27 protein-coding genes and 1 pseudogene (1 of these 28 only partly in view) are annotated in these 42,462 nt (G+C 58.1%); 6 read left to right on the top strand and 22 right to left on the bottom strand.

Annotated elements, in window-relative coordinates; translation table 11 throughout:
• The first annotated feature begins 129 nt into the window (after positions 1–129).
• Both GNZ21_RS05140 and mobF read left to right on the top strand, forming a co-directional pair.
• The gene (locus GNZ21_RS05140) at positions 130–894 is read left to right on the top strand and encodes a hypothetical protein (RefSeq protein ID WP_157321972.1); all 765 of its coding nucleotides are present in this window, start codon (positions 130–132) and stop codon (positions 892–894) included.
• The gene (gene mobF / locus GNZ21_RS05135; protein ID WP_157321970.1) at positions 891–4,673 is read left to right on the top strand and encodes a MobF family relaxase; all 3,783 of its coding nucleotides are present in this window, start codon (positions 891–893) and stop codon (positions 4,671–4,673) included. The genes GNZ21_RS05140 and mobF overlap by 4 nt, the downstream gene beginning before the upstream one ends.
• Before the next feature lie 529 nt (positions 4,674–5,202).
• On the opposite strand, the pseudogene GNZ21_RS05130 reads toward mobF, so the two are convergent.
• Positions 5,203–6,079, bottom strand: a pseudogene (locus tag GNZ21_RS05130) (IS5 family transposase); the annotation flags it as partial.
• 446 nt (positions 6,080–6,525) lie between these two features.
• Between GNZ21_RS05130 and GNZ21_RS05125 the strand changes: the two are divergent.
• Complete coding sequence (locus GNZ21_RS05125; protein WP_188503563.1) at positions 6,526–7,968, top strand: class I adenylate-forming enzyme family protein; 1,443 nt, start codon at positions 6,526–6,528, stop codon at positions 7,966–7,968.
• 301 nt (positions 7,969–8,269) lie between these two features.
• Positions 8,270–9,115: a bifunctional 5,10-methylenetetrahydrofolate dehydrogenase/5,10-methenyltetrahydrofolate cyclohydrolase gene (locus GNZ21_RS05120; RefSeq protein ID WP_157321966.1), complete on the top strand. Its 846-nt coding sequence runs from the start codon at positions 8,270–8,272 to the stop codon at positions 9,113–9,115.
• Positions 9,116–9,400: 285 nt separating this feature from the next.
• Here the strand turns inward: GNZ21_RS05120 and GNZ21_RS16290 are convergent, their stop codons facing one another.
• The 20 genes from GNZ21_RS16290 to GNZ21_RS05025 form a co-directional block, all read right to left on the bottom strand.
• Entirely contained in the window at positions 9,401–9,742 is a 342-nt protein-coding gene (locus GNZ21_RS16290) for a 4'-phosphopantetheinyl transferase family protein (RefSeq protein ID WP_373868401.1), read from the bottom strand.
• 555 nt (positions 9,743–10,297) lie between these two features.
• The gene (locus GNZ21_RS16285) at positions 10,298–11,242 is read right to left on the bottom strand and encodes an NAD-dependent epimerase/dehydratase family protein (protein ID WP_373868400.1); all 945 of its coding nucleotides are present in this window, start codon (positions 11,240–11,242) and stop codon (positions 10,298–10,300) included.
• Positions 11,243–11,373: 131 nt separating this feature from the next.
• Entirely contained in the window at positions 11,374–12,582 is a 1,209-nt protein-coding gene (locus GNZ21_RS05110; protein WP_229659449.1) for a condensation domain-containing protein, read from the bottom strand.
• A gap of 38 nt (positions 12,583–12,620) precedes the next feature.
• A complete protein-coding gene (locus tag GNZ21_RS05105; protein WP_157321960.1) occupies positions 12,621–13,778 on the bottom strand; it encodes a cytochrome P450 in 1,158 nt (385 codons plus the stop codon).
• Between the two features lie 41 nt (positions 13,779–13,819).
• Complete coding sequence (locus GNZ21_RS05100) at positions 13,820–14,512, bottom strand: thioesterase II family protein (protein ID WP_268234823.1); 693 nt, start codon at positions 14,510–14,512, stop codon at positions 13,820–13,822.
• Between the two features lie 11 nt (positions 14,513–14,523).
• The gene (locus GNZ21_RS05095) at positions 14,524–20,778 is read right to left on the bottom strand and encodes a type I polyketide synthase (protein ID WP_157321956.1); all 6,255 of its coding nucleotides are present in this window, start codon (positions 20,776–20,778) and stop codon (positions 14,524–14,526) included.
• Positions 20,684–25,729 (bottom strand): non-ribosomal peptide synthetase, encoded by a 5,046-nt coding sequence (locus tag GNZ21_RS05090; RefSeq protein WP_188503561.1) that lies wholly within the window; start codon positions 25,727–25,729, stop codon positions 20,684–20,686. Before GNZ21_RS05090 ends, GNZ21_RS05095 begins: the two co-directional genes overlap by 95 nt.
• A gap of 404 nt (positions 25,730–26,133) precedes the next feature.
• Complete coding sequence (locus tag GNZ21_RS05085; RefSeq protein WP_157321952.1) at positions 26,134–27,948, bottom strand: carbamoyltransferase family protein; 1,815 nt, start codon at positions 27,946–27,948, stop codon at positions 26,134–26,136.
• An 18-nt stretch (positions 27,949–27,966) separates the two neighbouring features.
• Positions 27,967–28,920 (bottom strand): ATP-grasp domain-containing protein, encoded by a 954-nt coding sequence (locus tag GNZ21_RS05080; protein WP_157321950.1) that lies wholly within the window; start codon positions 28,918–28,920, stop codon positions 27,967–27,969.
• Positions 28,917–30,020, bottom strand: coding sequence for a tetratricopeptide repeat protein (locus GNZ21_RS05075; RefSeq protein ID WP_157321948.1), 1,104 nt, complete (start codon positions 30,018–30,020; stop codon positions 28,917–28,919). The genes GNZ21_RS05080 and GNZ21_RS05075 overlap by 4 nt, the downstream gene beginning before the upstream one ends.
• Positions 30,021–31,056: 1,036 nt before the next feature.
• The gene (locus tag GNZ21_RS05070) at positions 31,057–31,935 is read right to left on the bottom strand and encodes a hypothetical protein (RefSeq protein WP_157321946.1); all 879 of its coding nucleotides are present in this window, start codon (positions 31,933–31,935) and stop codon (positions 31,057–31,059) included.
• Between the two features lie 13 nt (positions 31,936–31,948).
• Positions 31,949–33,022: a hypothetical protein gene (locus tag GNZ21_RS05065; protein ID WP_157321944.1), complete on the bottom strand. Its 1,074-nt coding sequence runs from the start codon at positions 33,020–33,022 to the stop codon at positions 31,949–31,951.
• Position 33,023: 1 nt separating this feature from the next.
• Positions 33,024–34,187, bottom strand: a complete 1,164-nt coding sequence (locus GNZ21_RS05060; protein WP_157321942.1) for a hypothetical protein — start codon at positions 34,185–34,187, stop codon at positions 33,024–33,026.
• Positions 34,187–34,354 (bottom strand): hypothetical protein, encoded by a 168-nt coding sequence (locus GNZ21_RS05055; RefSeq protein WP_157321940.1) that lies wholly within the window; start codon positions 34,352–34,354, stop codon positions 34,187–34,189. The genes GNZ21_RS05060 and GNZ21_RS05055 overlap by 1 nt, the downstream gene beginning before the upstream one ends.
• A gap of 33 nt (positions 34,355–34,387) precedes the next feature.
• The gene (locus tag GNZ21_RS05050) at positions 34,388–35,317 is read right to left on the bottom strand and encodes an ATP-binding protein (protein WP_157321939.1); all 930 of its coding nucleotides are present in this window, start codon (positions 35,315–35,317) and stop codon (positions 34,388–34,390) included.
• A 14-nt stretch (positions 35,318–35,331) separates the two neighbouring features.
• Entirely contained in the window at positions 35,332–36,366 is a 1,035-nt protein-coding gene (locus GNZ21_RS05045; RefSeq protein WP_157321937.1) for a hypothetical protein, read from the bottom strand.
• 10 nt (positions 36,367–36,376) lie between these two features.
• Complete coding sequence (locus tag GNZ21_RS05040) at positions 36,377–37,558, bottom strand: hypothetical protein (protein WP_157321935.1); 1,182 nt, start codon at positions 37,556–37,558, stop codon at positions 36,377–36,379.
• Positions 37,559–37,828: 270 nt separating this feature from the next.
• The gene (locus tag GNZ21_RS05035) at positions 37,829–38,413 is read right to left on the bottom strand and encodes a hypothetical protein (RefSeq protein WP_157321933.1); all 585 of its coding nucleotides are present in this window, start codon (positions 38,411–38,413) and stop codon (positions 37,829–37,831) included.
• Between the two features lie 3 nt (positions 38,414–38,416).
• Positions 38,417–38,965 carry a single-stranded DNA-binding protein gene (locus tag GNZ21_RS05030; protein ID WP_157321931.1) on the bottom strand — a complete coding sequence of 183 codons (549 nt, stop codon included), beginning with the start codon at positions 38,963–38,965 and terminating at the stop codon, positions 38,417–38,419.
• A gap of 120 nt (positions 38,966–39,085) precedes the next feature.
• Positions 39,086–39,328, bottom strand: a complete 243-nt coding sequence (locus GNZ21_RS05025; protein WP_157321929.1) for a hypothetical protein — start codon at positions 39,326–39,328, stop codon at positions 39,086–39,088.
• Positions 39,329–40,100: 772 nt separating this feature from the next.
• On the opposite strand from GNZ21_RS05025, the gene GNZ21_RS05020 reads away from it, so the two are divergent.
• Positions 40,101–40,904, top strand: a complete 804-nt coding sequence (locus GNZ21_RS05020) for a hypothetical protein (protein ID WP_157321927.1) — start codon at positions 40,101–40,103, stop codon at positions 40,902–40,904.
• A 116-nt stretch (positions 40,905–41,020) separates the two neighbouring features.
• On the top strand, positions 41,021–41,965 hold the full coding sequence (locus GNZ21_RS05015; protein WP_157321925.1) for a reverse transcriptase family protein: 945 nt from the start codon (positions 41,021–41,023) through the stop codon (positions 41,963–41,965).
• A gap of 248 nt (positions 41,966–42,213) precedes the next feature.
• On the opposite strand, the gene GNZ21_RS05010 is transcribed toward GNZ21_RS05015, so the two are convergent.
• Positions 42,214–42,462 carry the 3' portion of a hypothetical protein gene (locus GNZ21_RS05010; protein WP_157321923.1) on the bottom strand. The gene runs 798 nt beyond the window's last position, so only the last 249 of its 1,047 coding nucleotides appear in the window; the start codon falls outside the window, past its right edge — the gene reads right to left on this strand; the stop codon is at positions 42,214–42,216.

Below are 42,462 nucleotides of genomic sequence, written 5' to 3'. Positions count from 1 at the left end.
GTCCGGCTACATCGCTCAACGCGCCGAATAAAACCTGCCCTCAATAACGCACGTCCACCGACATACTCCCTACCGGGTGTAGGGCTGTTGTGCCAGACGTGCTGAGGGCCGGTTGCATAAAGACCAGCTATGAGTTCCCCACCACGCCATTGTGCTGGCTGCCCCGAGTCCTTGCCTGATGATGCTGATCCGCGCCGGAAGTACTGTTCTGCTTCGTGCAGGAAGCGTGCTGAGGTTCGCCGCCGGCGGGCGCGGCTGCGCGGCTCCGAGACGACGGATCTCAGAGCAGAGCTGGTCGGTGCCTATCAGCGGCTCCAGCATCTGGAGACTCAGCTGGGCCAGGCACACGCCCGCGTGGAGGACCGGGAGGCCACGATCCGGGATCTGCGCACGCAGCTGGCTCGTCAGGAGCGGATGTGGGTGAAGTCCTCCCGGGCGCGTGCCCGGACAGTGCTTGAAGCTCGTGACCGGGTGGCGGCGGTCACCGCGGAGTTGGCCTCGGCCACCGAGGGAACGGTTGACCGGTCACACCTGACCCGGGCGGCAGAGAGGATCGTGGATCTCCAGCACCGGATGAATGAGCTGTCCGGTCAGTATGACCGGCTAGTGACCGAGCATCGGTCGCTGGCTGACCGGTACGAGGCCATGTCCACTGACTATCAGGCGCTGGTGGATATCGCCCGGACCCTGCACGGTGACCGCAAGAGGTACCAGACAGTCGTAGAGCAGTGGAACGTGCTGGCCGGGCGGCTGGCCCAGCAGCTGACCGGTCAGCGTGGGTCGAAGATTGACCGGACGATAGTGGCCACCTGGGCCAACTGGCGCAAGGAGCTGACCGAGGCCGGTGCCCGGCCTGACCGGTCAGGTGACCGGACGAAAGGCGGTGCCCGGTGACCGTTTCGATCTCGAAGATGACGATCAACTACTACCTCAGCCACGCCTCCCTGGCCGATGGTCAAGAGCATTCGCTGACCGATTACTACACCGAGGCCAAGGCCCCGCCCGGTGAGTGGTTCGGCACGGGATTGGCTGGGCTTTCCTCTGTGGGTGTGGGTGAGCAGGTCACCGAGGCTGCCGCCCGGGCGGTCTATGAGCGCCAGGCCGACCCTGGCACAGGAGAGAAACTGGGACGGCCGTTGATGAAGTCCCAGGCTGCACCGCAGGGGGCGAAGACCCCGATGGGAGCTGAGGCGAAGAAAGAGCGGGAGGGTGTGGCCGGGTTCGATCTGACGTTCTCCCCGCCTAAGAGTGTTTCAGCGCTGTGGGCGATGGGAGGACCGGATCTCCAGGACAGGCTCCACCAGGCGCACCGGCAAGCAGTGGCCGAAGTCCTCACCTGGGCTGAGCAGAATGTGATCCAGTCCCGGGCCGGTCACGGCGGTGTTGCCCACGTCGAGGTCGAGGGGATGGTGGCTTCCTTGTTCGATCACTGGGACTCCCGTGCCGGTGATCCCCAGCTGCACACCCATGCAGTGATCGCCAACAGGGTCCAGCGCTCATCAGATGGTCAGTGGGTGACCTTGGACTCCTACACGCTGCACCGGCATGTGGTCGCCCTCTCGGAGATGTATAACAGCGTGCTCTATGACCGGATCTACGAGCAGGCCGGTGCGGTAGCCGAGTCTCGCACTCCAGGGGCAGTGAATGACCTCACCGCGTTGGTCACCGATGCCGAGACCCCGGCAGGTGGCTCCTATGAGCCGGCGCACCGCACGGAGCTGGCCGGTGTCCCGGACAGGCTGATCGAGGAGTTCTCCCAGCGCTCTGCCACCATCGAGGCTCGCACTGATGAGCTGATCGCAGCCTACAAGGAGCAGACTGGGCAGTCCCCGTCGAATGCGCAGAAGCTGAAGCTGCGCCAGCAAGCCACGTTGGAGAGCAGGCCGGATAAGGACAGCATCGCCCACACCACGTTGCCGGAGAAGCTGGCGTCTTGGCGGGACCGTGCCCGGGCTGCTGGGTATCAGCCCGAGCAGGTGGTCAAAGATGCTGTAGGAGGCCAGGCCAGTGTGATCACCCCGGATATGCTCAACGACCAGGTGTTCACCGCCTTAGGATCGTGGGCTCTGGCTGATGCCTCCCAGCGGCGCACCACGTTCTCTGAGGCCAATGTGCGCGCCTCTGCTGAGCGGGTGCTGCGCCTGGTGCGGTGCTCCTCGTTCCAGCAGCGCCAGCAGATCGTGGACCAGGTGGTCCACCAGGCACTTCAGCAGGCAGTAGCACTGACCCCTGGGCGCAGTGTGGCCCCACAGGTGGCTGATCGCACTGTAGGTGTTGGTGGCCGCTCAGTGTTCGACCACCGGCGTACCGCAGGGGTCTACACCACCCAGGATGTACTGGACCAGGAGAGCTACCTCATCGACCGGGTAGAAGCTGAGGACGCCCCCAACTTGGGTGATGTTGAAGATCTTCAAGATCAACTCGCCCGGTGGCGGTCTGACTCTGGATATCCGCTCAGCGAGGACCAGTACCAGGCCGCACACCAGGTGCTTTCCTCCCAGGCGGGGATCTCTGCGATCATCGGGCCAGCCGGTACCGGCAAGACCACCACAATGAGTGCGATCACCGATGCCTGGCAACAGAAATACGGGCAGGGCTCCGTAGTCGGGCTGGCCCCCTCTGCCGTTGCCGCCGGGGTGCTCGGTGATGAGATCGGAGTGACCACGGAGAACACCGCGAAGTGGCTTCATGAATCAGTGGGCGAGGGTGCAGCCGCCCGGGCGCTGCGGGTCGAGAAAACCCAGCAGGAGCTGGCCAGCTTGGAGAAGAAGCTGGCTGCTGCTTCCCGGGCCTCAGCCCCGGGGCTGGCGTCTAAGTTCGAAGCCCTCCAAGCAAGGCTGGCCACCGATTTTGCTGACCAAGCGCGGTACCGGTTCCGGGCAGGCCAGCTGCTGATCCTCGATGAGGCCTCGATGGTCTCCACTGCCCAGCTGGCTGAACTCGCCCAGCAGGCTGAAGCTGCCGGGGCCAAAGTGCTCATGGTGGGTGACCCCGCCCAGCTCGAAGCCGTAGACGCCGGCGGTTTCCTCGGGCATATCGAGCGGAACATGGACCACGCTGCGCTCTCCCAGGTCTGGAGGTTCCGGCAGTTCAACGAACAGGACCAGGACTGGGAGCCGAACAAGTGGGAAGCAGAAGCCTCATTGCGGCTGCGCCGGGGTGATACCAGTGTGCTGGCAGAATACGACGACGCCGGGAGGCTCCACGGCGACCCAGACACCGATGCTGCTGATGCGGCCTACCAGGCGTGGAAGTCTGACCAGGACCAGGGCAAAGGGTCCATCCTGATTGCCTCAGATAACCAGGCGGTCGCTGATCTCAACGCCCGGGCTCATGCTGACCTGGTGGCCTCCGGCCAGGTCGATATCACCCGGACAGTGCAGCTGCGCAACACGGTGGAGGCTGGTATCGGTGATGTGCTGCTGGCACGGAAGAATAACCGCAACCTCCGGGACTCCTCAGGGGAGTTCATCGCCAACGGCACCCGGCTGAAGATCACCCAGATCAGAGACGACGGGGCCGCCGAGGCCACCGTGGAGTCCAACGGCGCAACAGTGGTCCTGGATGCTGACTATCTTCAGGCCAACGTGGAGCACGGCTACGCCTGTACCGCCCACCGCGCACAGGGCGTCACCGTTGATACCGCCCACGCTGTGGTGGCCCCGGGGCTGAACCGGGAACTGTTCTATGTGGCCATGACCCGTGGCAAAGAGGGCAACCACGCCTATGTGGACTTCACCGATGAGCACACCCACTCCCCGGATGCCTGGGAAATGCTCAGTGAGGAACCAGCCGGCCAGAGCCCAGCAGAGATCCTGGAGTCTGTGGTGGCCCGGGCCAGCGCGGAGAAGTCAGCCCACGAGGTCCAGGAGACCGAACTGGGGTGGGCTAACGACGTCGGCCGGCTATGCCATGAAGCTGCCTACCTCCAGTGGGCCTCCCGGCTGGAGAGGACCAAGACCTGGGCGGCGAAGAACCTCACTGCCTCCCAACGTGAGGCCGTCTACTCCGATCAGCGGTGGCAGCGCCTGGTGGCTGCCGACCCTGCCGCACACCACGTAGGGCAGATCCGACCAGAAGACGGGATAGAGGAGATCCTGGACCGGTGCCAGCGGCCCGAGGCCAGTGCCGGTGTCGGCCCCGGTGGGATGCTCCCACCGGTAGAGCCAGCCACCGGTGCCCAACCCCAGGTATGGGACAAGCTCCAAGTCGATGTTGCTGATCAGGTCAACGCACGGATCTCCACACTGCACCGGGATAAGCCAGAGTGGTTCACCCAGCTGCAGAACCAATTCTCTGACCCTGCCCAACGCACTCACGCTATCGAGGCCGTGGTGGTCTGGAGACACGTCTCCGGGCAAACAGACGAAGCCACAGCGCTCGGCCGCGAACCCGCAAAAAATGACTGTCTGCGGCCCTACTGGAACCGGCTGCAACTAGCACTGAACCCGCCCCCTGAGACCGCCGCGGAGATCGACGGCCACCAGCCAGAAGCCAAGAGGCTACAGGTGCAGGTGCCGGAGGAGCCATTCGAGCCCCAACACCATAAATACCGACCCCTGATGGAGGACTCCTGGCCGGTGCCCCACCAGGCAGACACACCGGATACCCCAACCATGCCGGACTATCCCCTACAGCCGGCCCCACCGGTCAAGGAACCCGACTGGGACTGACCGGACTTCAACTGAGATCTGGGCCGTCGTGGTTGAATCAGGTGGAAGTGGGGTCTGCTGCTTGGCACTGACTGGGCATCATCAAGACCGCAACTCCTGCGGTTTGCCATTCAGCGAGGGGCAGACACCTCATTTAGTCGACGTGCGGTTTAGCGAACCTGCGGATCTTTGAACTCTGCGCATTATACGGCATGTAGTCTTTCTCGACATCATGGTCGCGGGGCACCTGACCCATGAATGTGCCACGGATCGTTGCCCCTAGTTATAACCCCAACAACCTTCCGAGGTCCGGGCCCGATACGGAGGAACACGCTCAGCGGCCTGCACGGAGACGGGCACATGCCATGCGGGCCGACCAAACATTTCGGTCATCAGTGCCTGGTCTTGCCAGTCAGCGGTCGGTGAGGGCGTGAGCACCAATAGCTGCCACTGTACCTGGATCCCCGGTGCCAGTTCACCTCCATCAGGTTCGGGGAACGCCTGCTGAGATCGGAATGACACCCTCGATCGGAACTGTGGCCGAAAACTGCTACTCCCTTGCAGAAACCGTCAACGACTTGGGAGTGTCTGATAAATGCTTGGTCCAGGCGATGAGACCGTGGAGTAGGGCCGCGGCGCGGAATGTGGTGGCGAGTTTGTCGTAGCCGGTGGCGATGCCTCGCCATTGCTTGAGATGGCAGAACCCGCGTTCGACGATATTGCGGCCCTCAAAGCTCTGGGCATCGAACTTCGGCGGTCTGCCGCCGCTGGTGCCACGGTTGGCCCGGTGACGTTTCTAATCCTCAGGCTCAGCGATGGTCGCGATGATCGCCCGCCGGCGCAAGTATTTCCGGATAGACCGGGAGGAGCAGACCTTATCCCCTATGAGCTCATTGGGTAGGGTGCGTTCGTCCAGGCCCGATGCGCGGCACCCGGATCTTCTCCACCAGCGGGATGAGCACCGGGGCATCGTTTGCCTGTCCCGGTGAGACGATCCTGGAAAGCGGCAGCCCGTGACCCTCGACGAGCTGGTGAACCTTCGAGGTCCGCCCGCCACGAGAGCGCCCCACGGCGTGGTCAGGGGGCTCGATCCCAGGATTCGTGTAATTCGACGAAGCCCCCTGTGTGGCGGGTGATGTTGGTGGCACGCTGATGAGCACGAGCAGCCGTGGAGTCCACTGAGACTGTCCAGTCGATGGGCCCTTCAGCATCAGCCCGGGCTTGCAGCTTCGCGAGGATCTGCTCCCAGGTGCCTCGGCTACCAGTCGGCGATGCCAAGTCCACACCGTCTGCCAAGGGCCGAAGACCTCAACCAGGTCCCGCCAGGCGATGCCGGACCGGTATCGATGGATGATTCCCTCGACCACGGTACGGGCATCAGTGAACGGGCGGCCCTTCCGGTCGGTGAGCTTGGGGAGCTGATCCGCGGGCTAGCGGGCACGATCGTGGGCCCGAAAAACGGTAGAGGGCACGGAACTGACTACCCTATGCTGAGCACACCGGGTAAACACCCCGAACCTACTTGCCTGCCTCGAGAACCGGCGTAGGCCAAACGGCGATTTGCTGTTCTATAATAATACGACCAGACTTACCCTGATTCAGGAACCCTTTATGAGTCCTCCATCAAACTTATAGTTCATCGTTCTGCCTGGGCGCCCCGAATCGGCTAAAACGGAGAGGAACACCTTGTACTTTATGGACGAATAAACCACTTCTGACGACACCGGGAAGATTTTGTCTGGGAGGGCTGTGTCATGATTAAATATTATGGCTCTAAAGATATGTAAATCAGGCAAGGGCGCGGGATACTAAACCGGGAAGTAGTCATCCAACTCCGATGCACCAAGCCATGCCGATTCAGAGAGGGCACACAATGCAGGGAACATCCGTCAACATTATTGCACAACTGGCTAAGTCGGCCGATTATCGCTCAAACGATATTGCGATAATTGATGACTCAGGGGTCGAGTTAACCTATGGAGAATGGTGGCGCCGAGCGGTTGAACTGGCAGCAGTTTTACCACAAATACCTGCCGGGGAACGCATCCTTCTGGCCTTTCATAACGCCGAGTTTCTCGATTTTGCTACAGCCTACATGGCGGTGATGGCTACTGGGGCCGTTGCAACACCTGTTGCCCTTCCACAGCCACGACATGAGATTAACAGAATCATCGACATCGTTGGTCCGCGCTATCTTTTGTCGACGAAATCAGTCGACTCCAATGTTGAATACCACATTATTACTGAGCTTCTGGCCAACGGCGTCAAGTCAGAGTGGCCGAGAAAGGCACTTGTATCGCATGAGTCTGGTAGTCCGGCGCAGATCCTATTTTCGTCAGGTACAACCGGGACCCCATCTGCCATCATCGTTCCGCATGGCAACTTGGGCTGGTCGGTTAAGCAGAACTTTGACGCGCGCGAAGGCACCTTGCTCCATACCCTACCCCTAGGAACATCTGCGTTTCAGAATCAACTCGTGCGAACCATCACCCACGATTATCCAGTTCGTGTCTTGAGTGGGTTCGACCCAGCTAGGTTGAATGCGGTCATCTCAACTTCGCCGGACGTGACGTCCTTAGTATTCCCGCCAGCCATGGTGGCTCAATTAGGTCGATCGTGGACAAGCGCTGATGTCCATCCACAGATCGTCGCAGTCGGAATGACTGGTTCGTTCCCGACGCCCGACACTCACTCCATATTGCAGCATGCCTTTCCCAACGCCAAGATATTTACGAGCTACGGTTCCACTGAAGCGTCCCCTGCGGGAACCTCGGGTCAATATGACCCCCGGCGCCCCCGAAATGTTGGCCGGCCCAGAGAGGGCACGTCGTTGCGAATCACGGACGAGGCTGGCCGCGTGGTGCAAAATGGCCGGGTCGGGAGAATTTGGCTCTCAGCCCATAACGCTCCCACACGTACATACCTCGACCCCAATCTTAACGTTGCTAGTTTCGATCAATCATGGGTACGGACCAGCGATTTTGGATACCTTGCAGAAGACGGTTCTCTAGAGCTCGTCGGACGCGCCTCTAACATAATTGCGGTTGGGGGACGGAAGGTATCGGTCGAAGAAGTGGAATACCAACTTTTAAAGCACCCACGGGTTTTCGATGTCTTAGTGGAGGGTCGCAACCATACAACATTGGGCCAGGAAGTCTGCGCTAAAGTGGTGGCCAGCGACCTTACTGCGGCCGAATTGCGTGAGTTTGCTCGTCACCGACTGTCGCCCTACAAGGTTCCGTCTCGCATCGACTTTGTTACGCACCTAGAGCGGAACAGCATGGGAAAAATACTACGTCGGACACCCTTACTGTGAACAGGGCTTTAAGCATGCGCTTACTACCCGAGACTCAGGTAGGTGTTAACTTCCGGTTTTTCACAGGTTGCCGACTCGTGTCGACACCCGCTCGATAGTGCTACTGTCCTGGAACACCGGCAAGGCAGGTATCGTGTTGTGGCAGGGGCAAGAGAATGAGCCAGTGTCCGCCGATTTCTCTAGAAGTCGCCAAAGTAGCGGTACTATAGTCCACTAGCCAGTTCCACTGGGGGCCTTGCGTCGCACGCACCTGCAGATCTAAAGTTCCTGCGAGGGTGCTCGCTCAATTGTTAGGGAGTCAATGTCTGCAACCATAATCGACGGTCAGCGAGTTGCCGCAGATTTGCTGCGCAAGACCGGGACACTCGCGGCCGATTACGAGAGGGCTTACGGTCGTAAGCCCTCGCTCGCGACAGTACTGGTAGGTGATGATCCTGCATCGCATACTTACGTACGAATGAAGGCGAATCGTGCGCGGTCGCTAGGTCTCGCTTCTCAGGCGCACTATCTGCGAGCCGACAGCTCAACTGAGGACGTCTCCGAATTGGTCAGATCTTTGTCTGACGATGATGCGGTGGACGGTATTCTGGTACAGCACCCGATGCCACCGCAGGTTGACGAACGTCGGGTTTTTGATTCGATCTCCCCCGCAAAGGACGTCGATGGCGTCACCTCGGCCTCTTTCGCAGCGATGGCGCTAGGTGAGTCAGGATTTTCATCATGTACGCCGGGCGGCATCATTCGGTTGTTGGACTCATATAAAATTGATCCCACAGGAAAACATGCTGTAGTTGTCGGTCGAAGCCCAATTCTAGGTAAACCGGTTGGCATGTTATTGCTCACTAGGAACGCAACCGTGACATTCTGTCACTCGAAGACACGAGACCTCGATCAGATCGTTCGCGAGGCAGATATCGTGGTGGCTGCAGTTGGTCGCCCCGAACTCGTGCAGGGTGATTGGATCAAGCCAGGATCAACCGTTATTGATGCCGGCTACAACGCTGGTAACGTTGGTGACGTAGAGTATCCGACAGCCGCACAGAGGGCAGGATTCATAACACCTGTACCTGGCGGCGTCGGGCCAATGACGATCGCAGTCCTGCTCTCACAAACCGTTGAGGCGGCTCTGCGGCTCCGAGGAGAGTGAGTGGCCACAAGCAGCCTCTAGGTCGATGGACATTGCCTGCCGGGGCTGGACACGTGCATTGGAATTTGCGCCCGGTGTTCCGTTCGTGGAAAGCGCTGCTGAGCAGGGATGAATTCAACCTCTTGTAGCCACCGTGGTTGGCGTATTCTCCTCTAATCGAGGTCCCGGAACAACTGGTGGTCGGCGCGATCCCTCCCCGGGAGGCCAGGTGACCTACGGTCCTGAAGTACTTGCTGATGACTTCGGTGAGGACTACCGATCCGCCTCTAATATCCTCGCCAGACGTCACTGTAACTCAACCACCACCTCCTGTCCGGTCTCTGCTGCTATGGCTACTGCGGCAGAGTATCCTGTAGGAACTTCGATATCGGCGAACACCCATCCCACTGGGTGCGCAGCCAAGCCCTCCGCCCCGACATAGTCCAGGTGTAATTCCCTTGCGAGCCCGGTACCAAGTCCCTTGAGGTATGCCTCCTTGCGCACCCAAAGCTGCGTGAAGGCAGCGCATTCCAGTGGTCTGTCAACACGTCTGAACTCGCGCTGCTCGCAAGGATGAAGCAACGGCGTCAAATTTCGCATGGTTGTCCTCCCTACAGTCCGTTCCACGTCCACTCCCACTGGCCTCATAGCGACTGCGACCAACGCAAGTCCGCCTGCATAAGACAGCGAAAAATTAAACGCCAATGGGCCGTTAAGGACTACCGGGCGCCCGTGTGGACCGCCACAGAGAGGGCAAGCGGCCCGACCAAGTTTCACCTCCGCAGGGGCTTTATCAAGCACTTGTCCAAGGATACGACGCAATACAGCATGTGCTGATATATACCTGCTTGCGTCACTTAAAAAATGGAAGGCACCAGCCCGGACCTGCTCAGCAGGATCCAGAATCTCGAAGTCAGTGGCGACAGACCCCCCAACGTCCAGAGCTGCCTGAAACACCGAGACCAAAGCTGCCCTAGTCACAGCGCTACATCCACCAAACGACAATAGTCAAGTACATATCCCCACGGGCTGTCAGAGGCAGAATATGGATCTCGAAGCATTCAACCCTGACCCTAGCAAATCCAAATCTATTCAAGAGACCCCTGTAGTCGCGACGTGCCTCTGCTTCACTACCAACGACCAGAAGCACACGGGCAAGTGCAGCCACACGTCGCCTGGAATGCACTCGAACGCGACTCCGCATCACTCGGACCATCCCGCGCCAGAACCCGCACACCGACGTAGTACGTCCACTTCGTAACTCTTAGAGAGCCACCCGCGCTCATCTAGCTCCCCAACAGCACCTGAGCTCTGCATCCAGGCCCATGTAGCTTTTGCAGTCTCATAGTTCCCAACAGCCGCACTGGCAAATACTCGGTCTGTCGGCACCGCGTACGCGTCGAAGGGCGATTTTCCTTCTGGAATCCACAATGGAACTTGCGTCCAAGGACGTATCCCACATCTCAGCGCGAGGGGATCAGGAATCCAGGTTACAGGCAGGTGCCGTCCAACTGTCGCCGAAGCTGCAGATATCAGATCCCCCATAGTTACAACTTTCTCCGCCAGCGACGTTAAGGAATATGTACCTGAGCGCCGCTCCACAACAACATTTAGAATCGACTCTGCAACGTCACGAACATCTACGTACCGGATCGGCCTACCTGGCCGACCTGGCACTAGCACATCTTCCTGCGTCGCCAGGCGATCAAGCCAGTAAGGGAGTCGGCCAGGATATTCGTGCGGACCTAGCACTAGACCCAAACGGACAATTAGCGCAGTCCCGCCGAGGCGTAACACTTGCAGTTCGCATGCCCGTTTTCGGGCAGCATAATCTCCTGCGCTTGGAAAACCCGCAACGATGCTCGACACGTAGCAGTAAGTTCCAGCGCGTCTCCCCAGGACTGAGACGCTACGGCTTACGGCTTCTGCTGATCCCGACCAAGTATCAAGGATCAAATCCCAATCTTCCCCGGCCACGGCATCTAAACTACCGGTCCGATTACGATCCCCTTTCCACCACTGAATCACTGGAAATCGAGGAGCAACTGCGTCGCTGTTCAGAACAGTCGCACGCCACCCCCTTGAAGCCACTGCGGCACCAAGCGCACGGCCCACAAATCGCCCACCACCAAGAATCAACACCTTCATATTGGAATCCAATTCCCGTCTATATAACTAGATCATTCCAAACAAACAATACTTTCAGGTCCCAAAACATTGGCGCGAAACGCATTTATTTACATACTCATGCAGAGTTGAGTAGTCACGATTCTAAGATATTAGGAGTCCACCTCTGCACACAGCTGATCAGCAAGTTTCATAACAACACGTCGATTTAGTGCAGTGGCGTTATATTCAAGATGTACAATACCTTCCAATAAATCATCCACGATGAACGCCGGAATGATCTGCCCCCCGAATACGCGCCTATGAAGACCATTAGAGACGAGCATCCGTGAGCTCGGAGTCAGATCCAGCACGCAGGTTCTCAACTTGGGAAGCAAGTCTGGCCACTCGAGTGCACCCGAGAAAACCGGCCCCCTCGCCCAAAAGTCCCAGATCTCTTGTGGATACGTTACACCAAGGCTTGGCTGGATCTCTGTCCACGAAGGAACACGATTGACCCACTGGATCCGAGCTTCACCTGGCGCAGTAGCATCCGAAAGGAATACACCCACCGACAGGTCTGAAAAGTACCCCAGGCAATCCTCTGCAGGCCTAAGGTCTAATCGGCTGGTCGCAAACGCTGTGACCAGACTAGACCGGTGGAATACACTGGCTGCGGCGATCATGTATGCGGATAGTAACGCTACGAAGGGCCCTGTTCCGCTACTTATGGCGCGAGCTCTAATCTTCCCCATCTTTTCCCGCCCAATCGAAACGGTATAACGGCGAACGTCAATCTCAGAGACTTCGATTCCACCATCCCGCCGTTCGTGTCTCGCACGGCTGATTCCCGGGGATTCCGTGAGGGACTGCACCGATCCTGCCTGGCGCAACATCCGCTCCTGCTCAGCTCGATTAACAAATATCTCATACTGCGCCGGTTCTTTATCACACCCATAACTAGCGTACTCACGCGCCAGTAGATCCAAAAACGTGCGCATAGAAATCCCATCCCATATTAGATGGCAGAATGACAGGGATACTATGTACTCTTCAAGATCAATTCGGATCACTTTCACTCGCCAGAGTGGCGCTCGCGTAAGGTCAAAACGACGCCACTCTTCTTCTGCCAAGACCGAAGTTGGGTCATCACAATCATCTTCAAAAGTGAAACCGTTCACCTCCTCTACCCGCCGTATCCGCATCGACAAGCGACCGGTCTGATCGAGTTCGGCTCGCAATACGGAGTGCCGCCGGACAAGAACAGAGACCGCCGCCTCGAAACGCTCTACATTGAGTTGCCCACGTATAGAGAGAGCTAGAAATGGGTTTCTGAATCTCAGTCCTGGATCCGCGGACTTAAATTGAATGTTTGACAGCATATACTCTTGTTGCGGCGCCATTGGCCACCGGACCTCACTCATCGCAAGCGCAGTGGCAGCTCGTGCACGCCATAGATGAGGACGTTTGTCCTATAGTTCAGTTCATCCCCATCCGCAGCAAGAGAGACGTCTGGAAACTCCTGACTGAGATACCGAAATGCTTCTTTCATTTCAAGTCGTGCCAGGGCCGCTCCTAGACAGAGGTGCGGTCCGTAGCCGAATGCCAGATGCGAACCTCTGGGTCGGGAAATGTCCAGCACGTTCGGCCGGTCGAACACGCGTTCATCGCGATTCGCTACCGTTAGCAACACCATCACTCCATCGCCCTCCTTGATCCGCACGCCAGCAATCTCCAAGTCTTGAGTAGCGACTCGGGATAGTGTCTGTGCAACGGTCAAAAAACGCAACAATTCGTCCACAGCACGACCGACTCTCGAAGGCTCCGCAGAAAGAAGTTGCCACTGCTGCCTCTGCCTGAGAAGTGAATAGAGGCCGATTCCGATCGCATTAACGGTGGTGACGTGGCCCGCGACGAGTAACAGCCTACACAAATCCGCGAGTGTTTCGCCGCTGATTCCATACTCCTTGCTTGAGCGTGCCAATCGCCCAACCATCGAGTCTGACGGTTGGGCGAGCTCACGCGCGACGATGCCGCGCATGTAATCACCCAGCTCCTCAACTGCGGCGTCCACCTCAGCGTCAGATGCAGTTGCGCTAAGTGTACGTGCACCCATCTCCTGGAGGGCGATATGATCGCCGTCCGGTACGGCTAGTAGACGACAGATCACTGTCGAAGGGAGCGGAAGCGCGAATGCGGACATAAATTCCACCTCTTCGCTCTGAGCCATCTTACCCCCCAGATCTCTCACGATCTCCGCGATTTCCGGCTCCAGGTCGGCGACGGCCCTACCCCGGAACTCGTTCGCCAAGAACTTCCTGAGGTGCGTATGTTGAGGGGGATCATTGCGGATGAGGGCGCTCGGCGAGCGCCGGACCGGAAAGCCGGGTCGTGTAGCGTCGGAACTGAATCGCGTATCCTCGAGAACCTGCCTTGCCTCGGCATACCGGGTTACGAGCCACACCTGACGCCCGTCCGCCAATTCTGCTCGCGCGATCGGCCCCTCTTGGGCCATTGAATAGTAGTCCCTTGGTGGATGCAGTGGATGCTCCCGCTTGCCAGGGTACTTGTGAATCATTATATCAAACCTTATCTAAGTGAATCAAAAGCATAGAGGACCTACCTATCCAGACTTTGTGCCCATTCGAGAATTTCGCCAGCGACTTGGCTGCCTGACTCTTCCAGAAGAAAGTGTCCGCCGGAAACCCTCCTGGTGACGCATTGCCCCGTGGTGCAAGATCCCCACGCGAGCAGGTCCCAGTATGATACAGATCGATCATCTGTCCCCCCGACTGCAAGACACGGAACATCAACCAATTCGAGAGGACGCTGTCCGTAGCTCTCGAACGCAGTGATGTCGGCGCGGAGGATGGGCAATAAATGTTCGCGCACCACAGGATCTGTGGCCATCGTCGAGAAGTCCCCGGGGTACCGCGCGCACAGCTCGCCCACGAACTCAGACTCAGGCAGATGCGAAAAGTGGCCTTGCATCGAAATTCTTCCCGGGGGGACCGAAGAGATTGCAACAATTCCTTCCGCTGCCTTCCCAAAGGACTTGCCGACCTTCACAAACTCCAACGCTACAAGTGCCCCGAGGCTCATTCCCAGCACTAGATACCCGGCCCGTAGCCTACCCCCGATCCGCCGCCAACTGTCGAAGGCTAGTTCGGGCACTGACTCCAGGAGCGTCTCCTCACTTCGAAGTAGATGACCTGGATAGTCCACATACACAAGTTCCATGGGCTCCTCTAACCAAACAGCCAAGTCGCGAAGTGAACTTGAACTCCCGCCCGCAAAGGGAAAGATAATCAACTGCCGCTTTGTCAACTGTCCTGCTCCGATTTAGAACCCGACCCACTTGGTCGCGGCGACAATTGGACTGCCATGTCCCTTAGGGAATCGCCACCGAGCAGCGCAGATGGCGGCAGACGTACTCCAAACTCACGATTTATTCGGCTCACAACCTGAGTCGCATAAAGTGAATCTCCTCCGAGAGCCATAAATGAATCACTCCGGGACACCGAATCGAGTCGTAACACCGCCGCCCAAATTTCACCGAGCCGTTCCTCGGTTTCTCCCTCAAGATCCGATTCCCGCAGGGAGTTACTGCCTTGCGAATCTGGAATCTGGTCCAGCACGTGGGTTGCGACGACTAATTCATCACTTTCCTGGTCCATTGGACGGAGCGTTGCCATCACACGCGGTTCCTTGAGCCGGATGGATCGCTTAAACAGTGACACACCGAGTTCATCGCTGATGCCTGCAGAATGAACCACGTAGCCGTTGCCCGTCCACACCCGTTCTGCGCTGTCCTCGCGTACAACAATCACTTTGCCGATGTGCTTTGCTTGAGCAAGGTGCGTATACGCGTCGGAGACAGCAGATGTCGGAAACGCATGAGCGGGGAGCGGTTGCACCTCACCCTTCCGTAGTAAGCGCATCACGCTATCGAGCGACTCTTCATATTCAGGACTGTGTTGATCTGGATAATAGGCCACGAACGAGACTCCATGACTAAACAGGGCCATCGACATGGGTCGTTCTGCGAGAATGTCGCGGCGACCCATCTCAACCAGACGACCACCCTGCTTTAGGGTACGCATGCTCGCCTCGATAAATTCTCCACCTAGGGAATTCAGAACTATGTCCACACCTCCTAGCTCTCGCACCTGCTGCTCGAATTCCGTAGAACGGGAGTCGAATACGGCAGTAACCCCAAGTTCCCGGGCATATTCTCGCTTCGCCAGAGTGCTGGCTGTGCCGATAATCGTCAGCCCTAGGTGTCGCGCTATTTGTACGGCCGCTAAGCCCACGCCTCCCGTTACGGCATGAATGAGAACAGATTGGCCTCGCTTGGCGTTCGCACGCAGAACCAGACACTCAAAGGCAGTTGTGAACGCAACGGGAACCGTTGCAGCTTCTGCGAAACTCAGCCCGCGAGGAATACGACGCACAAGACGCTCCGAAAGTGCCACATAGTCGTCGAGGCAGGCCTCTCCTATGCCCAGTACCGCGTCTCCGACGCCAAATGCCTGAACATCAGAACCGACTTCTACTACGATGCCAGAGCACTCGAGACCAAAACTATGGTCCCGGGTGTCATCCATGAGCCCGGAGGCTAAGAGGACCTCCTTGAAGTTCAAGCCAGTCGCTCGGACCTTGACGATGACGTCCGTCGGTCCACACTGCGGTCGAGGAGCCGGTTCCAGCACCATAGAACTTAAGTCGGCCGCCTCCTGCAGATGTAGTGATCGATTCTCGATTGCTGCGTTACCCGCGCCAAACATCTGGCCAGAGTCGATCCTCCTCAAGTGATAGCCCCTAACACTCACAAGAAGATCGCCGGCCGGACTCCAGCAGTCCACATCGAGAGTGACTGAGCGGTCAGAACGTTCTACGACTCGCGTATGGCTGATCAGCTCCGATGAGAGGCTGCCCCACACGTCGATGCGCTCATAGGACTGCGGCACGTACCTCTCGCCCAACTTGCTCAAACTTGCGCCAAGCGCGTTATCTAGCAGAGCCGGATGCATAGGGTGCTGGTGGAGATCGTCTGCGTAGAGTCCAGGTAGAACTGAGCGCGCCACCGTTTCGCCGTTGGGCAGTTCGCGTATGCCAACAAGGCAGTCCCATCGAGGCCCAAGCTGTATTAGGGATTCGTCGAGGTGCTCCAGCTCCAGCTGTTCCGACTCGAACCAAGACATTGGACGTTTGCTAGGAGAGGACTCGGATCCGCCCGGAGCTCTAGTAATAAGTGCTGTGACGGTTGGCAATAGGCGACTTCCAAACTCTCCGCACCGAGCGGTGGCCCTCCAGCCAGAGTCCTCTGGCGCGAGAGCTACTTCAACCGTCAAACCAGAGTCATCCGCGCAATCTGCGGGTCTCAGAATATCAAGCGCCTGGATCTGAATAACCTCAGTACCTGTCAGCTCTCTTACGGCACGATGCAGAATTTCGATGATCGCCGTGCCTGACAGCAAGCTTCGACCGTCAACCCGATGCTCGTGCAATACCCAATCGCCTGCATGAATCTGCTGACTCCAGACATCGAACGAATTGGTCGTCTCTACTCGAGAGCTAGAGGATTCCAACCGCTGTCGAAAGGACCGATTTGTCTCGTTTACGGCCATCCCAGATTCGGTCCAGGCATCAAACGCGATACTAACTACGTCACGGCCGCTCCTGGCCATCTTCTCGGCAAAGGCGTCGAGGTACGCGTTCGCCGAACTATAGTCAGCGTGACCGACCCCTCCCACAACAGACGACATTGATGAGCACAGCGCCACCCAGCGGGTCTGATCGTCGATGACCTCCTCATCAAGTACCCTCGCGCCATCGATCTTTGGGGACATCACGTGTCGAACACCACCCTCGTCAAGCGCTGCGATCAATCGACCCCCCGCAACGCCAGCCGCATGAGCCACTCCGTCGAACGGCCCATACTCCCTGTACAAGTCCTTCATACGATCGGAATCACGAACATCCACGTCTGCAATCTCTACGGTTAGTCCGAGCTCACGGAGCTGCGCGACTTTATCGTCTAAGACCCTGTCGTCTCTCGCCCCCGCACGAGAAACTGGTCGACGAGTCAAGACCATGCGAACATCCTCTATGGATGACGCACTCTTCGCAAGAGCTAGACCGATACCGCCAGTACCGCCTGTTATCAGGTAAGTGCTCCCGCTGCGCCACGGATCGGGACCGAGGGCCGCTGGAACGCTCTTGTACACCCGGCGATACCGGAAACCATCGAAGTAAGCGATCTCCGCGCCTGCGACAAACGAGGCCACCTCGTCCTCAATAAGCGAGGCTGAGATCTCCTTTGCACGAACGAGCGATGTTTCCAACCCCGGATACTCTTGCGGCAGAACACGATAGGGACCCACGACTAACTCACCTGCTGGAGCATCGGCTGCCTCTGGCGTCGGATTCAGCACAAGGAGCCGATTAGTCTTGTCTGGTCTCACAGCCGAGATCATTGGTCCTACCCGCAATAGTGGCCAAAAATCTCGCTCGAGTGCCACGTCGACCGCATCCGGTCCGACCGGCGCCTGGCCGATGAATACGAACGCATCAGCAGTGGCAACCGCATCTCGATTGGCATCAAACCAGTTCTCCACTGCTTCCCCAGACGTCAGGTCAGCTAGGTCCGCTACGGTAATGTCGGCATTCAGTTTGCTGGACCACGACAGTTCAGTACCGGCAGAAAATACAACCAGGCTGTCAACTACGTCGCTATCGATTGTCCTCGGCGTCAATGCCCACCTCGGCGCCCAAACGAGCGACTCTTCCACTAAGTGGGGAAGATGATCTCGTCCACCAACCTCTTTTGTCCACTTGATCTTTCGATCGTGCTGCCGCCCGGGAAGACTTATCGACCTCGACCGGGTGCCCGAAAAGTGACGGCCCCAATCGATTGCTCCCCCGAGCTCCCAAACCGAGCCAACGACTTCAGCGATGCTCTCTGGTTCCCGATCACCATTTCGCCAAGGTGACAGGCCGGGCAGATTGATGCCACCGTCCAACTGTCGGAACAGTTCGACAAGTGCTCTGCCAGGACCCACTTCCAAGATGACAGCCCTACCGTGCTCCAGAACCGCCTCAGCGGCCTCCATAAATCGGACAGGTTGCCGCAGATGGTCGATCCAGTAACTGTGCTCGGCGAAGGCTGTGGAACTCTCGAAATTACCGAGTTTCGTCGACGCCAACGGAATAACGGGGGTGCCAAACTTAACTCTGCGGACAGCGTCACCGAACTCGTCTCGAATAGTATCCATGAGACGCGAGTGCGCAGCCAACGATGCACCGAGCACACGATTCATCACGTTTGATTCGTTAAGCATTTCTTCCATCGATGCGATTGCCTCGACCGAGCCAGAGACGACACACTGCCCAGGAGCATTGACAGCCGCTAAGTCGACGGTGTCCGGCATGATCGACGCCAACTCCTCAGGCGTGAGCCCAACCGCCAACATGGCGCCAGGCGGGGCGACATGCTCCATCAGGCGACCTCGCTCAGACACTAGCAAAAGTGCATCCTCGAGGCTCAGTACTCCCGACAACGCTGCAGCACTGTATTCTCCAGCACTATGCCCTATCATAATCGACGGCGTTAACCCAGCCTCGATAAGCGCACGACCAAGACTATACTCGAAGACAAACAATGCTTCTTGCGCACGCTGTGCCCGATGAATACGTGATGACGCCAACGCCAAATTCGCATCGCTAGGGAACATTACATCCCTAATGTCGAATTCCGTGATCCCCGCCAGCACCTCCGCACACTCATCGATGGCCGCCGCGAAACTCGGTTCGCGGAGATAGAGTCCGTTCGCGGCCCGAGCGTACTGACTTCCCTGACCAGGGAACGCCATAACCAAAGGAAGCTCGGGAGACTCGGGTTCAACTCCCATGATTCCAGGCGCTCGCAACCCTTCCACCAGTTCCTGCGTGTCAACTGCCGCAAGAGTAGATCGGATCTTCTCAGGTGTACGCCCCAGGGCAAGTGTACGTGCAACATCAAGGACAGCTACATCAGAGTTCACGGTGAGGTGGTCCGCGAGAGCCTGCTTTGCCACTCGTAGTTGCGATTGGGTTTGGGCCGAAACTACGATCGGAACTGGAACATCAGGCAGCGGCCGGGTGATCTCAGGGGCGGCAGGCGCCTGCTCAAGCACTACATGGACGTTTGTCCCACCTACGCCGAACGCACTCACCCCTGCTCGGCGAAGTCCCATCCAAGGCTCGTTTTCCTTTGGCACATAGAACGGCCCGTCGTTCCAAGCGATCCGACTACTTGGCACTTCGAAATTCACGCACTTTGGAATCATGGCCTTGTCAACGACCATCGCAGCCCGGATTAGCCCGATTATTCCTGCTGCTGGCCCAAGGTGACCGATCTGAGGCTTAGCAGTCCCAAGCGCACACGTGCGGCCGCCGCCAGGGAGTGAGAATGCTGCATTCAAGGCATCGATCTCAATCGGATCCCCAAGTGGCGTACCAGTGCCGTGCGCCTCCACGTATCCGATGCTCGCCGGCTCACATCCCGAGTCAAGAAGCGCCCGCTCAATGACCGCAGCTTGGCCTGAAACACTCGGAGCAGTGAAGGACATCTTGTCATTGCCATCATTGTTACTAGCGCTAGCCCGGATTACGGCTACAATACGATCACCATCTCGTACCGCTGCCCTGAGGGACTTCAGGAGCACCACCCCCGCCCCGTTTCCGAAAACGGACCCATCGGCTCGCTCGTCGAAAGCTCGCAATCTTCCCGACTCTGAACAGATAGACCCCTCTTCATAGTGATAGCCGCTTACCTGCGGGGTGTGGATGTTCACGGCACCAGCCAGAGCCGCCTCACATTCACCATGAGTAATGCTTTGGCAGGCGACATGAACTGCCATTAGCCCGGTAGAGCAGGCAGTCTGAACGTTCATGCTCGGGGCAGTAAGCCCAAGTCGATATGAGACCCGCGTCGCGAGAAAATCCCCGTAGTTCCCGATATCTGACTGCAGACCATGAACCGAGCCATCGAGCCAGTCGCTGTCTGTAAAGTTCCGTTCGACATACCGCAGATATGCGTGCCTACCACCTCCCGCGAATACGCCGATCCGCCGTTGCAGGCTCTCTGGCGTGACCCCAGCATCTTCCATCGCCGACCAACACAACTCGAGAAACACTCGGTGCTGCGGATCCATCGCCGCAGCCTCGCTTGGTGGTATGCCGAAGAAATCGGAATCTAGTCCAGCAGGCGAATCGACCAAACTAGTGACCGCCCGGAATGAAGGCTGCTGAACCAGATCCTCCGATACACCTGCAAGGTCAAGGTCTACTGGAGCTAGATGGGTCAATAACTCACTGCCAGCCAGCACATCCCGCCAGTAACCTTCGGGATCGTTTGATCCTGGCAATCGACATGCCATCCCTACGATCGCGACAGCACCGTCAACGGAACCGCTCTGCGAACCTCTTGATGAAATTCTATTAGACATATGATCCACCCCTGATTTTTTCCTGCGATCTGACAAACTCAGCAAATAGTGAAATACTTGGATATTGTAGTAGGTGACGAATTTCAAAAGATGTATTTAGCTCAGTTTTTAATCGCATATATAGGTCAAGAAGAAGAATTGATGACCCGCCAACATCGAAGAACGTATCTTTTGTCGAGATAGATTGATGGCCCAGCACATCAGCCCAGGCATCAAGAATCTTCTGTTCCAGTTGGGTAAGCCCTACTGCCGAACGACGGCGAATTCGGCGGCCGGCTAGCGCTGAATCATCGGCCTTACCTCGCCGATCTGTCGGCAGGCCATCAACGATTTCAATCCGGGTCGGCACCGCATACGTCGGAAGCACCTGGTTCAGTACGGCCCGCAGTGAGTGCCGCTCCAGTCTTTGACCACGCCGTAGCTGAATGAGAGCCTCCAAGGCAACACTATGAGCCCCTCGCCGCCCCCGCACAAGACAATCTGCAACCTCCGGAAGGGCACGGATTGCACCTTCGACCTCAAAAATGTCTACTCGGTATCCATGGACTTTTAGCTGGGAGTCGATACGACCTTGATATTCGAGACCTCCATCACTGAACCGAACAAGGTCCCCAGTTTGATAATATCGTCGGCCATTCCTGCGACCGAACTCCGCAACTCGAGCAGGTTTGCCATTCTTGTCCGTGTAACCAAGAGCCACGGCTGACCCCGAAACAGCGAGCTCGACTGCATCCGCCGGACCCTTCATATTAGGATTGCCGTGAAGCACTACGTTCGGTATCGGAAGTCCAATGCCAGGCGAGTCGGGCCACCTAATGGGATCAGCTCCAAGGTCGGCTTCTGTAACGACATGAGTTTCGGTTGGCCCGTACTGGTTAATAAGTCTGAAACCCGCGGCTGTTCCAAACCTTCGGAGTGTGTCGTCTACAATTAATCGCTCCCCAGCTGCAATTACGGTCCGCATTGCTGGAGCCACATCGTCATCCCGCCAGGCTCGTGCGAGCTGGCGTAAAATCAGGGGAGGGACGAACAGCGTGTCAATTTTCTCATCTCGCAGGAATGTGAGCGTCCGCATAGGATCGATTTTGACTTCGCTTTTAATAACCACAAGTGTATTGCCGCCCGACAAGCAGCTCAGCATCTCCTGAATCGACACGTCGAATCCGACGGCGGCGAAGAGACCCACTCGCCGGGGGCCATCTGCAAGTCGGCGAACCTGCCAATCCACGAGATTAGCAACACTCTCAAATGGCATCGCGACAGATCGCGGCGTACCCGTGGTTCCCGACGTGAAGAGCAGGTAAGCTTCATCCTCAGGGTCCACTTGTGTCGGAAGTTGCAGCTGCTTGAATCGTGAACCGTCGCTAGCGCCGGGACCGGATGATATTTCGATGTCGCATTTCGTAATACGAGCGAACGCGACCGGCCCAGCTGCTGCACTCATATCGGATCGCCGCCGTTCCGGCAAGCTCGGGTCAACCGGAACAACACTGGCACCCAACGCCAAGGTCGCTATCGTTGCGATTACCAGCCTGGCACTCCGCTGGCCCTCAATTATGACTCGGCTGCCCTTCGCCACGCCCTTCTCTTCGAGGCTCCGAGCTACGCTACTCACCTCAAGCCAGAGACGTTCGTACGTGTAGTGACTGTCGCCGTCTACAACCGCGACAGTGTCAGGTTGATCGGTCGCATGGCGTACTATTGAACCCAGCAATCTGTTGCAGTCGATAGGGCGTAGTGGTCCGGCGAGTTCTAGTGTCCCCTCCGCAAGCAACGAGTCATCCTTGGTGATTTCAATCACACCATTAGGTGAGTCGAGTTCTCCCGAAGCCAATGAACGCAACATCGAACGCAGGATATTGGCATACTTGTGAGATAGACGCACCTCCGTGCCAAACTGGGCTACGATTACGAGTTCCCCAGAGCCATCCGCTAGCCGATTGAGCGTCGACAGAACTGGAAACTCCGTGCGCTCCTCGTACCATCCCTCTGCCACCATCGCTTTTAGAGCCCCAGTCGGCTCGCTGGAATAGAAGTCGGTGTAATTGAAGGCAACGTCGATCAATCGGCGGCCTGCGGCGGTTTGAATATCTGCCAGAGGATACCGCCGATGTGAGGAAAAAGACACCTCGTCTTGGAACGTCTGCTGAATCGCTTGCCTCCAGGACAAGCCACGCAACCGCATTCGAACAGGAAGCGTGTTTAGGAACAGCCCCAGAACGCCTGTCGCGCCTTCCATCTCAGGCCGACCGCCCGTCACGAGCCCAGTCACGGGCGGTGTACTTTCGCCCCACGACGCTTCGAGTGCCGCGCCGTGAAGTGTCACGAACACCGATCGGACAGAGACCGCCAGCCGCTCGGCGATGCTATCCAACGCTACACAGATGTCACGGTCAAGCTGCACACGCACTGTGTCAACAGGACGCCCCGTGCGCACCGAGTGATCTAGTGCATCTGGACCAATTGCACTGACTCGCTCACGCCAGAAGTGCCGATCGCCCTCGTCATTCTGCGATTGCTGAATGAGCTGCACATACTTCTCATGTACTACTCTGTCTCTTCCACTGGGCAATGGGAGGGAACCTCCGGCCCATAAAGTCAACAGTTCGGCCACGAATGTAGCCGCGCTCCATCCGTCGAGAACCGCGTGATGAACTGACAAGGACAGCACGCAGTCCTCCCTGAACTTGTGGAGTGCGACCCGCAGCAAACCAGGTACATCAAGCGAGAAACCGCGCTGCCGCTCCCCTGTCGCCCAAGTTCGAACGAGATTCCTCGCATCTTCGGTAAAGTCGGAGTCTGAATGATCAAATACTCTCAGCTCGATTTGCGCCGTCTCCGCTTCACAAAACTCCAAGACTCCTTCGTTGGTTGCGAGAAAATAGCCACGAAGTGAAAGATGCCGCTGAACCACCGCATCGAGGGCCGGTTGCAGTGGGCCATCAGGAGCATCCTTAATCCTGTAGTGGAGCACATCATGGTATGTTGACCCACTCCCCAGTAAGTTGTGATAGATCATCCCGCGCTGCAACGGAGTTGCTGGAAGTTGCACAGTCAGGTGACCAGCTATACCATCACGCAACGTCCTATCCCTTGGAGGCTGCTGATTGTCAGAAACGACACCCGTACCATCCGCGATCGCCCATACCGTCTGAAGTTGATATATCTCTGCGAGTGTTACCTGAATGCCTAAATCGCGAAGGGAAGTTACGAGTCGGATCGCCGATATGGAGTCGCCGCCCAACCTGAAAAAGTTCGCGCTACGGTCCGGGCAATCGACTGCTAGAACCTCCCCCATCGCAGAAGCAATCGTGCGCTCCGTCTCGTTCTCCCACTCGGCGGCGTGTTCCGATTCTCCTCCGGAGTTCTCAACCTCAACTCCGCCTGATAAAAGTCCATTAGTATCGAGTTTGCCATTGGTCGTGGTCGGAAATTGGTCGACCACGACCACTACCCCCGGAACCATGTACTTGGGTAGGGCTTCTCTCACCACAGCGGCTACGGATTCTTTCGACACGTCTGCGCCGCCTACTTCGACCCCTAAACATAGGCGCGACGAGACTCCCTGGGGATCTGCCCAAGCACGCGCGGCCTTTACGCCGTCAATTCGCAACGCTGCCGCTTCAATATCGCCCGCCTCAACGCGGTGCCCACGGATTTTCAGCTGGCGGTCACGTCGACCTAGGAATTCCAGGCTACCGTCCGAGAGCCTCCGAGCGAAGTCTCCCGACTTGTACAACCGACCCCGGGCATGGGGGCTAATTGTGTCCTCAATGTAGCGCTTGTCCAACATCTGGCGATCCGGACCGACATAGCCGAGTGCGACCCTGCAGCCACCTATCAGCATTTCACCAGCGACACCGTCCGGCACCAGCCGACCGTGATCGTCTACGACGTAGATCGGTGTGTCGCTGAGCCCGTAGCCGATTCGGTTACGTCGTTCGCCCCGCGAATGCTTCATCCGATATATCGTGCTGTGGACTGTTGCCTCGGTTATGCCATACATGTTCAGCAACACCGGCATTCTATCCGTTCCGGACCAGTGGTCGAACCAGCTATCGATAGACGGAACGCTAACCGGCTCAGCACACAGGATGATACGGCGCAAGCCAAAGACCACGGATGGCATCCGTTGCGCAGATTCTCTGAATCCTTCGAACGCAGTAGGTGAAATAGTCAAAGAGGACACTGAATGCCGGTCCATCAACGCTACAAGTTGGTCCGGATCACGACGCTCTGACTCGGACGCCACCACCAGAGTGTCGCCAAAACATAGACTGCCAAATATCTCCCAAACAGAGGCGTCAAAGGCAAAACTGTGAATTGATACCCAGGTCTCGAGTCCATTCCTCTGCAACGCTTCCTCGGTTGAGAGTAGCAACGAGGAGATACTGGGCCGGGAAATTGCGACGCCCTTCGGTGCACCGGTAGACCCCGATGTAAAGAGGACATAAGCCGCTCTTGATTCTGGACCTGCCGGGGCTGCATACGAGTCACCGTCAAGGTTCTGGTTGAGCAAGATATCTATTCCACCAGCGCATGATGACAGAAATGCCCTCGGTCGTACCTGATCATATATCTGAGCTTGCCGCGTAGCGGGCGATTCAGAGTCAACGGGTACGTAGCAGGCCCCAAGCTTAAGGGCTGCGAGCATTGCAATTATAGAGTGCAAGTTGCGCGTCACTGAGACCGTAACGACATCGCCTGCTTGCACACCTAGAGCAGCCAGGCGACCGCAAGTCTCGTCGACTCGCTTCATAAGTTCGCGATACGAAACGCACGAAGATTCGTCCACTAACGCCACCCGATCTGGGCGGGCATTACAGGATTCGATGATCATCGCCCAGGGATCTTCAAGCTCCGATGATACCTTTCTCGAATCACGGGCAACGATCCTGCTCCGCTCCGACTCTGACAAAATGTCTAAATCTTTGACTCGCGTCAGTTCCTGATTGCCGGCGGCCATCGCTGCAAGTACCACTTGCTCGAGCAGAGATTCTGCCGTCAATACGTTGAAAGAACTCGCGTCATAATCCATCTTCAGAGTCTCTTCGCATAAGATGAATCTCGCCTGCGCGAAGGTGGAGAAGTGTTGTCCAGAAACTCTCTCACCCCACACCGCAACCGAGACGGCCCCTTGTGCAAATCCAACTCGACCCAGCGCTGACAATGCTCTCGTCCTGAAGTCCGTGAGTAGCTCGTTGGGCTCAGGTTGCACTACAACATCAGCTTCGACTCCTGGACAGGTCCCGATCCCAATACAAACCGGTCCTCCATCGTTATGGCGACTCAAGACCAATGCAACTGCACAAAAAATCTCAATCGCCTGAACTCCGCCAGCCTTCCGACTCAGTTCTCCGCGCTTTCCTGTCTGCGCGCCCTGTCTACTTCCAAGCGGGAATGTGCTTGCGCCAGAATCGGGCCTCTCCCCCACCCAATTAATCATGCTGGCAGACCTCCCTTGCAGTTAGTAACCAGGAACGGACCGAGAACCAACGCATCTAATCCCGCAGCGACGTATGTCTGCACCGCATCCTCCGGCGTACGCACTATGGGTTGCCCAGCCACATTGAAGGATGTATTGAGCAAAATCGGATACCCGGATCCCCGATCCATTGCTTTCAAGAGCTGCCAAAAACGGGGATTGTCGTCCTTGAATACAGTCTGCACCCGGGCAGATCCATCGACATGTGTCACAGCCGGGAGCTGATCAATGTACGGATCCCGCACTCTTGTCACAAACAGCATCTCACGAAATGTTAGTTCATTTCCAGGATCAATAAGGAAATAGCGGGAGGCATCCTCCGCTACTACCGCCGGGGCGAAGGGTCTGAAACCTTCGCGCTTCTTAACCAACTTATTAATGCGCGAGCGTATCTCCGGCCGCCGAGGGTCCGCGATAATGGACCGGTTTCCGAGAGCTCTCGGCCCAAATTCCATGCGTCCAGAAAACCAGCCCACTACCGCGCCCTTAAGGACCAGATCGATAACAGCGCCAATGAGTTCCTCGTCTTCAGCAGGCTCCGTCACTACAGAGCCACCATCATTGATAGCGACGAGAGCATCTCGACACTCCTGATCCGTCGACGAGGGCCCGAGAAGGGTGCTAGGCCTCAACGGAGACGCACCCTCATATCGTTGTGACACCGCAAGAGCAGCCCCTATCGCGGCGCCGTCATCTCCTGACGCCGGCTGAACGTAGATCCGATCAAAGAGGCCACTGCGCAACAGGGCTCCGTTGAACGCGCAGTTAAGCGCGACTCCGCCAGCCAAGGCGAGCGATGTTAGGCCGCTCTCGCGGCGGAAGTGCCTAAGCACATGAAACTGGACCATCTCTAGAACGGCCTGCACGCCCGCGGCGATGTCCTTGTGTCGTGCGTTGATCACCTCGCCAGGTGCCCTTCGAGGACCAAAGACTTCTTCAATCGCAGCGATCGCCCCCCGGTGCGTCTCCTTTTCGACCGCCGTAATGTCATGCAGTAATAGAGGGACCCGATACTTTCCATCCGGCAGCAACTCTACGAAATGTTTCAATATCTCTGTGGCGGTCTTTGCGGAGTTGCCGAGGGGCGCTAATCCCATCACCTTGTACTCTCCATCCGCAAATCGGAAACCAAGGTACATAGTGAATATGCCGTAAAGTAATCCGAGAGAGTTTATCGCACCTACATCGCGCAGTCGTTCAATGCCATCGGTGGACCCATGCCAAACTGTCGTCGAACTGCGTTCCCCGAGCCCATCAGAGACTAGTACCAGAGAATCTCGGTACCCACTCGGATAGTACGCGCTTGCCGCGTGCGCAAAATGATGTTCAACCGACTCATAACGATTAGTCAGACTAACACCGAGCATGCGTTCGGCATGCTCCTGGTTCACTGATGGTGATAGCGCTCTTGTATAAAACTCCCCCGAAAACTCATCCAAGGCGAAAAGATCAGCATATTCTGCATAGGAGAAGGCATGCGCCACAACGTCGACACTTTCCATCTTGGCACCGATGCTCTCGAGACAGAAATTCGTTGCCTCCGTCGGAAATGACGCCGAATGCTTAATGCCGTCATATCGCTCTTGTGCCGCTGCACTGACAATCGCACCATTCACCGCGATAGCTGCAGCCGCGTCGCTGCCTTGCGTCGCGGCATACTCAGAATCCGATAGTCCTGGCACCAATTCGCGCTTTACTGATTGGGCGAGCGGCAGCCCACTATAACCAAGGGCTACATTTGCAGACACATTCTGTCTTCTATCAGCATGCATCACTCGCTCCTTTAACGTTCATGCAAGCTTCCCCATCGCGGAAAAGTGTCTCCTATAGGCGGCAAATCGCTCCGTCTCCAGGACCATAGCTCGGTCATCGACGTTCATAAGTAAGTACGGGACACCGCCGTCAACCTCCATCTCTGATAGGTAGACTGCGTCATCACTCACGATAAGATCTAGACACACAAATGGAAGTCCAAGTCGGCTCGCAATAGGTTCTGCAATAGCCTTTAATTCGGCAGGAACATCCACGATAACTGACGCGTTGGGTGACTGTTTTGTAGTTGAGTAAATGCTTTGCCTGAGAGTGGCAAGCATTGGAACCCCATCGATGCAGTAAATACGATAGTCCTGCGAATAGTCGACAAACCTCTGTATCAAAGCATCAAGCTCTGCGGCACTAAAAAGTGTCAAAACCTGTCTTAACTCACTGAGATCAGACACTTTATTCACCCCGAAACCTGAGCTCCAGTTCGCTGGCTTAACGACGACCGGAAAGTCAATTTTATCTAAGGGGTAGGCATCGAACCAAAAGCCGAATTGCCTCGTAAAAACTTGAATGGTGTCAAGCACGTCGACTCCATGCATTGCTGGCTGGAGAAATGTCAAGAATTTGTGATTGTTGTAGAGATTCGTCATAACAGATGTCGTGCACCCAAACCCAGACTCTGCGAGTACCTGGACTGCATACAAAAGTCGCCCCTGGTCAGCCGCATGTTGTGGCCACGTCAGCAACTTCGTGTGAAAGTACTCACTCTTAGGATCCAACGGTCTACCCTTTAGCCAAACCTCAGGCGAATCGCCCGAGATCACGAAAGCGAGGTCATCGATGGTGACGAGTTCGAGGCGAAACCCGGCGCGAAGCGCCGCCGCCGCCCTATCTGCGAAGACATACTGTTCAAAGTTAGATCTGACAATAACTCTGTCACGCTCGTTCCTCAACCAATAAAGTGTCGAATTCACGCTCATTCCCTGGATCCTTTAATCGTCTCACCGAGCATAGTTTGCCGGAGCGCTGAATGTAATTGTTTCGCAGCCTCAGCAGTGGGATCAACGAGGAGAGACATCTTGACTGATTCGAATGCTCCCTCACGATCCTCCATCTGGAGAAGCGCCAGTGCGGTGAAATAGCGCGCGGGCGCTGTGGGTGACCCGCCGAGTGTTTCGACTGTACGGTATGACTCCACAGCTTGCTCGAAGTCCGCTTTCGCGGCTAGAGCATTTCCTCGTGCTATCCATGCCCGCGCGTCCCCTGGATTCACTTCAGTAAGGACTTTTGTGCTTTCGAGCCAAACGCTATGGTTTTTGTATATCGACGCTGTCTTGGCCAAGGTCTCGTAGAGGGGAAAAGCGAAGTCCCGCCACTGGACTTCGTCGAATCCCTGCGCCTGTCGTGCGGATTCTTGGGTCGCGACCGCTTGTTCGAGTGTCCGCATCGTTTCCACCTCGTTTCCAAGCAGAAATGGTTGGAATGCCGCCGCACGCAGAAAAGCTTGCTTCAGAAGGAGGCCTTGGAATTCGGTCTCAGTATTGAGAGTTTCCTCTGTTACTTCTTCGGCACGTGCGAGCGCTTGCTCAAACCCAGGGTCCAAGCGTCCCAGCCGCCCTTTCCGCGCCATGAGGAACACGGCGCAACGCATGCGCGACGTGGGACTTGCTTCCGTGTCCTTACTCATCTCAATCGCAAGTCGCTCGAGGACCTCTACGGGAGCACCCAGTTTGTACATAAGCATCAAGCCAACTACCCCTATTGGCCGAGTCTGGTCATTGGCAATACTAAACTGGTGTTCGGACAACACTCGGCGTGCAGTTGCTAAATAGCCAAGGCGCATGGCGAGTTCAATGGCAGCCCTCGCATCATCGATGTCTCGCAGCTGTTTGGGTTCTTCGAGCCGCTCTCGAACAGCCGAGTACAGATTCGTCGAGAGGTCCGGCGGCATGGTTTGCATGTCGTTTGACAGTGCGTCTCGTCGATCATGGCTCGCGGTATCCATGATTCGCGTCGCAGTCGGGGGAATTGTATTAAAGAGCAGCGTCTCAGCTGAAGGCCTCATTTCGGCAAACTTCATTGCAAGACGGTGGGTCGCAATAGCATGAACCGGACTTTCGGAAATCGGTTCATGGAGGCCGACATAGACCGTGGACTTCGTGGGGACCCCGGCGGACATGATAGCCTGTATGCGGTCCCGAACGGCGTCACGTGTGTGGAGAAGCTTATACGGCGTAACGATCGGTTCCATAGACTGTGCCCCCATCTGTCGCATCCTGCGCAATATTGTCAATGGTGGGCGGCTTGGAGAAAGTACCTCCTCTCCAAGCCGCCCTCTCGGTGCCAGCTGTTAGGGTCACTCGATCGAACTCTATGGATTCGGCCCTACATGCGACTGGCTCCGAGATTAAGTGTGGCTCCAGTCGTGTGCGAAGTCGTGTGCGTAGGTATCGGCAAGGGCTTCGATCTCGGCGTCGGTCATCAAATCACCCCCTTACCCTTATGGCCATTCTGCGTTCCATGGTTGGGCATGTCAAGACCTGGAGACTTATGAAAAGTCCCCCACAAGAGTTGTGGTGGGGCCGAGAACTATGAGTTATGCGAGATCAGGATGCTTCGATGGCCACACATGTAGGAACACTGACGTAGCAAGCAGACGCTCATGGGAATCTTGAAAAACAACACCGGGATTTCTATCAGTTGATCTATTGCAGCGGGTGCAAGGATCATGCTCGTCAGTAGTTCCGCCGCCTGAGGTCAGCCTGAGGGCCGGGCATAGGCGACGATGGCTGTGAACGACCACAGAAAGCACCCAGGGAGTACGGACTCTTATGAAGCTCCGAAGGTCCTGCAGCACTGCTGGGCGGTGGACAAAGGAGCCATTGGGAATGAAAAAGTCTCCGGCGCTCTGAGCCAACGCATCGGTGAAAACATGTGTCGTCAACGACCTGGATTGGCGAGGTTGGTCAGTTCGGAGGGGCCCACGCTGCCAGGACTGCCTGCTGGGGGCTCTTAGGCAGAGCTGCCTGGTGCTGCGATGCTGATGCACCCATAGGAGTCTCCTCACCATTCACCACCAATTGCCACCGATGCCAGGTTTTACGATACCCTCCGGATCAACTTAGATCAGGACTGGAATACTGTACTGGCTGTGCCGTGGTCTCCAACATCCTGGTGTTCAGGGGCTCAGGGAGCCTCAGCGGTCCGGTCGCTGTGGGAGTGGTGCTGACCTGTTCTTGCCGCGTTGGAGCGGGCCGGTCCGGGATAGGTGGCACGCCCCCGGTCTGCCAGCTGCTCAGTGTGGCCAGGGCTCTGGTCTTCTCGGCCTCTGGGATCATGTCTGCCTCTCTGGTGAGAAGCGTCTTGGCCTGAATCAGTTCTCTGTCGAGGAGGCGGCGTTGGTCGTGGGTGAGGACTTGTTCCACTGCCCGCTGGATGGGGATGCTGGAGTCATAGACCAGTGGTTCGCCGTGGAGTTCTGCCACACTGCACTGGGCCTGCCAACGGCCCAGCGCCTCGGTGAAGTTCTTGGTAGCGGACAGGGTTGCTGCTGGAGTGTTGTCGGGCTGCCAGCTCATCAGCGCGGCCTCGGCACTGGCATGGCGTGCTTGCTGCATCGCTGGGGAGGCTCCCAGCTGGGAGAGCTGCGACGCGTTGAGTTTGTCCTGGAGCCCGGCCCTGAGGGTGCGCCACCGTGGCGGCACGGGTGCCGATCCTTCAACGCCGTCACTGGGTATGCATTTGGCTACAGCGTCCCGGTAGGCCTCCATCGCTTCGGCTGCCTCTGCCTGGTCCAAGTAGGTGCCAAGGAGGTAGGCCGCGTTATCTGCCCGGTTGCACTGCGGTCCTAACCCTTGGGCGAGCAGCAGGTTGTAGTTGGCCCTCTCCTGTTCGGTGTCCACGGGGTGTTCCAGGATCTGGCGCTGGAAGTGCTGCATCCTGGAGGCGAACAGGTCTAGGTCTCGTTGCGCTTTCTCGATCTCGGATCGGCTCACAGTGACCACCGGTTCAGCTGATCTCAGGGCCAGCGCTCGGGCCTGCTGCTGATGTGCCCACACCTGGTGCGTTCATCCGCAGCTGGGCTTGGGTTTCCTGTTGCTGGACGCGTTTCTCTGCTGCTTTCAGGGCGTCGAGCTGCCGGTCGAATGCGACGTCGTGGCTGACCTGATACCCCAGCTGCTCAGGGGTGTAGGCCACTGGCAGTGGCGGGATTCCCCGCAGTTGGGCTGCTCGGTCTACAGTGTCGCTGGCTGCCTCGGGATGGAATCGGGCTGCTGCTGCCCGGGCCTCTGAGAGTAGGGGGTCTTTGAACGTCTCATCATGGGTGATGTACTTCTTGATCGCTGGTGGCGCCTGGGCGTAGGCCTTGTGGGTGAGGGTCTTCCAGGACCGTGAGAGCCCCTGCTGCATCGGGTCCATCCTCTGGTTGATCTCAGCGGCGATTCCCGCCCCGGGGTGAGGTTCGTTGACCTCCCAAGGGTTGGCTGCCATGTTGATCTCCCTGAGCCGTTCCAGGGCCTCGGCGTAGGCCTGGACCTGTGGGAGCTGGGCCGTGGGGTCTGTCCATTCCTCCGGTGCCGGTGGGGTCAGCTTCGCCAGTGACTCCAGCGAGGCTGCCTTGGTGACCTTACCGGGGACTGATTCCTGCACTTCTGCTCGGATCTTCGGGAGCCTTTCGTGCAGGTCGCGGTCCAAGGCGTGCCAGCTTGGTGCTGTCTGGAGGCCTGCTTTCTCGTGAGCCTTGTTCAGCTCAATCAGATAGGTGACTCTGCCGTGCATGCGTTCCGCCAGCCGGGCGGCCAGCTGCTGGTCCTGGCCGGAGTGTGCCGGGGATTCAGCGATTTGGTCGAACTGGTGCCCAGCCTGGTAGTAGAGATCCGCCGCGCTGTTGAGGTGAACCCTCAGGCTCATCATCTGCCGCAGCCGGTGCTCTGCTGCCTCCCGCTGGATCGGATTCTTCCCCTGGTCCCAGGCTCTCCAGGACTCTTCCTGGATGAGCTGACGCTGCGCGATGATCTGCTGATCGGCGTGCTTCATGGACTTCTCTGCCCGTTCCCACGCACTCATAAGACTGGCGGCCATATCAGTCCACCTCCGGTCCGCTGCTGGCCACAGGCGCTGGGGGCTGGTTCATCTGGTGTTCCAGCGCCAGCTGCATCTGATCTGGTTCCTCCACTGTCTCGGTCTCCACCACCGTCTCCGTCTCAGTCTGGGTGGTGGTTGAGCTGTAGAGCCGTTCCCATTCCTGGTGGGCTGCTTCTGCGGCCTCCAAGTCGGTCCCGATTTCCTTGCCGAACGCCTCCTGGATCTCCTCAGGCCGCATATGCGCCCTGGTGGTTGCCACTTCTGCAGCTGTCACCAGTGCCCGGTCTGAGGGCCTGGTGCTCTGGTAGGCGTGGGCCATAATGGCCCGCCCTGCTTTCAGCCCTCCTCCGCTCATCATCCAGGCAGCCCCGGCTGCGGCTGCCAGTGCTGGCCGCTGCTTGGCTGGGGCCTGCCGGTAGGTCTCGACTAGCGCATCCTTTTTCGCCGGCGAAATCGAGGCGTCATAAGCCACCGCGTCCCGAGCGTCCTCGTCGTAGGCCACCAGGTGCCCCAATGTTTGCCGGGCCTTAGCCTGCTGTTCGATGGACTCTGTAGAGGCGGTGGTGGCCAGAGCATGGCGTGCGACCTCGACACTGACCCGGGGCGCAAGCCGGTTCAGATGTGACACCTCCTGCTCCTGGTCCAAGGGTTGGAAACCGGGCTCGGGGTGGGGCTGGAAGCTTCGCAGATACTCAGCTTCGCTGCTGGCAGGCTCCTTATACCCCAGCTCGCGCATCTGCGCAGACACATCGGGCAGCTTCCCCGGCATCGTCCATCGCAGCCCGGGGCTGGCCCACTGCTGGTCCATGTACCCCTGATAGAGCTGACGGTTCTGATCGACCTTGTACTGGGCCACCACCTCGAAACCACCGGGGTGGTCATCCAGCGAGGCGGTGAACTGATCATGGAACCCGTTGGTCTCGTGGTAGTCGAACTCCTCGTACCTGACCATAATCAGGTTCCGGTAATCGCGGTGGACCATCGGCAGCACTTCCTCATGGATGCCCTGAACCTGCTGCTCCACAGTGGCTTGCTCAATAGGCAGCACCGCCTGAGGCCCACCCATGCCCTGATCGTTGACTCCGATGAGGAGCACGTCGCCCTGCTGAAAGCGGTACCCGTACTCATACTCCATCCGAGCTATCAATTCTCCGACCTGCATCAGGACTCCTGACTCTCTTGGACACTGGGGTACTGGGCTGGGTCTCCCACCTCTACCTGGGCCTCATGCCAGCACCGATCCGGTGGTGGCCCATCGGGGCCGGGGTCGAATCCCTTGGCCCGGACTGCCTCCAGCAGATCTCTGACGGCCTGTGAACGCTGGTTCATGGCTGTTGCCTCCTTGTTCGTCGTTGCTGCTGGTTACCGGTCAAGCTCTGGGCCGGCGCTGGTGGTGGAGCTTGGCAGGCTGTACCCGGCAGGCAGTTGCTCGGCCGCGCTCTTGACCGCCCGGGGTGCAGACCTCTGCCCTTTGAACAGGTGACGTTCTTGCTCAGCACTCAGTGTTGGTTTGCGGGTTCCCTCACCGGTGAGCATTTCGGTCTCGCCTCGCCGCAGGTCGTAGGCGGTGGCCACGTCCTCACGAGTCGGGCTGTGATGCCCGTGCAGATCCGCTACCGACCATGCGGTGCGCAGTGTGCGGGCATAGCCCCTCAGGCTCAGTTCTGCTCGGTCCAGGGCTCGGTTGAGATCCTGCATAGCCTCCCTGCCGGGTGCCAGTTTCCCGGCCAGTGTCTCTATGGAGAGATCCCGGTTCCTGCGTCCCTGGCGGGACTGCTCACCCAGGGTGCTCAGCCGGTGGAACATGGCTTCCCGGGCCTGATCGACCCGTACAGGGTCGATCTCATCTATCCTCCCGGTGGTGTGCAGGCGCATATCCATGCGGTCCAGCAGCGGACCCGAGAGCCGACGGGCAGGACTCACCTGGGGGCCACCGTCCAGAACAAGCTGGAACTGTGCTGGCCGGTTGAGCACTCCACTGCTGTGGTGCAGGCTGATGGACCCGGTATCCAATGGCTGCCGCAGGGCATCTAACTGCCCGGCGTCCCGGGTATAGGCCTGATCCAGGTAGAGCACGCCTTGATCGGCAGCCGAGACCCTACCTGCCTCAGCACTGGTGCCAAGTAACCTGCCGGCGGTGTCGTCTGCATCGGAGAACACGATGTTGGTCTTACGTGCCCGGGCTACTTGCAGGGCTACTGCTTGCTGGGCTGCCGGGTGCCCGGTCAGCAGCAGATGATGCTCACCCACGGCCGCAGTCTCAGCGGCGAATGTCTCTACTGATCTGCTCATCACCAAACCCCCTTTTACCGGTCGATCTCTGGGCCGTGGTGCCCTGGTTGGTTCAGCGGCGCTGAATACCCCTGGGGCAGTTGCTGGCTGGCCGTAGGTGGTGCCGGGGCCGGGCTGCCGTCAGAGCGCAGGGCTCCCTTGGAGTTGGCGAATGCCAGCATTCGTTCGGCCCGTTCCTTATCGGTGATCTGCTCCCAATCGTCTTTGAAGACTTCCTGGCGGAACTCTTCCCGCGAGGTTCGCACTCTGGTGGGGGCCTCAGGGGCTACCTCCTGGCTGGTTACCGGCCGCACCGGCGCAGGCGCATCGCTCTGGAGCGCTTGGGTTTCCCGCTGGTGGGCCTGGGCAAGCATCCGGTATTCGGCCAGCGACTCTGCCTCAGCTCCCGGGGGAAGATCGTCTGGGTGAGTGCTCACCCCCTGCCGGTCGGCCTGGAGACCGGCAGCGGCACTCTGATCAGCTGCGTGGTCGGTGGCTTCCCATTCGTTGAGTATCCGGGCCTTGTGATCGGCAGCCTTGTCGAACTCATCAGCGCAGTAAAAGGTCACCTCCCCGGTCTTGCCGGACTGGACACCATAGACCTCATAGCCGCCGTTAGAGGCCTCGATCACCGCATAGTCAGTCTCTGAGCCCTTGCGGACCGTTTCCTCGATGATCTCCCCGTGGTCATAGGTGACACCATGCCCCGGGGTCGGTGGATGGTGAGGCGGCTCATTGTCTACACCCCAGGAGTCCATCTCGATTTTGATTCGCTCTGCCACCTCAGCTGCGCGTTGCTGGTGCTCAGCCATGTCCATCGCAGCGAAGTCGCTGACGTTGGAGCGCATGGTCTGGTGCAGCAGCTTCACGCTGGCGTAGTCGCCGGACTCCAGCACCCCGGCAGCCTGGTACTGGATCTCCTGGAGCGCTTCCTGCTGGTCCCGGCCGTCGAAGTCATTCTCGGCCCGATACTCAGCAACATAGTGCTCAGCCATTTCGATCAGCTCCCTACCCTCAGGGGTCACACCGCTTGGCTGGGCCTGGTTCGGGCTCTGGTTCTGTGCGTCCATCACGTTCTCCTTAGCTCAGGCCCGGTCCACTCACACCGGGGGTAGCTGTTCCAGGGATGTTCAGTGACTCTTGGGCGAGTCGTTGGGCCTGGGCTCCTCGGGCTTTGCCCTGTTCGATCAGCACAGTGTCCAGGCCGTGTTTGAAACGGGTGTCGAACGCGGCTATATCTGATCCCACATCGCGGCCGCGAAAGGTGTTCGGGTTGGACTCCTCGATGATGTTCACCAGTGCCCGGGTCTGAGCCCGGTTCAGCCCAATAGCGGTACCTGTGCTGTCAGTGCCGGTGAACACGGCGGTGCCCGTGTGACTGCGGTGGTCGTATCCGAACCTGTGCGCTGTTTCAGTGGTGGTGAGATTCTTGATGAAGTCCTGGTCCTTGGTGCTCTTCTGGGTCCACATGGTCAGGTCTCCGGCCAGTTCAACGGCCTCGATCTCTCCGTCGATCTGCTCCCGGACAGCTCGGGCAGGGATCGGTCCTGGCGCTACTTCGTTGACGGTGATCGCACCGGCCCTGTTGACGGTGACTGTGGCCTGGGGCGGGTAGGCCGCGTAGTAGCCTCCGTGGAATCTTCCGTCATAACCCAGTGCCGTTTTGGTGGCGAGATCTCGTACCTGGTCCCAGTCGCGGGTGGACTCGGATTTGGTCTCAATGCTGGTGACGCTTTTGACCTCGTACCACTGATCGGCCGGGTGCAGGTCTACCGGTATGCCGTCCCTATTGGCGAGTTCAATCTTGGTGATCGCCAGATGTGCACCCTCTTCTGGGGCGTATACGGTGTAGCTCCAGTTGTGGTCTACTCCGGTGATCCCGGCCCGGTCACCCACACTGGTGGTGTCCATCCTGAGCATCCGGTGCAGGTCAGGGCGCTCTGGGCCTATCGTCTGATCAAGTTCGTAGAATTCTGCGGGGATCGCTGCTGGCCTCCCCTGGGAATCCACGTCGTTGAACGTTGCGACATAAGGTGCAGCAGCGTCAATCTGTGCCTGCCAGTCCTCCTTGGTGGGTACCGCCGATTCAGCCCCACCAGGGCGAGCAGGTGGTGCGAACTCCTGTGCATCGCGGCAGGCGTCGATGTAGTTGCGGATCACATTGGTCTCACCGAAGCTGGCTTCACCACCCCAGTTGTAGGGGTCGTGGTTCTCACCTGGCAGGTCCAGGCGCAGCCCGTAGGTGTTCGGGATTTTCACCATGATTGCTCTCTTTCAGCTCAGATCCGGGCCAGTGGCCCCTGCTGGTGTCGTTCCAGGAATGTTCAGGCTGGAGGTCGCCAGCCCTTGGTCTCGTGCTGCTGCTCGGCGCTGGCGATGCTCATCCAGGGTCTGGATGTTCAGCCGGGTGGATTGGTCGCCGTTGATGTAGCGGGTGGAGTTCGGGACCTCGCTGATCTGATCATCGAGCTGCCGCAGGTGTGTCGGTAGGTCGGGTCTGCCGGACTCCAGCTGCTCGCCTATGGCTTCCCATCACCGTGCAATGGCTCGGGCCATGGCCATTCGCTGCTCGGAGACCGCCACCACCGCTAAAGCCGGCGCTGAGCTGTGCCCGGAGGCGGCGTGGGAGTACACCACTGGGAACCCGCCCTGGTTCTGCTGGACGTGGTTGGCCCGCAAGTTGTTGACGTGTTCTTTGGTGTCCGGGCAGTTCAGAACGCAGGCATGAGGTTCTGCCACCCGGTAGAGCCACAGTTGCGCCTGGTCCGGGGTGACCGCTTTGTTGGTGACAGCGACGTTGACGTTATGCAATGCGCTCAGCCCGGTCAGGGCCGGCGGCTGGCTGAACTTGAGCCCGTAGAGCCGGTTGAGGTTCTTCGCCTCCTGTTCGCACCGCTGCTCATAGAGGTGGTTGATCGCATCCAGCGCGGCGGCGTATGAGCCGCCGGAACTCGGATCTGTGGACCACCCACCAGATTCCTGGTGGATGAGCTGGCCTAGCCGGCGTTGGGTCTCAGCGTGGATGATCTGTCGGTCTTCGGTGACCTGGAGCCGGTCCCACATCTGATAGCCGCTCAGCGTGTCAGGACCGGCCCCTGGTGTTTTCGTCTCGGCCACGGTTCACCGCTCCCAGCCAGCGTCAGGGCCGGAGGCCTGCTGATTGATGGTCTCCCAGGACTGCTGGGCCTGCTGGATCTGCTGGCGTGCCTGCTCGGTTTCGGCCACCGCCTGTTGTTCCTGCCGCAGCTGGGCCTGCTGCTCAGCGGTGCGCTCGGTCTCGGCCTCAGGCCCGGCGGTCTCGGCCTCGGCCCCCAAAGGTGCCTTGGAGAGCCGGTGGGGCTGGCCGACGGTGACCTCATTGGCCCACAGCTTGTTCTGCGCTCGGGCTTCACCGGTCTGCTGGTCGATATAGGCATCAGCTTTCAGGTTCCCGTGAACGGTGACCTTATCGCCCTTGTTCAACGACGCCAGCACGTTCTCTTTGAGCCCGTCCCGGTCAAGGGCCACGTCGTAGTACTCGGTCTCAGCCTCTTTCCACTTATTCTCGTTGCGATCGAAGTAAGGGTTATTGTCAGCGAGGCGGAACCCCACCATCTCTCGGCCGTTGGCTGAGGTGAAAGGCTGGGGATCGTTGGTCAGTCGTCCAGTGACTTCAATTCCTCGTGGCATGATCTGCTCCTCTAGTCGTGGTCGTGGTTCCGGCCCCCGCTTGTAGGGCCGGTGATCGCATTACCCCTGGCGACCCCGAGCCCGTATGGGAGCCGTGGTGACATACATTCGCCGCGTTGGTCACTGTCTCGGGTTGGTGACGGCCTCCACTACCGCCTCCACGATGCGCTCGGCCGGATAGGTGCGTATCCAGACCTCCAGCAGCTCGGTCTCGGTCTGCCCAGGGCGCAGCAGTGAGTCCCCATGGACCTCTCCGGGGGACCACCCTGGGGCGTCTGCCCAGTCCTGGAGCCCCACGTCCTCGCTGAGAACCAGTCCCGGAAGCTCCCGGTCCTGGGCGTGGTGGCCGATATGAATCTCCATTCGTTGACCCAGTGCCTGTCAGGGACACCGGCCTTGGTGCACTCATCCATCGTCAGTTCCCGGGCACCGTGAACGTTGAACGCTTCGATCTCCACCCCTGGCAGTACCGCGCGGAGTCTGGCGACCAGGGCCGCGACATGCTCGGGCGAGGTCATGGCGCCTAGGTAAGGGCGTTGGCGGTGACGACCCCACCGGCTACGTCCACACAACCCGTGCCGTGATGATGCCTGCAACCCAAAATCCAGTACTCGACTTCGGTTCTTCTCCGAGGCCGACCATTTTCCGGTGGCCCTCAACAGTTGGGGACCGGCGGTAAGAGTGCGGTCCCGGGCCCTCGGAACCCGGCTTTCAGATAGGGGGCTTGTCTGGTGACCAGCTCCATGTCCAAGTTGTTCTGCCAGACTTGAACAGAGCTTGGCGGGCCTTAGTTTGTGCCACGAAAACACCTTGAGCAGCTAGTCTGATGCTCACACCCCGGATCTGCACCGCGAGACTCCCGACGGCTATCAACACAGATAGGGAACCGCTAAACAATGGCGCAGCCAAATGGCTCAGCACATTTTTCGGCGGTGAACCGCGCAACACCCCAGCACCTGGACAGCGCAGCCGACTCCTCACCCAAACCGGAACTAAACTACCAATAGAATAAAGCCCCCTGAGTGGAGGAAGGACCACATGCTCGCCATAAAAGAGCCCTACCGGCGCACCGAGATGCATGGGTCCCAAACATCCCTTTGCGCCGTGCTCGAGTACCTCATCACAGGATTTTTCGATGCCTGAATCGGGACCTAAGACAGGACACAGTTCTCCTGTCACGATTTTTCTTGACGAAGGCGCATTGGACGGCGAGTTCAGGTTCCCGTCCGCATGTGCAGTCGTGGTTGAAGACGTGGAAACAGTTCAGACCACTATCGAGAAAACGATTCATGAGCTGGCACTAAGTCAGGACTTCCGCATGGAGTCAACTGCGGCAGAATTCGCCTCGCGTGGGTTCCACCACTCTCAGGACCCTTTAATTGCGAAACGCGAGTTCATTAAAATCATCCCGAAGCTCAATCTGGACTGGTGGTGCTCAAGCCACCTTAATCCCTCCGACGATCCCTATAGCACTCTAGATAAGCAGTTCCAGTGGGTTATGGACCGAATACTACTCAAACTCAAGTCTCGACCAGTAGAGTTCGTTTTTGAACAGAACTCAAAATTGAACAGATCCTTCCGAGGCTGGGTAGACAACAGCACCCTTCGAAGCGGCTACGACTCTAGCTTAGTTAGCTATAGAATCGGAACTAAGGCCGATCGCGTACTTTCCGTGGCAGATTATTGCATTTCTGTCAGCTCGCAAGCAATATCCAAATGGATGGCCTTATGCTGTGAAACATCAAAACTGCCCAACTACTTCTGCTACAGAAACTTCGCGCTGCTGGAACGGTCGTGTTCAGTGCTCCACCCCTGGGGCATGAAACGCAGCCTGTCGAGCAGAACATCAGGGCGCCTGAAGGACCGATCCTACTTTCAACTGACCGGTGAACATCGCCCCACCTGTAGCCGCAGGACCGCCGAGGCGCTAGACTCTTAGGATGCGGGGTGCGGGCTTTCAATGGTGCGCGAGTCGCGTGCGTTAGCAAATGAGTTGGCATTGCCTTCATGCGTGAATCCGCACCCCGCACATTTTCCCACAGGGAGGAAGCGCCCATGACGATCCTGTCGGACACCTTGACCCTGGACGACCTCGTTATAGCAGCCACCCTTCCGGATACCGCAAGGGACCTGATGGAGGAACCAGTGCGGCCATGGCAGCTCAATACAATCACTGTCCGCAAGTCACCAGGGAAGTTCCGCCGCGTGGTGGAACCAAGGGATAACTCATTGGCTCGGGTACAAAAGAAGCTGAAGGAGTTCCTGGATAGAGATGTATTAGAACCACACCCCTGTGTGCACGGGTTCACCAGAGATCGGGGGCCCTACACGAACGCGTTAGCCCACTTGAACGCGCGGGCCGCTTTGACAATAGATATATCGGATTTTTTCTCCTCAGTATCCTCTGATGACGTCCAGTCGACGTTAGTGAGTTTTGGCGCCTCGACCGCCGTGGCTAGGGGCATAACTAACGTAAGTGTCTTCGAGAATGTGCTAGCCACCGGCTTTTCCACTAGTCCTGTTCTTTCAAACATGTACTTCCGAGACACTGACGATGTCTTAGCCACCTTCGCTGAAGAATTTAACCTTACCTACACGCGGTATGCAGATGATCTAACGTTCTCGGGCGAAGATGTGGACGACACCCATTTGGCTGAAATCACGAGAGTTCTCGAATCCAAAGGATTGCGTGTCAACCAAAAGAAGGTGCGGTTTCAACGCAGCGGGCACCCACAGTTCGTAACTGGTTACGTAATTGCTCATCGCGACCACCCCCGTGTGGGAAGATACTTCAAGCGACAACTTCGTCTGGATTTGCATTACGTTATGAAGCACGGTCTCGTGCATCAAGCTCAACTTCGAGGCCTGAGTCCACAGGTATTAGCAAAGCAACTTGCAGGGCGAATCAACTATTTAATGTGCTCGGAACGAGACCTGGCCGTACACTTGCGCCAGAAGTACGGACATCTACTAGACGATGTTGATGAGAATCCATATTGATTTAACGAAGTAGTACCTGGCTGCTAGACGCCAATCGACCGATGGGCTCGCTGATACTTTTCTACCGGTGAACTAGCACAGCCCTAATACCTGCTCCAGCGCCTGTGCGCCTGTCAGCAGGTGTGGGTGGCCCCGCCCCGTTGACGGTGTTCTGGTCTCAGGAGCGCACTGTTGCGTGCCGATCTGAGCCTCAGTGCTCAAACACCCCTGGGCAGGGTGCTGTCCTCACTGTGGCGGGGCCACCCGGTCTATAGGACCACCGGCGGGTGCCCGGCTTCCTGGTCTTCCTCGGGGATCTCTTCCCACGGCCCATCCGGGTCCGGGGCTTTCTGCCAGGTCACCCTGGACTTGGCAGGGATGTTCTCCACGGTGAGGCGTACATCGGTTTCTGCTGCCCCGGGGGTCTTCTCACCAACGAGAGTCGCCGTGGGCATGTCCGGGCCTTGGACCGGTGCGATGCCCCCGATGTTGGAGTAGGCCAAGGGTGCGCCTCGGGC

The sequence above is a fragment of the Nesterenkonia alkaliphila genome (genome assembly GCF_009758175.1).
In the GTDB taxonomy this organism is placed as follows: domain Bacteria; phylum Actinomycetota; class Actinomycetes; order Actinomycetales; family Micrococcaceae; genus Nesterenkonia; species Nesterenkonia alkaliphila.
Note: the sequence above shows the minus strand (reverse complement) of the source record. Positions and strands in the feature narration are given on the sequence as shown.

Excerpts from the sequence above, each read along its gene's own strand:
- GNZ21_RS05105 (WP_157321960.1), bottom strand. The coding sequence starts at position 13,778 with ATGATTCACAAGTACCCTGGCAAGCGGGAGCATCCACTGCATCCACCA.
- GNZ21_RS05050 (WP_157321939.1), bottom strand. The coding sequence starts at position 35,317 with ATGAGCAGATCAGTAGAGACATTCGCCGCTGAGACTGCGGCCGTGGGT.
- GNZ21_RS05040 (WP_157321935.1), bottom strand. The coding sequence starts at position 37,558 with ATGGTGAAAATCCCGAACACCTACGGGCTGCGCCTGGACCTGCCAGGT.
- GNZ21_RS05125 (WP_188503563.1), top strand. The coding sequence starts at position 6,526 with ATGCAGGGAACATCCGTCAACATTATTGCACAACTGGCTAAGTCGGCC.
- GNZ21_RS05090 (WP_188503561.1), bottom strand. The coding sequence starts at position 25,729 with ATGGATTATGACGCGAGTTCTTTCAACGTATTGACGGCAGAATCTCTG.
- GNZ21_RS05080 (WP_157321950.1), bottom strand. The coding sequence starts at position 28,920 with ATGAGCGTGAATTCGACACTTTATTGGTTGAGGAACGAGCGTGACAGA.
- GNZ21_RS05015 (WP_157321925.1), top strand. The coding sequence starts at position 41,021 with ATGACGATCCTGTCGGACACCTTGACCCTGGACGACCTCGTTATAGCA.
- GNZ21_RS05075 (WP_157321948.1), bottom strand. The coding sequence starts at position 30,020 with ATGAAGTTTGCCGAAATGAGGCCTTCAGCTGAGACGCTGCTCTTTAAT.
- GNZ21_RS05030 (WP_157321931.1), bottom strand. The coding sequence starts at position 38,965 with ATGCCACGAGGAATTGAAGTCACTGGACGACTGACCAACGATCCCCAG.
- GNZ21_RS05140 (WP_157321972.1), top strand. The coding sequence starts at position 130 with ATGAGTTCCCCACCACGCCATTGTGCTGGCTGCCCCGAGTCCTTGCCT.
- GNZ21_RS05065 (WP_157321944.1), bottom strand. The coding sequence starts at position 33,022 with ATGGCCGCCAGTCTTATGAGTGCGTGGGAACGGGCAGAGAAGTCCATG.
- GNZ21_RS05045 (WP_157321937.1), bottom strand. The coding sequence starts at position 36,366 with ATGGACGCACAGAACCAGAGCCCGAACCAGGCCCAGCCAAGCGGTGTG.
- GNZ21_RS05025 (WP_157321929.1), bottom strand. The coding sequence starts at position 39,328 with ATGGAGATTCATATCGGCCACCACGCCCAGGACCGGGAGCTTCCGGGA.
- GNZ21_RS05055 (WP_157321940.1), bottom strand. The coding sequence starts at position 34,354 with ATGAACCAGCGTTCACAGGCCGTCAGAGATCTGCTGGAGGCAGTCCGG.
- GNZ21_RS05110 (WP_229659449.1), bottom strand. The coding sequence starts at position 12,582 with ATGCTGTCAAACATTCAATTTAAGTCCGCGGATCCAGGACTGAGATTC.
- GNZ21_RS05060 (WP_157321942.1), bottom strand. The coding sequence starts at position 34,187 with ATGCAGGTCGGAGAATTGATAGCTCGGATGGAGTATGAGTACGGGTAC.
- GNZ21_RS05120 (WP_157321966.1), top strand. The coding sequence starts at position 8,270 with ATGTCTGCAACCATAATCGACGGTCAGCGAGTTGCCGCAGATTTGCTG.
- GNZ21_RS05085 (WP_157321952.1), bottom strand. The coding sequence starts at position 27,948 with ATGCATGCTGATAGAAGACAGAATGTGTCTGCAAATGTAGCCCTTGGT.
- GNZ21_RS16290 (WP_373868401.1), bottom strand. The coding sequence starts at position 9,742 with ATGAGGCCAGTGGGAGTGGACGTGGAACGGACTGTAGGGAGGACAACC.
- GNZ21_RS16285 (WP_373868400.1), bottom strand. The coding sequence starts at position 11,242 with ATGAAGGTGTTGATTCTTGGTGGTGGGCGATTTGTGGGCCGTGCGCTT.
- GNZ21_RS05020 (WP_157321927.1), top strand. The coding sequence starts at position 40,101 with ATGCCTGAATCGGGACCTAAGACAGGACACAGTTCTCCTGTCACGATT.